General features: G+C 44.4%; 45 protein-coding genes, 3 pseudogenes and 1 riboswitch. Of the genes and pseudogenes, 33 read left to right on the top strand and 15 right to left on the bottom strand.

What is annotated here, in order from left to right; translation table 11 throughout:
* Positions 1–180: 180 nt before the first annotated feature.
* The 8 genes from CNE01S_RS24700 to zigA all read left to right on the top strand — a co-directional run bounded on the left by CNE01S_RS24700 (position 181) and on the right by zigA (position 9,113).
* Positions 181–546, top strand: coding sequence for a copper resistance protein (locus tag CNE01S_RS24700; protein WP_072279183.1), 366 nt, complete (start codon positions 181–183; stop codon positions 544–546).
* Positions 547–594: 48 nt separating this feature from the next.
* Positions 595–2,481 (top strand): protein-disulfide reductase DsbD family protein, encoded by a 1,887-nt coding sequence (locus tag CNE01S_RS19565; RefSeq protein WP_061277883.1) that lies wholly within the window; start codon positions 595–597, stop codon positions 2,479–2,481.
* Positions 2,478–3,107: a DsbA family protein gene (locus CNE01S_RS19560; protein WP_061277882.1), complete on the top strand. Its 630-nt coding sequence runs from the start codon at positions 2,478–2,480 to the stop codon at positions 3,105–3,107. The genes CNE01S_RS19565 and CNE01S_RS19560 overlap by 4 nt, the downstream gene beginning before the upstream one ends.
* On the top strand, positions 3,097–3,600 hold the full coding sequence (locus CNE01S_RS19555; RefSeq protein WP_061277881.1) for a protein disulfide oxidoreductase: 504 nt from the start codon (positions 3,097–3,099) through the stop codon (positions 3,598–3,600). Before CNE01S_RS19560 ends, CNE01S_RS19555 begins: the two co-directional genes overlap by 11 nt.
* Positions 3,601–3,851: 251 nt before the next feature.
* A complete protein-coding gene (gene nac, locus CNE01S_RS19545; RefSeq protein WP_008458002.1) occupies positions 3,852–4,769 on the top strand; it encodes a nitrogen assimilation transcriptional regulator NAC in 918 nt (305 codons plus the stop codon).
* A 106-nt stretch (positions 4,770–4,875) separates the two neighbouring features.
* On the top strand, positions 4,876–5,820 hold the full coding sequence (cbl, locus tag CNE01S_RS19540) for an HTH-type transcriptional regulator Cbl (protein ID WP_061277879.1): 945 nt from the start codon (positions 4,876–4,878) through the stop codon (positions 5,818–5,820).
* Positions 5,821–6,205: 385 nt separating this feature from the next.
* Positions 6,206–7,750, top strand: a complete 1,545-nt coding sequence (locus tag CNE01S_RS19535; protein ID WP_061277878.1) for a methyl-accepting chemotaxis protein — start codon at positions 6,206–6,208, stop codon at positions 7,748–7,750.
* Positions 7,751–7,892: 142 nt separating this feature from the next.
* The gene (gene zigA, locus CNE01S_RS19530; protein WP_061277877.1) at positions 7,893–9,113 is read left to right on the top strand and encodes a zinc metallochaperone GTPase ZigA; all 1,221 of its coding nucleotides are present in this window, start codon (positions 7,893–7,895) and stop codon (positions 9,111–9,113) included.
* 44 nt (positions 9,114–9,157) lie between these two features.
* Here the strand turns inward: zigA and CNE01S_RS19525 are convergent, their stop codons facing one another.
* From CNE01S_RS19525 to CNE01S_RS19510, 4 genes are read right to left on the bottom strand one after another with little or no spacing between them, the layout of a single operon-like run.
* Positions 9,158–10,090, bottom strand: coding sequence for an ABC transporter substrate-binding protein (locus tag CNE01S_RS19525; RefSeq protein ID WP_061277876.1), 933 nt, complete (start codon positions 10,088–10,090; stop codon positions 9,158–9,160).
* A gap of 25 nt (positions 10,091–10,115) precedes the next feature.
* Positions 10,116–10,886, bottom strand: coding sequence for an ABC transporter permease (locus CNE01S_RS19520; RefSeq protein ID WP_061277875.1), 771 nt, complete (start codon positions 10,884–10,886; stop codon positions 10,116–10,118).
* The gene (locus CNE01S_RS19515) at positions 10,883–11,623 is read right to left on the bottom strand and encodes an ABC transporter ATP-binding protein (RefSeq protein WP_061277874.1); all 741 of its coding nucleotides are present in this window, start codon (positions 11,621–11,623) and stop codon (positions 10,883–10,885) included. The genes CNE01S_RS19520 and CNE01S_RS19515 overlap by 4 nt, the downstream gene beginning before the upstream one ends.
* On the bottom strand, positions 11,620–12,300 hold the full coding sequence (locus CNE01S_RS19510; RefSeq protein ID WP_061277873.1) for a TenA family protein: 681 nt from the start codon (positions 12,298–12,300) through the stop codon (positions 11,620–11,622). Before CNE01S_RS19510 ends, CNE01S_RS19515 begins: the two co-directional genes overlap by 4 nt.
* A 59-nt stretch (positions 12,301–12,359) precedes the next feature.
* A riboswitch (TPP riboswitch) is annotated at positions 12,360–12,461 on the bottom strand.
* A gap of 163 nt (positions 12,462–12,624) precedes the next feature.
* Between CNE01S_RS19510 and CNE01S_RS19505 the strand changes: the two genes are divergently transcribed.
* From CNE01S_RS19505 to CNE01S_RS19490, 4 genes are all read left to right on the top strand, one after another.
* Entirely contained in the window at positions 12,625–13,647 is a 1,023-nt protein-coding gene (locus tag CNE01S_RS19505) for an LLM class flavin-dependent oxidoreductase (protein ID WP_061277872.1), read from the top strand.
* 24 nt (positions 13,648–13,671) lie between these two features.
* Positions 13,672–14,247, top strand: a complete 576-nt coding sequence (locus CNE01S_RS19500; protein ID WP_061277871.1) for a DUF1349 domain-containing protein — start codon at positions 13,672–13,674, stop codon at positions 14,245–14,247.
* 195 nt (positions 14,248–14,442) lie between these two features.
* Complete coding sequence (locus CNE01S_RS19495; protein ID WP_061277870.1) at positions 14,443–15,171, top strand: MerR family transcriptional regulator; 729 nt, start codon at positions 14,443–14,445, stop codon at positions 15,169–15,171.
* Positions 15,172–15,426: 255 nt separating this feature from the next.
* Positions 15,427–16,386 (top strand): YbgA family protein, encoded by a 960-nt coding sequence (locus tag CNE01S_RS19490; protein ID WP_061277869.1) that lies wholly within the window; start codon positions 15,427–15,429, stop codon positions 16,384–16,386.
* Between the two features lie 41 nt (positions 16,387–16,427).
* Here CNE01S_RS19490 and CNE01S_RS19485 read toward each other — a convergent pair whose 3' ends face one another.
* Both CNE01S_RS19485 and CNE01S_RS19480 read right to left on the bottom strand, forming a co-directional pair.
* Positions 16,428–16,757, bottom strand: coding sequence for a gamma-glutamylcyclotransferase family protein (locus tag CNE01S_RS19485; RefSeq protein WP_061277868.1), 330 nt, complete (start codon positions 16,755–16,757; stop codon positions 16,428–16,430).
* Positions 16,758–16,927: 170 nt separating this feature from the next.
* The gene (locus CNE01S_RS19480; RefSeq protein WP_061277867.1) at positions 16,928–17,146 is read right to left on the bottom strand and encodes a helix-turn-helix domain-containing protein; all 219 of its coding nucleotides are present in this window, start codon (positions 17,144–17,146) and stop codon (positions 16,928–16,930) included.
* A gap of 119 nt (positions 17,147–17,265) precedes the next feature.
* On the opposite strand from CNE01S_RS19480, the gene CNE01S_RS24695 reads away from it, so the two are divergent.
* The 14 genes from CNE01S_RS24695 (at position 17,266) to CNE01S_RS25065 (ending at position 26,337) form a co-directional block, all read left to right on the top strand.
* Entirely contained in the window at positions 17,266–17,526 is a 261-nt protein-coding gene (locus CNE01S_RS24695; RefSeq protein WP_072279182.1) for a helix-turn-helix domain-containing protein, read from the top strand.
* A gap of 103 nt (positions 17,527–17,629) precedes the next feature.
* Entirely contained in the window at positions 17,630–17,890 is a 261-nt protein-coding gene (locus CNE01S_RS19470; protein WP_061277889.1) for a helix-turn-helix domain-containing protein, read from the top strand.
* 544 nt (positions 17,891–18,434) lie between these two features.
* Complete coding sequence (locus CNE01S_RS19465; RefSeq protein WP_061277865.1) at positions 18,435–19,298, top strand: DUF6387 family protein; 864 nt, start codon at positions 18,435–18,437, stop codon at positions 19,296–19,298.
* 147 nt (positions 19,299–19,445) lie between these two features.
* Positions 19,446–19,664 (top strand): helix-turn-helix transcriptional regulator, encoded by a 219-nt coding sequence (locus CNE01S_RS19460; protein WP_005969708.1) that lies wholly within the window; start codon positions 19,446–19,448, stop codon positions 19,662–19,664.
* A gap of 32 nt (positions 19,665–19,696) precedes the next feature.
* On the top strand, positions 19,697–20,011 hold the full coding sequence (locus CNE01S_RS19455; RefSeq protein ID WP_061277864.1) for a hypothetical protein: 315 nt from the start codon (positions 19,697–19,699) through the stop codon (positions 20,009–20,011).
* 78 nt (positions 20,012–20,089) lie between these two features.
* Positions 20,090–20,386 (top strand): hypothetical protein, encoded by a 297-nt coding sequence (locus CNE01S_RS19450; RefSeq protein ID WP_061277863.1) that lies wholly within the window; start codon positions 20,090–20,092, stop codon positions 20,384–20,386.
* 81 nt (positions 20,387–20,467) lie between these two features.
* Positions 20,468–20,704 carry a hypothetical protein gene (locus CNE01S_RS19445; protein WP_061277888.1) on the top strand — a complete coding sequence of 79 codons (237 nt, stop codon included), beginning with the start codon at positions 20,468–20,470 and terminating at the stop codon, positions 20,702–20,704.
* A gap of 39 nt (positions 20,705–20,743) precedes the next feature.
* Positions 20,744–21,094, top strand: a complete 351-nt coding sequence (locus tag CNE01S_RS19440; protein WP_061277862.1) for a hypothetical protein — start codon at positions 20,744–20,746, stop codon at positions 21,092–21,094.
* Positions 21,095–21,161: 67 nt separating this feature from the next.
* Positions 21,162–21,407, top strand: a complete 246-nt coding sequence (locus CNE01S_RS19435) for an H-NS family histone-like protein (protein WP_174522189.1) — start codon at positions 21,162–21,164, stop codon at positions 21,405–21,407.
* 838 nt (positions 21,408–22,245) lie between these two features.
* Entirely contained in the window at positions 22,246–23,010 is a 765-nt protein-coding gene (locus tag CNE01S_RS19430; RefSeq protein ID WP_061277861.1) for a hypothetical protein, read from the top strand.
* A gap of 162 nt (positions 23,011–23,172) precedes the next feature.
* Complete coding sequence (locus CNE01S_RS25070) at positions 23,173–23,778, top strand: hypothetical protein (protein WP_082763251.1); 606 nt, start codon at positions 23,173–23,175, stop codon at positions 23,776–23,778.
* Between the two features lie 174 nt (positions 23,779–23,952).
* Positions 23,953–24,870: a hypothetical protein gene (locus CNE01S_RS19415; protein ID WP_217495794.1), complete on the top strand. Its 918-nt coding sequence runs from the start codon at positions 23,953–23,955 to the stop codon at positions 24,868–24,870.
* Positions 24,871–24,936: 66 nt separating this feature from the next.
* Positions 24,937–25,917 (top strand): FRG domain-containing protein, encoded by a 981-nt coding sequence (locus CNE01S_RS19410; RefSeq protein ID WP_061277860.1) that lies wholly within the window; start codon positions 24,937–24,939, stop codon positions 25,915–25,917.
* A 78-nt stretch (positions 25,918–25,995) separates the two neighbouring features.
* Positions 25,996–26,337: a hypothetical protein gene (locus tag CNE01S_RS25065; RefSeq protein WP_061277859.1), complete on the top strand. Its 342-nt coding sequence runs from the start codon at positions 25,996–25,998 to the stop codon at positions 26,335–26,337.
* Positions 26,338–26,415: 78 nt separating this feature from the next.
* Here the strand turns inward: CNE01S_RS25065 and CNE01S_RS19400 are convergent, their stop codons facing one another.
* Positions 26,416–26,793, bottom strand: a complete 378-nt coding sequence (locus CNE01S_RS19400) for an SEN1984 family lipoprotein (RefSeq protein WP_061277858.1) — start codon at positions 26,791–26,793, stop codon at positions 26,416–26,418.
* 621 nt (positions 26,794–27,414) lie between these two features.
* Between CNE01S_RS19400 and CNE01S_RS19395 the strand changes: the two genes are divergently transcribed.
* A complete protein-coding gene (locus CNE01S_RS19395) occupies positions 27,415–27,969 on the top strand; it encodes a membrane lipoprotein lipid attachment site-containing protein (protein ID WP_061277885.1) in 555 nt (184 codons plus the stop codon).
* A 17-nt stretch (positions 27,970–27,986) separates the two neighbouring features.
* A complete protein-coding gene (locus CNE01S_RS19390; protein ID WP_061277857.1) occupies positions 27,987–28,634 on the top strand; it encodes a hypothetical protein in 648 nt (215 codons plus the stop codon).
* 89 nt (positions 28,635–28,723) lie between these two features.
* Here the strand turns inward: CNE01S_RS19390 and CNE01S_RS19385 are convergent, their stop codons facing one another.
* Positions 28,724–29,152: a hypothetical protein gene (locus CNE01S_RS19385; protein WP_061277856.1), complete on the bottom strand. Its 429-nt coding sequence runs from the start codon at positions 29,150–29,152 to the stop codon at positions 28,724–28,726.
* Between the two features lie 263 nt (positions 29,153–29,415).
* Entirely contained in the window at positions 29,416–29,985 is a 570-nt protein-coding gene (locus CNE01S_RS25385) for a hypothetical protein (RefSeq protein WP_138089250.1), read from the bottom strand.
* 286 nt (positions 29,986–30,271) lie between these two features.
* On the opposite strand from CNE01S_RS25385, the gene CNE01S_RS19375 reads away from it, so the two are divergent.
* Positions 30,272–30,901 carry a hypothetical protein gene (locus CNE01S_RS19375; protein ID WP_061277854.1) on the top strand — a complete coding sequence of 210 codons (630 nt, stop codon included), beginning with the start codon at positions 30,272–30,274 and terminating at the stop codon, positions 30,899–30,901.
* Between the two features lie 61 nt (positions 30,902–30,962).
* Positions 30,963–32,045, top strand: a complete 1,083-nt coding sequence (locus tag CNE01S_RS19370) for a hypothetical protein (protein WP_061277853.1) — start codon at positions 30,963–30,965, stop codon at positions 32,043–32,045.
* Between the two features lie 884 nt (positions 32,046–32,929).
* On the opposite strand, the pseudogene CNE01S_RS19365 reads toward CNE01S_RS19370, so the two are convergent.
* Both CNE01S_RS19365 and CNE01S_RS19360 read right to left on the bottom strand, forming a co-directional pair.
* Positions 32,930–33,217 (bottom strand): annotated as a pseudogene (locus CNE01S_RS19365) (MobQ family relaxase); the annotation flags it as partial.
* A 16-nt stretch (positions 33,218–33,233) separates the two neighbouring features.
* Positions 33,234–34,345 (bottom strand): IS3 family transposase gene (locus CNE01S_RS19360; protein WP_096753973.1). Its coding sequence is split into 2 segments (ribosomal slippage): positions 33,234–34,084 and positions 34,084–34,345, totalling 1,113 coding nucleotides; the frame shifts between segments, so codons are not numbered across the junction.
* A 72-nt stretch (positions 34,346–34,417) separates the two neighbouring features.
* On the opposite strand from CNE01S_RS19360, the pseudogene CNE01S_RS19350 reads away from it, so the two are divergent.
* A pseudogene (locus tag CNE01S_RS19350) lies at positions 34,418–34,627 on the top strand (hypothetical protein); the annotation flags it as partial.
* 41 nt (positions 34,628–34,668) lie between these two features.
* Here CNE01S_RS19350 and CNE01S_RS19345 read toward each other — a convergent pair.
* Positions 34,669–36,543 carry a P-loop NTPase fold protein gene (locus CNE01S_RS19345; RefSeq protein ID WP_061277848.1) on the bottom strand — a complete coding sequence of 625 codons (1,875 nt, stop codon included), beginning with the start codon at positions 36,541–36,543 and terminating at the stop codon, positions 34,669–34,671.
* A gap of 59 nt (positions 36,544–36,602) precedes the next feature.
* Positions 36,603–38,117 (bottom strand): MobQ family relaxase, encoded by a 1,515-nt coding sequence (mobQ, locus tag CNE01S_RS19340; protein ID WP_061277847.1) that lies wholly within the window; start codon positions 38,115–38,117, stop codon positions 36,603–36,605.
* 818 nt (positions 38,118–38,935) lie between these two features.
* On the opposite strand from mobQ, the pseudogene CNE01S_RS19335 reads away from it, so the two are divergent.
* Both CNE01S_RS19335 and CNE01S_RS24685 read left to right on the top strand, forming a co-directional pair.
* Positions 38,936–39,247 (top strand): annotated as a pseudogene (locus CNE01S_RS19335) (conjugal transfer protein TraD).
* Between the two features lie 214 nt (positions 39,248–39,461).
* Positions 39,462–41,000, top strand: a complete 1,539-nt coding sequence (locus tag CNE01S_RS24685; RefSeq protein WP_138089252.1) for a shufflon system plasmid conjugative transfer pilus tip adhesin PilV — start codon at positions 39,462–39,464, stop codon at positions 40,998–41,000.
* 396 nt (positions 41,001–41,396) lie between these two features.
* On the opposite strand, the gene CNE01S_RS19325 is transcribed toward CNE01S_RS24685, so the two are convergent.
* Complete coding sequence (locus CNE01S_RS19325; RefSeq protein WP_138089253.1) at positions 41,397–42,143, bottom strand: hypothetical protein; 747 nt, start codon at positions 42,141–42,143, stop codon at positions 41,397–41,399.
* An 83-nt stretch (positions 42,144–42,226) separates the two neighbouring features.
* Complete coding sequence (locus CNE01S_RS19320) at positions 42,227–43,501, bottom strand: tyrosine-type recombinase/integrase (RefSeq protein WP_061277884.1); 1,275 nt, start codon at positions 43,499–43,501, stop codon at positions 42,227–42,229.
* Positions 43,502–43,680: the final 179 nt, after the last annotated feature.

The raw sequence follows: 43,680 nt of genomic DNA, 5'->3' as shown, positions 1-43,680 counted from the left end.
GAGGCGCATATTAGCGAGGCCACACGGGCTTGTCAAAGCCTCCCAGGCACCTTTTGTATCGTTTGCCGATAAAACAAGCAAACTTCACCAGAAATCATGCTCAGACATAACTTTACAGCACAAAGATTGCCAATCTTTCGCCAGCCGCTAAGATAAGCCGGGTTAAACAGTGAGGACCTGATGATAAAACAGCGGCGAATAGGGATTTGGTTTCTTTGCCTGGCATGTGTTGTGGTACTGGTGTGTACCGCACAGCGCATGGCGGGCCTGCACGCGTTGCAGATGGAAACCGTAGCCGGCGCCGTTGCTGCTCAGGCCGAGAACCCGCAGGCCGACGGTGACTCACCGGTCACGCCGTGCGAACTTAGCGCCAAATCATTATTGAGCGTGCCACCAGTCTTGTTTGACGGGGCGTTGTTTGCCCTTTGCCTGCTACTTTCACTGCTGGCCCCCGTGCGTTCCACGCGAATGCCGTTCTCACCCCCAAGAGCCACTTCACCGCCCACCCTAAGGGTGCATCTACGCTTCTGCGTGTTCCGTGAATGACAGACCGGCTGTTACCTACAGTTAGTTAATCATTTACGGAGAAAAAACATGTTTATTCGCTTCAGGCAGGCGCTGCTGTGCCTGCTCATGCTATGGCTGCCCGTGTCCTGGGCGGCAGAGTCTGGCTGGCTGCAATCGCCGGATAACGATCACGCCAGCGTCAGGCTGCGCGCGGACACCTCGGGCAATAACGAAACGCGTCTTTTACTGGACGTGAAGCTAGAAAAAGGGTGGAAAACCTACTGGCGCTCCCCTGGGGAAGGCGGCGTTGCGCCGGCCATTACCTGGCAGGGAAACATGCCGAAAGTGGAGTGGTTCTGGCCCACGCCAGCGCGTTTTGACGTCGCCGGGATCACCACCCAGGGCTATCACGACCGGGTTACCATTCCAATGGTGTTTCACGGCCAGATGCCGGAAACTGTCCGTGGCGTGCTGACACTTTCTACCTGCAGTAACGTCTGCCTGCTGACCGATTATTCCTTTAGCGTCACGCCTTCCGCGGCAGATGCTCAGTTTGCCCATGATTTTGCTCAGGCGATGGGCCAGGTGCCGGTTGTCAGCGGACTGACGGATTCACTCAAGGCGGGCTATCGCCAGGGAAGCCTGGTTATCGACGCCGTGCGTGCCGGAGGCTGGATAAATCCGGGCCTTTATCTGGATCCGCCGGAAGAGGCCGATCTTGGCAAGCCAACGTTCCGCATTGATGGCGACTCGCTGCAGGCCACGGTGCCGGTCAGCGACAGCTGGGGTGAGGGCGCCCCGGATCTGCGTGGGAAATCGGTTACCCTGGTTTTGGCCGACAACGGCATTGCTCAGCAAAACACGCTCACCATTGGCTCAGCTCCTGCAGCGGCAGGGGGAAATGATGCCTTCCCGCTTTGGCAGGTGGTGCTGATGGCGCTGGTGGGGGGCCTGATCCTTAATCTGATGCCGTGCGTACTGCCGGTACTGGGGATGAAGCTTGGCTCGATTCTGCTGGTGCAGCAGAAAGACCGGGGCCTGGTGCGGCGCCAGTTTTTAGCCTCGGTCGCGGGGATCATCGCTTCCTTTATGGTGCTGGCGCTGCTGATGACCATCCTGCGGCTGACTAACCAGGCGCTGGGCTGGGGCATTCAGTTCCAGAACCCTTGGTTTATCGGCTTTATGGCGCTGGTGATGCTGGCTTTCAGTGCGAACCTGTTTGGCCTGTTTGAATTCAGGCTCTCTTCCAATATGAATACCCGGCTGGCAACGCAGGGTGGCAACGGTATGGCCGGGCATTTCTGGCAGGGTGCGTTTGCCACGCTGCTGGCGACGCCGTGCAGCGCGCCTTTCCTCGGGACTGCGGTGGCAGTTGCGCTCACGGCCTCTTATCCGGTGCTGTGGGGGCTGTTCCTGGCATTAGGACTGGGGATGAGCCTGCCGTGGCTGCTGATCGCGCTTCGTCCCGGTCTGGCCATGCGTTTGCCTCGTCCGGGTAAGTGGATGACCTGGCTTCGCCGCGTGCTGGGCCTGCTGATGTTAGGTTCGGCTATCTGGCTGGCAAGTCTGTTGCTGGTGCATTTCGGCGTTTCGGGCAGCAAGCCGGCGCAGGAAAACATCGCCTGGCAGCCGCTCAGCGAGCAGGCGATTCAGGACGCACTGGCGCAGCATAAACGCGTTTTTATCGATGTCACCGCCGACTGGTGCATTACCTGCAAAGCCAACAAATACAACGTGCTCAATAAAGAGGATGTGCAGGCTGCGCTGCAGGCGCCGGACGTGGTTGCCCTGCGCGGCGACTGGACGCTGCCGTCCCAGCAAATCACTGACTTTTTGAGAAGCCGTGGCCAGGTCGCCGTGCCGTTCAACCAAATTTATGGCCCAGGCCTGCCGGAAGGCAAAGTGCTGCCTACGTTACTGTCACGCGATTCGGTGCTGACAACCCTGGATGAAGCCAAAGGAGCAACACCATGAAATACGTCTTTATTCTGATCCTCTCGCTGTTCTCCGGCCTGGCGCTGGCAGCAAAAGAAGAGCCCGCTCCGTTTTCCGCCGAGCAGCAAAAGCAGCTGGAAGTGTTGATTGAGCAGGCGCTGTTTAACGATCCGGCCAGCCCGCGCTTCGGCGCCAAAAAGCCGGTATTAACCCTGGTGAACTTCACCGATTACAACTGTCCGTACTGCAAACAGCTCGATCCGATGCTTGAAAAAATTGTGCAGAAATACCCGGATGTGGCGGTGATCGTGAAACCTCTGCCGTTTAAAGGCGAAAGCTCCGTGTTGTCTGCACGTACGGTGTTGACCACCTGGCGTCAGCATCCGGATCAGTTCCTGGCGCTGCATGAAAAACTGATGCAGAAAAAGGGCTATCACGATGCGGCGAGCATTGCGACTGCGGTTGAAAAGAGTGGGACAACGCCGGTAACCCCGGACGAAAAAAGCATGGAAACCTTAAGCACCAACCTTCAGCTAGCGCGCATCGTGGGCGTGCAGGGCACGCCAGCCACCATTATTGGCGATGAAATGATCCCCGGTGCGGTACCGTGGGAAACGCTGGAAGAGGTGGTAAAAGAAAAACTGGCGGCCGCTCATGGCAAGTAAACTGCGGCGCTGGCTGCGGGAAGGATTAATTCTGTTGGTTTTGCTGGCGGGCGTGATGCTGGTGATGGACTGGTGGCGTGCACCCCAGTCACCAGCGTCCTTTGATGCCACGCCGTTGTACACGCTGGACGGGCAGGATGTCACGCTCGGCGCGCTGAGCGCGGAGCGCCCGCTGCTGGTTTATTTCTGGGCCAGCTGGTGTGCTGTCTGTCGTTTCACCACGCCGGACGTTGCGAAGCTGCAGGCCGAAGGGCAGAACGTGATAACCATTGCGCTTCGCTCTGGGAATGACAGTGAGGTTTCCCGCTGGCTGGCGCGTAAAGGTGTGAGTTTCCCGGTGATCAACGACGCCGACGGCGCAATCTCCCGCAGTTGGCAGATTGGCGTCACGCCTACGTTTGTTATCGTCGAAAAAGGCAAGGTGGTGTCCACCACCAGCGGTTGGACGAGCTACTGGGGAATGAAAATGCGCCTGTGGTGGGCCGGCGTGTGAATCATCGTGTCGGCTTATCACCGGCACGCTGTTTTTTGCTGAAATGCACCGCAATGGTGCATTTGTACCTCTTATGGGGCATGAGCAAGCCTCCTGTTTCGTTAATCCCCGCGAGTTCTTTATCAGTTTCTCTTATTATCCAGCCTGTTAACGCGTTTGCGCCGTAAACGAGAAATGTGGCAAGCATATTGCAAAACCCTTTACGACATCACTGCCATCACTGGCGCTGGCATTCCGTAATAGGGGGCAAAATGAATTTAAGACGACTGAAGTACTTCGTAAAAATTGTTGATATTGGCAGCCTGACACAGGCGGCAGAAGTACTGCACATCGCACAGCCGGCGCTAAGCCAGCAGGTTGCCACTCTGGAAGGGGAGTTGGATCAGCAGCTGTTGATCCGCACTAAGCGCGGCGTCACGCCAACGGAAGCCGGGAAAATTTTATATGCTCACGCGCGGACGATTCTGCGCCAGTGTGAGCAGGCTCAGCTGGCGGTGAATAACGTTGGCCAGACTATGCAAGGCCTTGTTTCCATTGGTCTTGCGCCGGGTATGGCTGCGTCCTCTATCACCATGCCGCTGCTGCAGGCCGTGCGCGCCGAGCTGCCGGATGTGCAAGTGTATCTGCATGAAAATAGTGGTTCACAGCTGAATGACAAACTGCTCAGCGGGCAGCTTGATATGGCCGTGCTGTATGACCGCACGCCTACGGCGGGGCTGACCAGCCAGCCGCTGCTGAAAGAGGATTTATTCCTTGTGGGCACCCGCGACTGCCCGGGCAACAGTGTTGATTTGTCGGACGTTGCCGCCATGAATCTTTTCCTGCCACGCGACTACAGCGCAGTGCGCAAGCGCGTGGACGAAGCATTTTCCCTGCGTCGCCTGACGGCAAAAATTATCGGTGAGATCGAGTCTATTTCGACCTTAACTGCGGCCATTGCCAGCGGTATGGGCGTGACCGTGTTGCCGGAATCCGCCGCTCGTTCACTTGCCGATTCAGCCGGTGGCTGGATGGCTCGCATTACCAGCCCGTCGTTAAATTTACCTCTGTCGCTGAACCTGTCCGCGCGTTTACCGCTGTCGCCTCAGGCCCAGGCGGTAAAAGAAATTCTTATGTCTTTGGTAACCCGTCCTGCTTTGGAAAATCGCGAACTGATGCTGGTGGGCTAAGTCCGCTTATTACTAAATGGAATAGGTTGCTGGTTTTTATTATTTGTCCCGCCGGGGCTGTGACTTTAACAATGGTGTAAAGAACAGTCATGATCCCGGGGGCGATGTGAATTTCCAGCAACTTAAAATAATCCGCGAGGCGGCGCGGCGGGACTACAATCTCACCGAAGTCGCCAATATGCTTTTCACCTCTCAGTCTGGCGTCAGCCGCCATATTCGCGAGCTGGAAGAAGAGCTGGGGATTGAAATATTCATTCGCCGCGGCAAACGGTTATTAGGTATGACCGAACCGGGTAAAGCCCTGTTAGTGATTGCCGAACGCATTCTCAATGAAGCCAGCAACGTGCGTCGCCTGGCCGATCTTTTCACCAACGACACCAGCGGTGTGCTAACAATAGCCACCACCCACACGCAGGCTCGTTACAGCCTGCCGGTCGTGATCAAAGCTTTCCGCGCCTTATTTCCAGAAGTTCGGCTCGAACTGATTCAGGGCACGCCGCAGGAAATTGAATCGCTGTTGCACAGCGGAGCTGCCGATATCGGCATCGCCAGCGAACGCCTGAGTACCGATCCTCTGGTGGTGGCTTATCCCTGGTTCCGCTGGTATCACAGCCTGTTGGTTCTACAGGGGCATCCGTTAATTCATACCAGCCCGCTAACGCTGGACGATATTAGCCGCTGGCCGCTGATCACCTACCGGCAGGGCATTACCGGGCGTTCCCGTATCGATGAAGCATTTGCCCGGCGCGGTTTAACTGCGGATGTGGTACTCAGTGCGCAGGATTCTGACGTCGTAAAAACCTACGTTGAACTCGGCCTGGGCATTGGGCTGGTGGCCGACCAGGCCAGCGGCGAAGAGGGGAGCCTGGTGCGGCTGGACACGCGCCACTTATTTGACGCGAATACCGTCTGGCTCGGGATCCGCCGTGGGCAACTGCAGCGGAACTATGTCTGGCGCTTTATTGAGCTGTGCAACCCTGAGCTGTCGGTCGAAGAGATTAAGCGCCTGGCGCTGGAGCCGGAAGAACCCGCCATCGATTATCAAATCTGATATTTCCCCGCGCTGATCAGGGTAATTCAGAGTTGTTAATAAATTATTAAATAATTAAATAAATCGGCGCGTGGTGAATTTATATTTGCCGCGCGCTTGCTGTATTTAAAAAAATAGTGTTGGGGAAACTATTCCCGCAAGAAAAATAGAAGTAAAAATCGTTCCCTATCGCAAATTACCGATCAATCGCGATTCAATTAATAGCTTTCAGCTATCTATCTGGCCTGACCATAAGAAAAAACCGATCAAATTCATAAAGTTAATCTGAATATATCCGATAAGCCTGTACGAGGTGCTTCCATCCCTTTGTGCTATTTATTTTCTGCTGTTTCGGCCGCAGGGGATTTCGCGCATTCATAAAAATATGCTTCCCAAGGGAGAAAAAATGTCACTACATGATGTAAAAATTCGCAGCAAATTAACGCTGACGATTGCTATTTTTATTGTGCTGATGATCTTCAGCTCAGGGCTTTCTTTGCTCAGCCTGAGTCGGGCAAATACCGGCATTCAAACGATTGTTAATAATGATTACCCAACAACCGTTAAAGCCAACGATCTGATTGAGAGTTTCCAGGAGTTTGTGAATACGCAGCAGCTGATGCTGCTGGATGAAGCAGGTGCATTTCGCCAGAAGTCAGAAAAACACCTGGCGGAGATCAGCGCGCATATTACAGCGTTGCTGGCAGACTTGAACAAATCCAGCACCGACGCCGCTTCACAAAAAGCGCTGCGGGAACTGGCCGATATTCGTAAAGAGTATCTGGACTCGCGTTTCCGTATTTTACAGGCGGTTCAACAGAACGATCGCGCCGCCGCGCTGCAGGAAATGATGTCTACCACCATCCAGGTTCAGGAAAAATACAAAGACAAGGTGCAGGAACTGATCGTTATCCAGAACCAAAAGATGACTTCTGCGGGGCAACAGGTAGATAAAGATTACCGCTCTAACCGCCTGGTTACTGTCCTTCTGACCTTGCTGAGTATCGCGCTGGGCAGCCTGATTGGCATGTTCATCGTTCGTTCCATCACCCGCCCGCTGGTTCAGGCCGTTGAGTTTGCCGAGGCGATTGCAGAAGGTGACCTGACGGGCAGCATCACGGTGACCCATAAAGACGAAACAGGCGAACTGTTGCAGGCGCTGATGAGCATGAAAGTCCGCCTGCAAGAGATTGTCCACCAGGTTCAGCAGGGGTCGGAGACTATCTCTTCTGCCGCCGCGCAAATTGTTGCCGGGAACCAGGATCTTGCGGCGCGCACGGAAGAGCAGGCCAGCTCGGTAGAGGAAACGGCTGCTTCTATGGAGCAGATTACCTCTACGGTGAAAAACACCTTTGACCACACCAACGAGGCAACCAAACTCTCTTCCGAAGCCGCAACGGTGGTGAAAAACAACGGCCAGATGATGTCTCAGGTCACCAACAAAATGCGCGTGATTAATGAAACCTCCAATCGTATGTCGGACATCATTAACCTTATCGACTCCATTGCGTTCCAGACTAACATTCTGGCGCTGAATGCGGCGGTGGAAGCGGCTCGCGCCGGAGAACACGGCCGTGGTTTTGCCGTGGTGGCCGGGGAAGTTCGCCAACTGGCGCAAAAAAGTGCTTCATCTGCGAGTGAGATCAGAAGCCTGATTGAGAACTCAACCACCCAGACTCGTGAAGGCATGGGGCTGGTGGAAAAAGCGAACGCGCAGATTGCCGGTATGATCGAAAACGTGCAGGAAATGAACACCATCCTCGGGGAGATCAAGCAGGCCAGCCAGGAGCAAACCGACGGCATTTCCCAGATCAACAGCGCCATTGGCATGATTGACTCCACCACCCAGCAAAACTCCGCGCTGGTAGAGGAGTCGGTCGCGGCGGCGGCGTCGCTTAACGACCAGGCAAAACAGCTGCGTGACCTGGTGCGCGTGTTCCGCCTGCAGTAACCTTTCATTCCTTCTTTAAGCCAGCATCCGCTGGCTTTTTTCATTTCTACGTTTGGTTTTTTCGCTTCGGCATGACAACACAAAACATTGTTGTTATGTTATAACATATCAATAATAACTGCGCAGTCAGTAAGGAGTCGCAATGTCATCGTTAACACAGGCCAGCAATCGGCCAAAAAAACTGCCCGTAACAGTGCTGTCCGGTTTTTTAGGAGCCGGAAAAACCACTTTGCTGAATCATATTTTAAATAACCGGGAAGGGCGGCGGGTGGCGGTGATCGTCAACGATATGTCCGAGGTGAACATTGACGCCGCGCTGGTGCGTGAGGGCGGTTCAAGCCTGACGCGCACCGATGAAAAGCTGGTGGAGATGAGCAATGGCTGCATTTGCTGCACCCTGCGCGAAGACTTGCTGGTGGAAATTAGCCAGCTTGCTCGGGAAGGACGTTTTGATAACCTGGTCATCGAATCTACCGGTATTTCCGAACCGCTGCCCGTGGCTGAGACATTCACCTTTGTGGACGACAAGGGCGAAAGCCTGTCCGATATCGCCCAGCTAGACACGATGGTGACGGTGGTGGACGGCTTTAACTTCCTTCGGGATTATGAGTCTCATGAGAGCATTCAGTCTCGTGGAGAGTCTATGGGTGAAGAGGACGAACGCACCGTAGTTGACCTGCTGATTGACCAGATAGAATTTTGCGACGTTCTTATTCTCAATAAAACCGACCTTATCGGCGATGCAGAGAAACGCCGCCTGGTGTCCGTACTGCATTCTCTTAACCCTCGGGCAAAAATCATCACTTCGGCGTTTAGCCAGGTTAGCCTCGACCAGGTTCTGAATACCGGGCTGTTTGATTTTGACGCCGCGGCCCAGGCACCGGGCTGGCTAAAAGAGCTGCGAGGGGAGCATACGCCCGAAACCGAAGAATACGGCATTCGTAATTTTGTCTTTCGCGCCCGGCGTCCCTTCCACCCGGCGCGATTTCAGATGGTGACCGACGGCGGGCTAAAAGGCGTGATTCGCTCCAAAGGTTTTTTCTGGCTGGCGAGTCGTCCTCAGCATGCCGGATCCTGGTCCCACGCCGGCGGCGTAATGCGCCAGGGGCTGGCTGGCATGTGGTGGGCCAGCATTCCTCGTGAACAGTGGCCGCAGGATGCCGAAAGCCTCCGACACATTTTAAAGTACTGGGAAGACGGCATTGGCGATGCGCGTCAGGAGATTGTTTTCATCGGCATTGATATGGATGAGGCGGATCTGCGCGAGAAACTAGAGTATGCCTTACTCACCGATGCCGAAATGGCCGAAGGTCCCAAAGCCTGGGCACGCTATTACGATCCAATAGATGCCTGGTTTGACTGACGGAATGCCCGGCCGCCCGTTTGCAGGCGGCCGGACTATCTGGCTTAGTGCAGTTCTACGGCGTAGTCATCTACCGGGGTGATTTTCTTGATCAGCTTGTTATCAAACAGGAACTGCTCATAGGCCTGGTAGCGGGCCCGGTCGAGTTTGGCTGGGTCGGCGGCAAACAGCGGCAGACTTGCCTGCCAGGCCTGCTTATTCAGTTCGGTGTTCAGCTCCGCGTGGGCTTTGGCAAAGGCCTGCCAGGTTTCCTGCGGATGCGCCTGCAGGTACTCATTGCCTTTTTTCAGCGCGGCGAGGAATTTTTTGATCTTCGGTTCACTGGCCGTTTTACGGTTCGCCACAAAAATCAGCTCATCGTAGGCCGGGACGCCGTAGTCCTCGACGTTAAACACCACCGGCGTTTTCCCCTGAAGCTTCAGCTCAAGCGCTTCGATATTGCGGTAGCCACCGATCACCGCATCCACCTGGCCCGCCAGCAGGGCGCTGGTCAGCTGGAAGTTGACGTTGATGAGCTTCATTTCTTCCGGTTTAACATGCTCATGGTTAAGCATGGTGGCAAGCGTCGCCTGCTCGATACCGCTGACGGAATAGCCGATTTTTTTGCCTTTGAGATCCGCCGGAGATTTGATGCTTTGGTCCAGCGTCATCACGGTGTTCAGCGGGGAGTTAATCAGCGTGCCGACGCGCACCAGCGGCAGGCCCTGATCGGCAAAAAAGTGCAGCTGTGGCTGGTAGGTTATGGCCAGATCGGCCTGCCCGGCGGCAACCAGGCGCGGCGGTAGCGCCGGGTCAGACGGAGGGATGATCTTCACGTCCAGCCCTTCGGCCTTAAAAGCGCCAATTTGTTCGGCCACCATAATCGGTGCGTGATCGGGGTTAATGTACCAGTCCAGCACCAGGGTTAGCTTTTCAGCGGCGGAGGCCTGAGCGGCAAAGGCGGCGGTGAGCAGCAGGCCACACAGCGTTTTTTTCATTTTCTGAATTCCTTAATTAAGACGGTTATGCGTTGTTTTCAGGCGACCAGGCAATCAGCCGCCGCAGCAGGGCATCGACCGCCAGCCAAAGCAGAACGGTCATCAGGACTAAAATAAACAGCGCGGCAAAGCAGACGTCGGTTTGCATGCGGGCGTTGGCGTTGAGCATGACGTAGCCCAGCCCTTCGGCAGAGCCAACCCATTCGCCAATAATTGCCCCGATGGGGGCCACGGCGGCGGCCATGCGCAGCCCCGAGCCAAAAGCAGGCAGCGCAGCCATCAGCCGAACGTGCCTGAGCTGCGCCCAGCGTGAAGCCCCCATCGTGCGGGCCAGATCCAGATAGTCGTTGTTCACCCGACGCAGGCCATCGAAGAACGACGACACCACCGGGAAGAAGATAACCAGTACCGCCATCGCCACTTTGGCGCTCATGCCAAAGCCGAACCACAGCACCAGTAGCGGTGCCAGAGCAAAGACCGGAATAGCCTGGCTGGTGAGTACCAGCGGCATCAGCCAGCGCTGCAGGCGGGGGGAAAACATCATGCCCAGCGCCAGGCCTGCGCCGAGGAGCACGCCCAGAACAAGCCCGCTGATAATCTCTGAGGCGGTGACCAGCGTGTGCCAGGCGAGATAATCGCGGCCATCCCACAGTGCCTGCGCCACGCCAGCGGGAGAGGGCAGAAGAAAGGCGGGAATATTGCCGAGAGTGAACAGATACCAAAGCAGTAATAGCCCGGCAAAAACGGTCAGCCCACGGCGCAGGCGTGTAGCATGTGTCTCTGACATCGGCTTCATTCGGCGGCCCTCATCAATTGCTGCAGCAGCCCGGCCTGGCTTTGGAGCAGATCCACATCGTCCGGTGCGCGGGGCGGTTGCCCGGCAATAACATGCGTATCGTCGATACCCGCTGGCCAACGAGACAGCACCAGCAGGCGGTGACTGAGCCGACAGGCTTCCATCGGATCGTGGGTGATCAGCAGCACGGTATTGTTTGCCAACAGCCTGGCCGCCAGATCCTGAATGGCCGTGCGGGTGATGGCGTCCAGCGCCGAAAACGGCTCATCCATCAGCACTATCGGGCGCTTTTCGTAAAGCGTTCTGGCGATGGCGGCGCGCTGCCTCATCCCCCCCGACAGCGAGGCGGGCAAGGCTTTGGCATAGCCACCCAGCCCGACCTGCTCAATCAAATGCCCGGTCCACTGGCTGTCGACCGCTTCACCACGAAGGCGAGACCCGAGGGCGACGTTTTGCTCGATGCTGAGCCACGGATAGAGCAAATCGTTCTGCCCCATCCAGGCGATGCGCCCCGAAACCGGCAGGCCGTCGCTGCAGGTCACGCTACCGGCACTGCCCTGTGCCAGCCCGGCGATGATCTTTAGCAGGCTGGTTTTACCTGCCCCGCTCGCGCCCAACAGGGTAACGAAGCTGCCGCCAGGAATATCAAAATTCAGCCGCTCAAAAATGGTCTGCTGGCCAAACCGCAGGCTGAGATCGCGAACCTGAATGCCCGGCGAAGTCGCGCTGTCGGTCATGAGGCATTCAGCCCCATCTGCCAGAACGCGGATTCAAGCTGCGTCGCGGTGGTAAAAATCTTCGATAGCTCCGGGAAACGGCTTTCCGCGCCACGCTGGTGGCCTACGTTTTCGAGCAACTGCACAGCGGCCTGTACACCGGTGAGATAGCCTTCATCGCCATAGTTACGGATCCAGTTCGCGTAGGGATTGCCTGTCATCACCGTGTCGGGGTTATGCAGCAGGCCAAGGCCGATTTCTGCATACCCGGCCACGCAGGGCAGCAGGGCAGCCAGCAAATCGAGCGCGTCACCTGAATGACCAATATCCAGCACGTAGCGGGTGTAATTCAGGGTTTCAGGCGCTTCCTCTTCGGCGGCCATCTGCGTCTCGTCCAGTCCCCAGCTTTGACAGTAAGCCACGTGGAGCGGCAGTTCGGAGACAATGGCATTTAGCGAAGCGGTCGCGGAGCGCATTTCCGGCAGCGTGTGGAGTTTGCTGACCAGCAGCGCGTAGGCGCGGGCAAAATGAATCAGGAAAAGGTAATCCTGGGTCAGATAGCGTTGGAATGCAGCTTTAGGCAGCGTGCCGGCGGCGAGCTGCTGCAAAAAAGGATGATTGACGTAATCCTGCCAGTGATGGCCGGCCTGCTCACGCAGTCGTCCGTAAAGGCCGTTTTCGAAAAGTGGGGTGTACATGGGACCTCCTGGGTAAATGGAGATCCGGGCGCGCAGAGGTATGAACAGACAATAACAGAACTGTCATTGTCGACCGTCCCTTCGCTGGCATGACCCAGATCAGGTTCAAAGGGTTCGGCTTGCGCCATCTCAGCCCATACAGGACACCCCTCGGAGGTGCCTGTTATACGACATTTACTTTTTGATTACAATCGCCGGGCGCAGTGTCTGCCCCTGCTGAAACCGACGATCCGTTTAGTGCGGTATCGCAATATTTTGCTGGCACTCGGGGCGGGAATTTTGTCACTGTAGGCCGGTTACCCCCGAGTCTAAGGACGATATCCGATGAAAAAGATTGGCTTTCTCTCGTTTGGTCACTGGTCGCCTGCCGCTCAGTCAGGCACGCGCTCTGCGGCGGATACGCTGCTGCAGTCCATCGACCTTGCCGTTGCCGCCGAAGAGCTTGGCGCGGACGGCGCTTATTTCCGCGTGCACCACTTTGCTCGCCAGCTAAGCTCGCCTTTCCCGCTGCTGGCGGCCATTGGGGCAAAAACTAAACGTATTGAAATCGGCACCGGCGTTATCGATATGCGCTATGAAAACCCGCTTTACATGGTGGAGGACGCGGGCGCGGCGGACTTGATCTCCGGGGGCCGTCTGCAGCTTGGGATCAGCCGTGGCTCGCCGGAGCAGGTGATCGACGGCTGGCGTTATTTTGGCTATGTGCCAGGGGAAGGAGAAACCGAGTCTGATATGGCGCGTCGTCATACCGAAGTGTTCCTCGAGGCGCTGAAAGGGGAAGGTTTTGCCGAGCCGAACCCGCAGCCAATGTTTCCTAATCCGCCGGGTCTGCTGCGCCTTGAGCCGTTTTCTGCCGGGCTGCGGGAGCGTATCTGGTGGGGGGCAAGCTCCAATGCGACCTCGGTTTGGGCGGCACAGTTGGGGATGAACCTGCAAAGCTCCACGTTGAAAACCGATGAAACCGGCGAGCCGTTCCATATCCAGCAGGCGAAGCAAATCCGCGCCTATCGCGCCGCCTGGAAAGAAGCTGGTCACGCGCGTGAGCCACGCGTTTCCGTTAGCCGCAGCATCTTCGCGTTAATGGACCAGCGTGACCGCAACTACTTTGGCGGCAGCGGTAAAGAAGGCGACCAGGTCGGCTATATCGAGCCACAAACCCGGGCCATTTTTGGCCGCAGCTATGCCGCTGAGCCGGAACTGCTCATTAAGCAACTGGCGCAGGATGAAGCGATTGCTGAAGCCGACACGCTGCTGTTAACCGTGCCAAACCAGCTGGGCGTGGACTATAACGTGCATGTAATCGAATCTATTCTGAAGCACGTTGCGCCAGCGCTGGGCTGGCGTTAAATACAACAGGGAAAAGGTCATGCCATGAACACGGATTTTTACTGGATTAATGCGCCAAAAGTCTGGCGTGAAGGCGACGGCGTGCTTTCTGTCGTCACCGACGAACAAACCGATTTTTGGCGCAAAACGTGGTACGGCTTTGAGCGCTTCTCCGGCCATTTTTATGGCTGCGATGTGAGCGGGGATTTTACCTTCCAGGTGAAGGTAAAAGCGGATTTTAGCGCGCTCTACGATCAGGCTGGTATCATGCTGTTGATGGATGAATCCCACTGGCTAAAAGCGGGGATCGAGTTTAACGACGGCGCCCCGGCCATTGGCAGCGTGCTGACGCTGGGCCATTCCGACTGGGCAACCGGCGTGTTTCCTGGTAATGCGAATCTGTTCTGGATGCGCCTGACCCGAAAAGGCGACAGTCTGCGGCTGCAGTATTCTGCCGACGGCAAAACCTGGCCGCTACTGAGGCTGGCGCATTTCCCGGCATCCGACACATGCAGGGTTGGGGTAATGTGCTGCACCCCGCAGCGCGGTGGGCTGGCGGTGAACTTCGAAGAGATTAGGCTGAGTGAGGCGCTGAATAACGACCTGCACGATTTAAGCTAATTATCCCTTTAGTCGGCCGGGTCCCTGCCAGACTTTTCTCTGGTGGGGATTTCTTCAGCCGTGGGTATCAAAGCCGGTAACAGGGTGAACGTTTTCCCTTTGGGCATTGAAAATAAAGTGCGACGCTTTGCGCTTCGTTCAGCCCGGCATAATTCGTAGTATATTGTGAATATTCATGGTTATCAGGTGCATCTCATGACTTACTCTATCGGCGAATTTGCCAGGCTGTGTGGGATAAACGCCACCACGCTCCGTGCCTGGCAGCGTCGTTACGGCCTGCTTAAGCCGCTGCGTACCGAAGGTGGCCACCGGCAGTACAGCGATGCCGATATCCAGCAGGCGCTTAACATTCTCGACTGGGTGAAAAAAGGGGTGCCCGTCAGTCAGGTGAAGCCGCTGCTGGCCCGGCCTGAAACGCGCAGAGCGGACAATTGGCAAGGCCTGCAGGAAAGTATGCTGCAGCGGCTGAATGAGGGAAAGATCGAATCCCTTCGCCAGCTTATCTACGATGCAGGTCGGGAGTATCCCCGCGCAGAACTGGTGACGGAGGTTTTGCGCCCCTTGCGCAGTAAAGTCTCGGCTAACGTACCGGCAATCATGACCCTGCGCGAAATCCTTGACGGTATCATTATCGCCTACACCTCATTTTGCCTCGAAGGGGATAAGCGAGCGGCGGGTGACAACTGCCTGATTACCGGCTGGCATCTGAACGACCCCTGTGAAATCTGGCTGGAAGCGCTCAGACGTACCGGTCAGGGGCACCGTATCGACGTGCTTCCAGTTCCGCCTGCCGTACTGGCCCCGGAAATCTTTCCCGATCGAAAATGGCTGCTGGTCACATCCGGTAAGTTGACGGCGGCACGCAAAAAGCAACTGGAGCTCTGGCAGCTGCAGGGCGCTACTCTCGAGATCATTCCCCTCTAGTTCGTTCGGCACCGCCGCGACATGCTCATCAAACGACCTGCTGAAAACGTGGTGGGTCGATCTTTGCTGTCAAAAATGAAAATTCTCGCATCGAACTCATTACTTCAATAAATTGAAATTATTGGTTTTTATGAAAAACCTTAATCTAAACTTGGACAAATTTAAGCATTTGTGCAAGTTTTAATTATACACAACGTCAGTGACCCTGGGCACAGTCACGCGTTTATTCACCCGCAAAGCAGAGAGGATAAAGCCATGAACACGAAACCTGTGATTGGGATCAGCGGCTGTTTAACCGGTTCGGCTGTGCGATTTGACGGCGGGCACAAACGAATGGCCTTTGTAATGGAGGGGTTGGCTCAGAGTGTGACGTTCAAACCCGTTTGCCCGGAAATGGCGATTGGGCTACCTGTCCCCCGGCCTGCTCTGCGCCTGGTTAAATTAGGGGAGGGGGACATCAGAATGCGTTTCAGCCAGGCCCCGCATGATGACGTCACGGAAAAAATGGCCGATTTCGCCACGAACTATGTCTCGGGGCTGGATGGACTTACTGGATTTATCGTTTGTGCTAAGTCGCCGAGCTGCGGTATGGAACGTGTCAGGCTGTACGACGTGAAGGGCAATCCTGGCCGTAAGGAGGGCGTGGGAACGTTCACCAAAGCGTTGCTGGAGAAATTCCCCTGGCTGCCGGTGGAAGAAGATGGTCGCCTGCATGATCCGATGCTGCGGGAGAACTTTGTGGAGCGCGTTTTCGCACTGCATGAGCTGAACACGCTGCGGGCCAGCGGCCTGAGCCGCCGTGCGTTACTCGATTTCCATAGCCGGTACAAACTTCAGCTGCTGGCACACCATCAGGCGGGTTACCGTGAAATTGGGCCTTTCGTCGCCTCATTGCATCAGTGGGACGACCTGGACAGCTTCTTTGTGGCCTACCGCGAGAAACTGATGGCTATCCTTAAAATGCCCGCCTCGCGGAAAAATCACACCAATGTGTTGATGCATATTCAGGGATATTTTCGTCCACAGTTGAATACTCGCCAGCGCGGTGAGCTGCGGGATGTGATCCTGCACTATCGCGATGGGTTGTTGCCGATCCTGGCTCCCCTGACGCTGCTAAAACATTATCTGGCGGAATACCCGGACCGTTATCTGCAGACGCAGAACTACTTTAACCCTTATCCGGACTATTTAGCGCTGAGGCTTGCCGTGAATTAACCGGCTAAAAGTAGGAGACCGGACTTGCTTTCGGTCTTCTGCTAACGCTGCGGCTGCAACTCATAAATCCACGCGGTGACGGTGCGGCCATCACGCGTGGTGACCTCGACTTCAACACGATCGTAACCGTCTTCAAATTCGTCCAGCATTGGCCAGTGTTCTTTCAGATTTTGAGAGAAAAACAGATAGCCGTTAACCTCCGGGCCACTTTTATCCAGCACGATGCCTGGAAAGTCGGCAGCTGCTCCCCAGCCCCGTTGGTAAAAAGTGCCGCGCACATAGCCCGGCAGCCACTCTCCGCCAATGTTTTCCATGATATGTGCATTAACGTGGCCGGGGCGGAGCGTGCCGTAGACAAACAATGATTCCATTTTTCCTCAACGCGTAAAGCAACTAATCAAGACTAGAGAAGGGGATTCAACATACGGCGTATTGGGGCGGCTGGCAACGGGAACGCAGAGGGAAAAGGGAATACATTGCCGTTCGCCCGACCTTTATTGGCATAGCTCAAATAAAGATCGGGAGATTGGTTTTAGCGTCACTAATTTTCCTGTTTATGATAACGGGACGGCCAAATCTGTTGTGGCGCAACGCCCAGTTCTTCAGCGATCAACCGTTCCCCTTTGGGCCAGCGTCTTGTTAGTGCATTTGCTAGCGTGGAGGACGCTAAACCTGCATTACGCGAAACTGCAGCCAGTGAGGTTCCTTTCTTTCTTAACCCGGCGATGATGTCTGCCGGGTGCCAGTCAGTAGCAGTCATTTTTACCTTCCTTGTTCTGTCGTTTCTAATAAAACTCTTTTGTTCAGGATGTCTAAACAAGAGCGATGTTAAGTAATGCTAAACATTAAGTCAATGTATGATCATTGATGGTACTTTTGATGCTCCCGGTTCGTCTCAAAACAGCTCGATTAAATGCTCATCTGACTCAGGAACGGCTGGGTGTTCTGGCCGGTATAGAGGAAGAAACAGCCCGATCTCGTATTTCTCAGTACGAGGGTGGGGTACATCGCCCGACGTTTGAAATGATGTGTGCTTTTGCCAAAGTACTTAACATACCGGAATGCTATTTCTATACGGTTGATGATGATTTTGCGGAAAGGGTTTTGGCGCTTTATCTGAAAGATCAGGAACATTCCTGATAGCAGCACGGCTGTTTTGCCCCTGTTGTTCAGGAACTCTAAGCATTTCATCTGTATAGTAATGCTAAACATGCGGGCAATATTCTTTATGGATGGTGCCGCTATGTTGCCCGCTCGTCTTAAAACTGCTCGCTTACGGGCTAATTTCACTCAAGAGAAATTAGGGATATCGGCTGGTATTGAAGAGGCTACGGCTCGCTCACGCGTATCTCAATACGAGAGTGGAATACACCGCCCAACGTTTGAAATGATGTGTGCTTTTGCCAAAGTACTTAACGTACCGGAATGCTATTTCTATACGGTTGATGATGATTTTGCAGCGGCAGTGCTGGATCTCTATAGCCAGTGGGAAGGCCAATCCTGAATTTAGACCCTCAGTTGCTTTGTGCGTCGAGGCAGTTAATTAATCCGATGAAAATCCGGTATTCATAATGCCGCGTGAAAGTAGGGTGTTTAAAAAAGCAAAAAGCCCGCTTAAGTTTCCTTAAGCGGGCTTCTCAAATATGGCTCCTCTGACTGGACTCGAACTTCATCTGTATCTCCTGTTATTAGTGACTTTTTTAAAGGTAACTATATTTTTACCAACATATTTACCATCATTATTATTTTATTATCAATAAAATGTCAATTAAAAACAATTGGTTGTTGTCATAACCATCTAACTATACGAATCTGATTTCACTTTATATATCAACATGATGTTGTCGTTATTTTTGTTAAAGGAATTGATGTAAAACAATTAGTTATTTTTTATTAAAGAAAGAATGTTTAGTCAAGATGAACGCTCTTACATCCAAGATCACTTCTCTGCTCTCACATCATTTTGAAAACCCGCCCCCTCTTTTCCACTTTCTCTATCATCTTGAATGGGTTAACTTTTATGAAACATAAAAGCAATCGGTAGAACAATGACTACACAAAAGGAAATGGAAGATATCAGGGCAGCCTTATCTTGGTTTGATGTGCGCCGATATGATGGCCTGAAAGATCTCACCCTAGAACAAATCTATGCAGAGCTTGAAAGACGGATGCTTGCTTACAAAACGAGGCAACAATGGGAAACAGCAGGCAAAAGTAATCAAATGCAAGCGATATACCATGATGCCAAAATCCGATGTGGTGATGTGATACTTAAATCGGACTGGATTTCAGACAATCACAGACTGTCACATAGCTATGCTGTCAGGCCGATGACCAGAGTTCAATTGTTCAACTATGGGCGGGCTATGTATCGGCTGGAGACTTCAGAGCAAACAGACCCTGTTGCAGTGAGTTCGGACTACATCTCTGAGTATCTCAAACAAGGAGGCATGAACCCTGCTAACAAGATGCTGATTGAAATTGACTTGGAAGAAGCCAGCAGTGACGATCTCGCAGAACACCTGAAAGTACTGATTGCTTTATGGCAAAAGCAACTAAAAACGCCTAAACCCCCGAAGCGAAAGTTTAGGTTTGGTCATAAGACCTTTGAAAGAATACTTGATTACAAAGTTATCCCTTTGATGGATTTGATCTCATGGGAACAGCTCTATAACGAAGGTAAGAATATACCTTTCACAATTTTAGCTGACATCCTGCATGGTAATAATGGGATCAGAAGTAGTGAGAACATCAAAGATACTGATTATCATTACGCAAAAAGTTATCTTGATAACGATGAGTACTTCAAAGTTTTAAATGATTTTTATATTAAAAACAATGTGTTAAAGGATTGGGGTGTCGTTGACGTGATAACACTTAACGATAAATCCTCGGATAAAAACAAAAAGTAAACACAAGGGATGTTCACAACCTGCGAACGTCCCTATAAAGAGTACCCCTCCAAAAATTTCCGCGAAACTCACTGTTGGTGAACATCCCTAGTTTAATACTAGCCAAAATCCTAGAATTATCTCCATCGAACAACACAGGAGATAAACATGGTTCAAAACAAAACAGATAAACATCCAAAACTTATTCGGTTGCCCGAAGTAATAAGGAGAACGGGATTTGGAAAGACATGGATCTATACACTTATTAAAGCTGGACGCTTTCCATCGCAGGTTAAAACGGGTTTAAGGTCTATTGCCTTTATAGAAAGTGAGATTGATGCATGGATTGAGAAAATCATTTCTGATTCACGTCCTGTATCTGAATAACAAATATTTTAATAACAACAAGAGGAAATAAAATGAATAATCAAGAAATGGAAAGTATTAAAGAGTTATCCACAAAAACATTTTTTGCTATGGCAAAGTATCTTTATGTGGCTGGAATGCTGATATATAAAGAGCAAGGAGATCATGAGTTAGTCGCATCTATTATGTTAGATAATAATAGAACGGAATCGTATCTTTCACATGTTAAAGATTATCTGGCTAAGCGTTTTGATGGGCATATGGAAGAAGCTGGTAAAAGAGAAAGACTGATTTATGTTGATATGGATAAAGTTATATTGGAAATGAAAAGTGTCCATATAAAGGCATTGCTTTTTGGCATGGGCTAACAGCAGAGTATTCGGCCCCGAAAGGGGCTAATAAAAATACAATGAATTAAATAAGCATTTAACTATGAGGATATAAATATGTCTAAAGATACGATAGGTATTAATAAATCAATCGAACTGTTCTATGACCTTGCATGCAGATCGTTTTCCGCAAGCTGGAATATGTTCATGGAAGTTAATGGAGATGGTGACGCCAATGATTATTTGGATGATCCAGATTTTATGAGTCCATTTATTATCCATGTGATTAATCATATTCAGAACAATTTTGAAAGGTTCACTGCCCAAGAAGGTAATAGTGGTGATATTAATCAGGTTAACTTTGAACTGGTCGCTGCCATGTTAGTCGAGTATTCAGAAAACTTTAGAAAGTAAAAAAATAATCTTTCCTCGTAAGGGGCTAACAAAAAATATAAGAGGAAAATATAAATGGTAAACAACAACGAACAAAGTTCTATGACAAATAAACTATCTATAGTTGTAAGCGTGTTGTGTGATGGAACTCCAGAAATAATGAATACTATTCAAGAGCGTTTTGAAATATTTGTTGCTATTACTGGATATTCAGTAGAAGAAATTATGGATGATAAGAATATACTTGATGAGTTAAATCGATTTATTAATAACGAGCTAGTAGATGATTTGGGGCTGGAGTATGACTGTGTCGTCATCAATATCGGTTATAACAACTAATTTTTTACTGACTATTAACTGAAAAGTGAGGATGAGAAAATGAAAGAGATTGTATTGAACAGTTATGATAAAACAAAAAACCATCTTATTGCTAACATTTTACAAGGGTTTTGTGATGAGATATATAATATTTATGAAAGTGATCCTGAAACAGCAATCTATATTATGAGTTGGGGTAAGCTTTCAGAAGTTATTTATGATGTAGTGATAACTCGTGAGGTAATGAAATACTCTATTAAAAATAATTTGGCTGGTGTAAATAAAAATGATTTAAAGGATGAAATATTACATTGGCATCTTGATCATATCATTGAACTTGTTTCAAGAAATATAAATCAGGATGGAAATGAAGATCCTGTTTATTGGAAGCTGAAAATGACAGTTGTTTGATCTTAAATATTATGATTATTCCCTCGAAAGAGGGAAATACATGAATGATAAAACCAAGGGTTATAATATGATTGATGAATTCTACGTAATGTATATGTATAGAAAAATCCAAGCTGAAGCAGCTACAACTGATTTAAAAACCTTGAACCAACTGTTGAAGAAGCTCCGCAAGGTAGTAGCGGAGCGCCGTGAAGAATACTATCTGGAGATTGGTGAGAAAAGGGCACAAGAGCTAAGGTGCGAGAGGCTACAAAAAATATGGGAGAAAATGAAACGTGACAGAGTTTTACCAGAAGATCTTATTGACAGGTAATAACCAGTCACAATAACGTATTTAACTGGCGGCTACGCCGCTCTTCTTTATGGATAAATCCATCATCAACAGGGGTGAACCCTGTTCCAGCAATGTGATTGTCTTGAACAATCACTAAGTGCTGATTCTGTGAATATATTTCATATGTTGAAGAGTAAATAGCCTATTTTATAAACTTAACACTAAACTCTATCATGGGATCGGTTTTACAATAGAATGATGAAACGATCTAAATCCGATCCTTTTCGACTTTCCTAGCCAATATGAAAACTACCTTATCAAGATGAAAATATATTAATTTCAGTGTTAGGGCGTAGCCGTGCTTCAGCACATGAGCGTTAGCTCATAGAGGGCAGTGATTTTCAAAAAAGATGTTAGTGCAATAAAAAGGAAAGCTTCGCAATGAAAATTATATTTTTTACTTAAAAATAGTCCATCATTGCCAAATGTTGAAACCCCATATGGCGATCAAAAAATCGCCCGGTTTCTTTTAACCCTCTTAAGTATTGTCTCTTACTTCTTGCAAAATTAAATTAAGACAAAATCGGCTTGTAGCCCTTGCGGTATAAGGCTTATGACGAAAATAGGTGACTGACTGTACGGTCAGTGTTCCTGACTCTATGGTCAGTATTCCTGACTGTACAGTGAGCTTTCCTGACTTTGTAGTCAGTTTCTATGTCATTTTATAGATTAAAAATGACTGTGCTTTAAATTATAGTCACTGGAATACTTGCGATTTTAAAAATATTTTCGCAAAAAATATGCAAAAAAACTTGATATCTATTTTGTGCATGGTATTTAATTAATTATAAATAAAATAACAAGAGGCAAGAATAAAATGAATGAAATAGAAGTTGATTTAGATTTAGGCTTAAATCCTTTTTGCTTTGAGATCGAGCTAAAGATTGAAACAAGAAAGAGAAACCTGACTGTTTCAAGAGGAACAGAACTTATTGAAAGGAAGGATACCAGCAAAACTTATTTTTCCAATATCGTACATACACAAGAGGTCGATAAAGAAGAGTTCATTAAGCTCTACACCTCCCAGATAAAAGCGTACTTTGATTTAACGAAAACAGCTTACAAAGTATTTTTTATCTTTTTACGTATATATCAGGATGCGATTGGGAAAGATCACTTTTATCTGAGTTGTAAAAAAGCAATGTCGCTCGCAGAAAAAATAGATCAATTTGCTTTGTCTGAGTCTATCTTTTACCGGGGGATAAAAGAACTTATAGAGAAACGTATTATTGCTAAAACTAATGAAAAAAACTGGTATTTTATAAACCCAGCTATTGTCTTCAATGGTGATCGTGCTCGCTTTGTTTCAGAGATTGTAAAAAAGAAAGAAGTAATGGAAGAACAACCAGAAAGCGTTGCCAGCATTGACCGAAGAAATAAAAACATTAAAGAAGAAGATAGATCAATTGAGTCAGTCATAGAAGACGTAAATAGCCAAGAGGATATAGATTTGTTAATCGCAAGATTACAGGCTAAAAAGCGCCAAGGAGCGATGATGAGTAAAAGGATGGGAGGATGTATCGCTGTTGAGGCCGCAACTCTTTTACCACCAGAAGAACCGTTAGATTGGGATAATATTTAAAGGTATTTACACAGATGATGTGTCGTTATTGAGTAAATAAGATGAGCGAGAATGCTTCATATATAAACGTCGTGTGAAATGTTTTTTATATAACCTGAGTTAAATTTGATTTTTCTAAAACAAATATGGTATTAAAAATAAAAAAAAAAGGAAAATCAAACAATGAATAATATTAAAATCATTACGCTCTTTAACGCCAATGAAAACATACCATTATCAAAGATTACGGTTCTTTCTTTCTTTCTGTCTGAATCAGCAGATGAATACGATAAGGCGCGAATGGTAAATGTGTATGGAAGATTGATTTCTGAACTCAGCCAAGTCAGCGAAGAAACAATCAGATCGCTGATGTCAGAAACCCAAACCTACAACAGCCAGCATCCCAACACGCCCGTTAGTGTTCTGGATGATTATTATTACTGTGGCAGGGTGAAAGTCAATGCACCAGATGAAGCCGCATTGATGAATGCGCTTAGCCTGCTAGATCTGCGTAAGGCCATAGCCGAAGATAACTTCTTATCCGAAGTGGAAGCCCTTGGCGGTATCGTACTTCACGCTGACATGTGCTATCCAGTAGCTGAATACAAAAGTACAGACATCAGAATAGCTATCGAGCTGATAAACCTTACCCATATGCGAGATCTGACCAATGGCTATGTGGTAATGTTCAGGAACGGTGAGTTCGGGCATGAGAGTGAGGGCGACCTCTATGAGGCGTTATCTCAGGCTGTTGATAGGCTTAAAATCACGTTTGCGATACATGAGTGATCGTAACTATCTGTTTTTGATGTTTTTTCAATCACTCTTGTTGGCAATTTGTTTTTACTACTACTTGCCCAGCATTGAGTTTTTCATAGCGAAGTATCATGGTAAAACTCTATCATCTATTTATAAATAGTTAGTGCGCAGCACTGGTCATTGCTCGATAGTAAGGATATCGATTTGGACATTCAGATTACTCCTGTCTTGATTACGTTAGTCTATGAGGCTCTTTTGAGATCATTTTGGCGAAAACCTGCGTTGAAAAAATTTTTGTTATCTTGTCATATCTCAGAAAGTTTTATATCAACATGGCGTGAGGATGAATCAAAACGGAATTTTTTAGACCGCTTATTCCCAAAATTGCAGAGTAATCCTAAAGGAAATAGTGTTATTTGTACAATGGCAATTAATTTGTCTGAGCAAATATCATTTCCTGATTTAAGGGGGTGGGAGGACTCTCAGCAAATGATATTATCGGCAAATAAATCAGTTCAAGAGTTAAGGATATATATCTCAAAACAGAAAGAGAAATCTCAAAACGAGAGAGAAAAAAAAGAATATAGAGATCGGTCGAAAAAAGAAAGGGAAGAAGTAAAACGTTCTGAAACTGATTTACTAAAATTAAGATCAGAGTTTGAAAATTTGCATAAAGACATTGGAACACAAAATGGCGGTTATGCATTTGAAGAATGGTTTTTTAGGCTTACTGATTTCTGTGAGATAATTAGCAGAAAACCATACAAAACTAATGGTAGACAGGTGGATGGTGCGTTAACTGTTGAGGGAACCACATATATAGTTGAGTTGAAGTTCCAAAAAACACAGTCTGATGCTATTGATATTGACACTTTGAAAGCAAAAGTTAACAAAATGGCAGACAATACTATGGCAATAATGATATCGATTTCTGGATATTCATCAGTTGCTATAAAAGAGTCATCTGGCAGTCGCACCCCACTTATATTGCTAGATTATAGCCATTTGTATTTGTTCTTATCTGGTGGTATGAAGTTTGACGATATAATTTCACGAGTGAGAAGGCATTCATCGCAGACAGGAGAAGCATACCTTCCCATTAGTTCTTTTGGTGGATATTAAGTAGAGGATTAATTAAATAGTAATTGTAATGACATTTAGTTCATTTTAAGTATAAGGAGGCATAAATTGTATAACCTTTTTGTTACAGCAGATACTCAAGCATGGAGTGAAGCTAATGGTAGTTACGATTTTACTAGATCACGTTTTTTGGAACATACTGAAGATAAAATAATTAGAAAATATAAAGAGCTTACAAAAGAACAGATAGAGGAAATTAAAACGCTCCTTTGTTTATTCCTTATGGAAAATCTACAGGGCGATGCATTTGTGGGGGCATTGAAATCTATAACTGCAGACAAATACAAAGTTGAATTTGAGTACACTTTCACGCATAGAATTCATAATGGAGAAATAAATAATATAGTTCTACCTTCGCTTGGTCTTTCAAAATATGAAATTATGAGAACACACTGGGCTATTAAAGATCTGGATTTTTATTCTATTATTGAAAGTGAAGGCATTGAGCTTCAAAATATTGTAGAAATGGATGATGTTCGTATTCCGACAGAGGATAAAGCATCTGAAAAATTCATTTCCTTTCGAGCTACTTCATTACATATTTTTATGGAACATGTTTTGTCGAAGCCAAAACGGAAAGGGTATGATATTTTCTATCGAGGTCATAGCGATGTAATATACAAACTTGAACCCTCTATCAATAGAACTAATGAAAGTGGGCGTTATTTATATAGAAAGCATGAAAATGTTATGGCAACGGAATTGTTAGTAGAAAACCCTAACGATTTTCATGAAGATAAAACGACTTTAGAAAAACTCGTTCGCATGCAGCATTATTCATTACCTACGCGTTTATTAGATATAACTTCAAATCCGTTAATGGCTCTTTATTTTGCCTGTTCATCGAACAGAAATGAAAACGATGGAGAAGTGATAGTTTTTTTCATAAATCAGAAATCAATAAAGTATTTTGATTCAGATACTGTTAGTTGTCTTTCAAATATATCAAGATTATCTGTGAATGATAAAGAGACTATTGGGAATAATCTTCAACGGGAAGAGTATTTATTGACTGAGGAAGAGTTTTAGTTATATAAGGGAGATAAAAATAAATCGGAGTCAATTTCTAAGATTCAAGCCTTTAACAGTCTTTCAGAAGTAGGACGATTGCTTCATTTTATAAAAGAAGATAAAGCTTATTTCCTTCATAAAATAATTCCTAATGATCTAAAAAATATTGTTTGTGTTAAAGGTAAGAAAAGCAATGGCAGAATTGTTTCTCAATCTGGCTCATTTCTGCTTTTTGGTACAGAGATGATTATGCCAGACTTTGGAACTCCAGAGATCATGATTGAACGGATAATTATTAGTCATGATGACAAAGAAACAATACTTGAGGATCTCGATAAAATGAATATAAATGAAAGTACAGTTTACCCTTATATAGAAAATTCGGCGAAATATATAAAAAGAAAATATGAGAGAAAACTTGATGAGGAACAGGAATGATTTTTTAATATAGGGTAAACTTCGAAAATAAAAGAGCCTAAAAATAAATGTTTTTTGTAGGCTCTACATCAAATATTTTTAATCCAACAACCCACGCGAAACCTTACTCGCCGTCTGACTGAAATTATATCGGTCAACAACATTCCCCTTGAACCAAATCTCTAACGAATTCATATGCGCTGTGCTACTGTTTTTCAGCAGAGCTAATCCGGGAATGTAGTTCGAGATCTGACTTTCGCCTGACATACTGGAATAGGACCACATTTCCTGACCGTCATTGGTGGCTCGCGTCTGAGGCTCACCGAATGAGTTAATAACATCTTGCTGGGTAGTTTTCCCTTTAACGATTTTTGTTTTTACGGTCTGTTGGGATTCGTCTTTCAGGGATTTATTGCCATATGTAGTGCAAGCAGTAAGCGGCAGGATCAGCAGTGCCGCGATAAACAATTTTTTCATGTTAACTCCATATAAACAGTAAAACGTAAAAATAGGCGTAAAGAGTTCATAACCAGCGCTGTATTGTCGCTGGAGATCAAAAATGTTGTGTCAATTGATAGTGAAAGAAGCCTATGACCTTTTTATCCAATCAGCTAATGGCATCATTCATTGTGGCTTTCCCTGATGTTGCATTAATCAAAGCTATCTAAAGGCCATAAATCGACATTAGCCGCTTGTCTTATGGTTCAACGCTCTATCCACTTGAACTAGCTCGTAAACTGTCTGGTGGCCCTCTGGTTTACTTTACTCATTAACGATTCCTCTAGCAAGAAAATGATCGGTATTGCAGATCAATAATAACTTATTGATAGATTATAGCGATTGAAAATGATTTATCGATCGGTATTTTAATTGATTTTATCGATCGATGTAAATTTAACGATAGGTAACATCTATCGTTATTTTGTTTTTGATCGTTACAAACGATATGACGGACCACAAAAATAATTGAATCCTATCAATTGGTTAATCAGGTGGTTTTGCTTCGTTATGTCTGTCAAAGCAAGCTGTAACGGCTACTGGTGCGCAGCAGGCTACCTCTACATAACAGCATTTTTGATTATCGGGATGGATAGGAAGATGAAGAAGATTTTACTCGTTGCTGGCACAGCTCTTTTTCTGGCGGGATGTGGTGAGAAGGGCGACTTTGAAAAAGCGATCAACGCGAAAATATCACAATCAAAGCTGTGCTACTCCCTGCAGGGCAACGACATTGTATTCAACAAAGGTTTTCCGGTTAAGGTTAATCGCGGCTACCGTTCTGCCGGATACAGTGCCAGTGATGAAATCCTTAAAGGACTTGTTGAACAAGGGCTGCTCACTGTTTCACAGCAGTCTAACGGTTTTAGCAGTGTTGATGTTCTGGAAGTAACAGACAAAAGCCAAGAGGTTGATTTTTGGGATCGCAAAGAAGGTGCCTGTGTCGGTCACCGTGCTGTCGCCGAGATCACAAGTTGGACTGAACCGAGTGAAGGTTATGGCGCTAAAATCACGCAAGTGACCTATACGTGGAAACTGGATGGCGTTCCGGGGTGGGTTGATAAAAATGCGTTCTCTGGTGTTAAGGGGATGGCTGAACCAGAAGAAGCCCAAATTGTTCTGGTGAAGACCAATAACGGTTGGGCAGCTCGGTAATTACAGGAAAAGACGCTATGAACACTATCTATTGGGTGTTTTTCATTGGCCTGCTGATGAACATACCATCACTGGCTCCGGTGCTGTTTCTCCGTAAGGCATCAAAGAATGTTAAAGTATCGATGGCCCTGAGGCTTTTTCTGCTTAACGCTTTCTTAGTAATATCACTGATGACGGTATCGCAGAATATAACACAAAAATACGAACTGTTCCCTATATGGCTGGTTGTTGCTGCTATTGGGCTGTTTGCGGTCACGCTGATACCAATGATAAAATTTATGCGTAAGTATTTAAGCGTAGGTAAAAGCAGGGCTGTTATTCTTTCATCGTTCCTGATTGTCTATGCTGTCAGGTTTAATGGTGTGTTTTCAGATGTGAATGGTAGCGGATACACGCTTAATGGATACAATGTGGCGTGGACGTTGTTCTTCCTGTTTGCCTGTCTGCTGGCTTATCTCGGTTGTGCTGGGAGTAAAACATATTCCGGTTATTCTGCGCCGTCATCTGCACCGCAACCTGATTATTTTAAGCCGAGCAAAGAATATGAAACACAATCCCAAATTGATTATGATATTGCTGTGAAGGGGCGGAGTGTTCTATCTGATCCCAATCTAAGCATTGTTGAGCAACAGCGCTATCGTGATGCGCTAAAAAACAGAGAATAAGATAGTTAATCATATGAGTATATTTTCCTGAACATATAAAGCCGGATTGATTTCGGCTTTTTATTTTTTAAGCTTTTTATGTTTTTTGGTTAATGATTATTTAATGATTCCCATAAGTTTATATGAGTAATATTTCTGTTATTTTTCAATTTATCTATTTTATCTTGTGGGAGATAATCTTTAACCAAGGATAAAATTTCTTCACTAACAAAAGAATACCAAAAATGTAAATTGATGGCTTCTTCAATCATAACCTCACCACGTCTTACCGTTCTACTCCACCATAACCCATCTGGTTCAGGATAATCATTAGACAATCGTGGTATATCATCTTTCCATTCGTTAATAAACTCAATCTGCTTTGATAATGGCACAGGTGTAAGCAGTTCATCGAGAATAGTATAATAATCTCTCTTCTGTTTATCAGTATCATATCTTTTAAGTAGGTTTAAAACATCAAAGGGTTGATATTTTTCTTTTAGCTTGTCTTTTTCTGGCTTTATTATCTTATAATACATATACGGATCCTTTTTATAGATACATACGTTCTATATAATATAAAAGATATAAAATCAACTTTATCATCTATCTTTAAAAATAAGGTTTAGGAATTTAACAATGCCTCTTGATGTCCGATGTAATATACCTTTTATTGTTTTACTCTCCATTATAGAAAGTTTTTGATTTAACGAATTGATTCTTAATTTTTTGTTTTCCATCTCTCGTTTTAGTGATTCATTTTCTTTAATCAGATTATTTGTATAATCATCAATATTTTGAATCACGATATTTCCACCATTCTCTTTTTCCATGAAGATAAAATAATCAATTTTGATGCTTTCATTTCACGAGATCGACCAGTACGTCTTCCGTCATCATCATAGTCAAACTTTAAACCAGCGCCTCTATACATTTTATTTCGGCGTTTTAGATTATCTTCTGTGGCATCTGTTGGACCAAGTTTAATTGAGTTAACATCTGCATTAGGCCACTGTTTTGCCCAAGTTACAATTTCGTTGAACAACCACCTTCCCAACCTATTTCCTTTATAATCATTATGCCAAATACCAAGTGATCCGCATGTAAGCGAAATAGTTTCCAAAACAATAACATTATTATCATTCTTTAAAATAGTATGGATTGCTCGGAAAGAGAGTTCAGGGTCTTGTTTTTCTCCAACGCATCGAAAATAAAGTGTTATTAGGTCATTATGCTCATTACCAATATCTTTATTTTTATAAATAGTCTCTATGAGAAAGGATTTCAAATACTTATCTGGATTATCTCGTTCGTAGATATGCAGGATTTCAAGTGTTGGTCTTTTAGTGCTTGTGGGGGTGGGTTCTTGCATGGGTTGGTGCTCTTTTATGATTACATAATGATATGATAACATTAAGCTTGACATGACGAATATTTTTGTTAACTATCTATCTTATTTTTTGATGCAGACGCCTATTTTCTAAATAACTTAGCGCATTGATGCTTCACTTCTCATCGAGTGAAGCTAGAGCTGACAGGCGTTACCACACTGCGAGTGTAGCACTATTATAGCAAAGCTATTTAGCAAATAAATCAATCATGATAAATATTATGAACACACTACGTGTGATGCACATTATGGTGATATGGAGTGTTATATGATTATAAAAAAAACATGCGTAAACGATAGTTTCATTGAGCAACTATTGAATGGATGGATTCAGGCAAATCAGCGTTATGTCGATCTCTTAGGAAAGAAAGATTGTTGTTGGTGGTATAACGAACGGACTAATGTCAGTGTTCTTGCCGGTGCTGCATGGTCATTAGGCTGGGCTGCAATTGAAGAATACCCTTCAAATAAAAGAATGAAGGGCTGTCTTCAGGACGATACTGATACCAGTAAAGGTCGTGTTGATCTTTACATTACAAATAAAAATGATGATGTTGCTATCGAAGCTAAACATGCGTGGTACAATCTTGATAATATAAACGAAGGTAATGTTATTACTAATTTTAAAATGGATGAAGCACGTAGTGATGCTAATCGTTTGGTAGGGCAGGCCGATCGCCATTTTTCAGCAACTTTTGTTGTGTTTTATACTAAGGTAAGTTCACAAGAAATAATCGCTGAAGAGTATATTGAACAGTTGATTGATGGTGCTATTCCGAATGATAGAAGAGAGTGTTTTTCATATGCATATCTTATTGATCAGCAGTTTATGTTTAAAAATGAGTTAGGATATTATTATCCAAGCGTTGTATTAGTATTAGAGCAAATAGCGCACTAGAGTACACATTCGACTAATCAGGTTTTAATTTTGTCAATTAATGTTTTTATGAAGAGGTGTTATGCTAAATATAAACGATTTTATGAAAAGTGTCGATATAGATAATACATTCAATAATGTAATTGACATGATCTCATTAAGGGCAATTGAAATATATTTTTTTAATAATCTATCAAAGTGTAAAAAGAATTTAAATGAAATTATTTTTATGAATGAGATACATAGTTTCTTCATTGATAAAGATTATTACAAATATAAGGATATTAATCCTATAGAAGATGATTCGTTTATTGAAACTATGGGTTTTTCATATTCTAATCAAGAAATTTCCACTATATTTTCCTCAATGAGTGATGTTGATTTTTTAAATTTCAACGTTATTGGAAATAAAAAATTATTGAAAGATTTGGTGAAAAAATTGGAGTTGAGATTCGATTTTGTATACAGCCAAATTATTGTGGAAGACCCCAATCTTTCTGATGTAGTCTTCGGGATGTTAAATGATGCACATAGCTATCTTAGTGAAAATATAACCTGCATGTATGAAGGGATTAAAATAATAGAAAGAGAAAAAGGTGAAGAGAGTTGTTTGTTGAAAATCACAATAGATTCATATAATCGCAGTATTGCAACATTTCTTGATTCATGTACACGAGCGTTCATGGTGGGTGTTTTATCTTATAGTCATCTTTACATTGTTGATGTATTAAATAATGAAGGAAATACTTTAAAATTTTACGGTAAAATTGAAAGGTTCGCTGAATCAGTTAAAAACCATGCAATTTTAAATATAACAAAAAAATATATTGATAAATATTTTTCATTTGATAATGCGAATAACGATTTTGTAATTAATGGAATAAATTTAATGGAGGATTTTATAATAGATAGAAATGCAATTATGCATCAAACAGATCCAATTATAAAAGAAAAAAAAGGTATCGTAGCATACTATGAAAATTATTGTGATTTCCTTAATGATTTTTTAAATAACTATATATTTAATGATGAATGTGACGGGAAAATTGCTATGAAAAAGGAATTGATAGTGACGTTAGATTTACATTCTCAAAAAGAAGATTTTTTGAGAAAAGCTATTTCAATATTAAATGATCGTGAAGAGATAGATTGGTGGAAATTATAATCAATAAAATTATTATGAATGTTTTTGTCGAAAAACAATGGGGTTTTTCTCGATGCATTATCAATAAAATCGCCTGAGATTTAAATTTTGCATGATTTTTTTTCGTTTATTAATGGGTTAAATATAATGTAAGAATATGAAATGTAAAATACATAGGTTTTTTTTATATATATGATAGGTTTTAGCTGTTATGATAAAGAGGTTATCCGATTTCTATAAATCCACCGTTCGATAACATCGTCGTCAAGTGAGGGATAAAAATCACAACCTGAATGATATAATATTTTAATATGGGGATGTTTCATTGACATGGTTGACTAAAGATAGAATCACATTATTTTTATGTGAAGTGTAATGATTATAATTGATTTAATTAAATGAGTGTTATATTAAACAGTAATAACTTTATCGGAGTTATTAATGAAGAAAAAACGTTTTTTGATAAGAGAGGATATAATATCCCCTGAACAAAGTAAAATCATGACAGAGGCAGATGGTTTACATTAAAACAAGAATCAATCGAATCTATAGATACAGTTTGATAATTCCCATCAATGGATAGCTATTCTATCTTTATTAAAGAAGTTAAAGGAATATCCTGTAAGCAGTAATACCATGTAGTAGATTTTCCGAGAAAAGTAGGATCTCGCATCATTCTTTCAATTTCTTTAAAGTTTTTGACATCTGTGAGCGTTAGAAAAAACACAAGCTATCTTTAGGTTTGAAAATAAGAGTGATATCATTTTAATTTGGCTTTAGTTTAGATTTAATATGTGAATAACAAACAAAGAGTAAGAGAAATAACTAACTTTTTAAATGTCAGTGACTTATTTTTCATATGTCAAATTGACCTATTAAATAGCGAATAGATATACTGAGATGATTTACCTATTTTTATTAAATCTTGACGGCTTTAACGATGGATGATTCCTGCTTCTTCCTGATACTGGCGGAGGTGCAGGGGTATAGTCCAGATCGATATCTGCTTTGTGCTGTTCTTCTTTAGGGCGACTTGGAAAGCGCCTGATCTCATCAGGTGTTGGACTATAAGTGTCACTGTTAAATCTTGCACGTCTTTCATGCTCAGCGCGTGACACATAGATGCCCTGAACTTCATCAAACACATAGTTTTCAGCAATACGCTTATCGTGTTCAGCATCCACTGATACAGGTGTAAGTACACCCGTTTTAGTTCCACGCACTTTTTGAGATTTCCGGATTTTCAGTTATCAGCCGGTATTCTTCCGGCGTCAGGTTATTCAGGGATTCATGAGGGCGCTCGCTGTTATATTCAGCCAGCCAGCGCTCTGTAATTTCCCGTGCTTCATTCAGCGTTCTGAACAGATAAAAATCCAGTATTTCTGTCCTGTAAGTACGGTTGAACCGTTCGATAAAGGCATTCTGTGTGGGCTTGCCGGGCCTGATAAACTCCAGCATCACGCCATGTTCTTCTGCCCATTGTGCCAGCGTCAGCGAGATTAGCTCCGGACCGTTATCCATCCGCATTTTCAGCGGATATCCGCGGTTTGCCACGATCCTGTCCAGCACTCTCACGACCCGCTGCGCCGGGATATTCAGGTCAATTTCGATCGCCAGTGCTTCGCGGTTAAAATCATCCACCACGTTGAAGGTCCGGAAGCGTCTGCCACACACCAGCGCATCGTGCATAAAATCGATGGACCAGCTCTGGTTCATCGCCTCTGGCGTCGCCAGCGGAGCCGGATTACGCACTGGCAGGCGCTGTTTTCCCTTACGGCGAAAATTCAGTTTCAGAAGGCAGTAAATACGGTGAACCCTTTTATGGTTCCATGTATTGCCCTGTCTTCGCAGCACCTGAAAAAGCTTTTTAAATCCGTATCGCGGATAGCGTTCAGCCGCCACGGTCAGCGCCATAATCACCGGCTCATAACGTCGCGCATCCGGCTGATAACGAAATACCGTCCTGCTCAGCGATAATGTCCTGCATGCCTGACGTAAGCTCATGGCAAACTGCGCGGTCAGATAGCTGACCAGCTCACGCTTTATCGCTGGTTTTAAAGCTTTTTTTCAATAACGTCTTTCAGGGCGCGGTACTCGAGACTCAGGTCCGCAAACATCTGTTTCAGTCGACGGTTTTCATCCTCAAGATCCTTCATCTTTTTGATATCAGAGGCTTCCATGCCGCCGAACTTCGCTTTCCAGTTGTAGTAAGAGGCTTCAGAGATCCCAGCCTCGCGGCAGACATCCTTAACGGTGCGTCCGGCTTCGACGGACTTCAGAACGGCGATGATCTGGTGTTCGGTGAATCGTGCTTTGCGCATGGCGATCTCCTCCGGGGACATAATCAGTATGCCGGAAGATCTCTAAATGTGAATGGTCCGGTTTGCAGGGATACTTACAGCATGGCGACTGTTTTATATGGAGCTTACCCCGGCTGGTATGCTGCCGTGGCTATCTTTCTGTCCTTCGGACTGTCTATACTGATTGGAATGTCTACAGGCATGGCGGGGGCTACTATCAGCTTACCAATAATTGCGGCTGTTGGGTTTATAGCTGGTAAGGCGATATTCTCTGATAATGTTGTGTTCAGGAGAAGAATGTAATTTTTAAGGGGCTGGTCAATAAAATGCCCAGCCCCAGAATCTTAAATATCAGGCACTGAAGATAGGATTGTTAGTATTTCCATAATGGTAGTATCAAGCAGTTCCATGAAATGTTTTTTTAGGCGCGGCATTCGAGGTGTTTCTTTCGAGATTTTATTTTTCAACTCAATCCAAAACTCTTCTTCAATCTTCAGATAGTTATATGCTCTCTTACCATTGAGTGTATCTCCTGATGTATAACGCTCTTTTATAATATAAGTAAAATAAGATGTTATAAGATTATTTGATTGTAATAAGCATTTTACTAAATCGTCAACATTTAATTTGTTGAAAAATGGCTTGAATTGATTTTCAGTATATAAAATATTAATCAGATCTTCTTTTTTTCCTTGGGTAAGATACGTAAGGAGTTCGTTTGCTCTACTGATTTCGGCTTGGTGTTTTAATTTATCAGAAATAGATTTTCGTTCAATTATAAATAAATCAAATAATTTCCTAAAATCTTCATCTGAATCATTATAGTAGCCATAACCAGTATTGTTTCCAAATACTGTATTGGCAAGAGGATGACAGGATAAAACTCCCCAGCCATCTTTATAGGTTTTTATGTATTCATAAACCGTATTTTTTATTTCATCTATTGTCCTGCTAATAAGAGAGTTTTTTGAGAAGTAAATGATTAAGGCTAATTTATGTAAATAAACTTGATACTCTTCCTCCTGAAGAGAGTCGAACTCCAAAAGTAGTTGATTGGTAAGAGAAATAAACTGTTCTTCATCAAGTGTGCTAAAATTCCATAATTTGAACCAGAGGGGGTGCTCATTGTTTTTTTGTTGTTTAAAATACACAAGTTCATCAGTGGCTGACTTTAAATTACTTGCATCACCCTTGAACAAAATATCAGCCCATAGATCACCTACATACAAGTTCCTGTAACTAATATCGTATTTATAAAATAGATTATTAGAACCATCGCTATTGGATTTTTCACTTTTGAATGGTTCATTGTTTCTTAATTCACTCTCGCTTAACTCACCACTTTTCATTTCTAATGATAAGGCGAAGAAAACTCGTATTAACAGCGGTGAGTAATCCTCGTTTTTAAGCTGTTCTTCGTTAATGAAGTTTGTTATATATCCAAAATCTAAAATGCTTTGTTTGAGTTTTCTAAGATTTGTATCCTCTGAGCGTATATAGATATTTTTAATGACATCTTTGTGTCTTTTTAATGATTCACATTCTGATTCATCAAGGAAGCCATCCAAAACCGTATCAACATTATGTTTGATTTGGAATGTTTTACCGATAACTTTTTCTTTAAATTTTGAGTAAACATCCTTAGTTTTATCCTCGTGTGATTTATCCTTTTCATATAGAATTTTTTCGTTAGCTATGAGAATGACTTTAACCTTTGAAATTTCGACAAGGTAATTAACATATCCTAGAATTTCTTTTAACGGAATATCAGTGCGCTCAAGATCATCCAATGCTATGATGATCTCTCCGCTATCCGTATTAGTAGAGAATATGTCGCTGAATTTTACTTTATCTAAACTTGCATTAATATCTATATCTGGTGTGCTGTCGCCGTTTATATCTATCTTACAACCGAGCTTTAATGCTCCCTTTAGAATATTACCAGCTAACTTGGTATATCTGTGGCCTAATAGGGGGTGTAATGATTGGAAAATCATTTCGTCAATACTGGATGTGGTTTTAAATCCGAATAGGCTTATTTTTATTATTCTATTGCCAGACTTATTATTAACGGCGGTTTTATTATATTCCTTTATGAAACTTTCTATAAAATGGGTTTTTCCAGCTCCCCACCCGCCTGTAATCATGAAAGCATATTCTGGAGTGCTTGTATTTAAATAATAATTTAAATTATCAATTATATGATTATTAAGATCCATTTTTAACAAACCATTCGCGTTAGAGTGATTTTACATTCTATATCAAAAGTATTTAGTTGTCATTTGCTCTTGGTGATATTAGAGCCTGATGGTTTGAGTTTTAGAAATTTTACTCCCTCCATTCGTTCGGGAGATAATGAAGGTGATATCCCATTATCGTAATTACTAACGGATTTAACGCTATTAATACGACTTGGAAAACGCCTGATCTCATCCAGTGTTGGTTTGTAGTCATCTTGGTTAAACTTGGCTTGTTTCTCATATTCATCGCGAGGAACACGACGGCCCAATACCTCATCAAAGACATAGTTTTCAGCTACACGTTTATCATGTTCTTCACTGATAAGATCAATTTGGGATTTGTTTACTTTAGCCCATACAAACTTCTGCTTGAAAAAATCTATAACAAGAGTTGTGAAGCGTTTAAAAATATTATCCTGACGTGGAATAGCCTGTGTCATCCTAACACGTTCAGGGGCGCTTCTGGATGCCCTGTTTGGGTTTTGAGAGGAGGATGTTTTCAGGATAGTATTTGTTCCAGAATCAGAAATACTGACTGATGGTTTCTTACCTGCAGCGACCTTACTGACTTTTGTTTTATCACGGTAAGATTTAACGCCACGCATACGAGTATGAGGAGCTGGTGCTACCAATACAGGTCTTTGATTCTCATCAGTAGAAGAGCCGGAGTGTGTTTCAGGTAATACGATTTGTTCTGGTTCAGCAAGAGCAGCCACGGTGAAGCTTCTGACATCAACGACGATTTCAAGATCAAGTTCACTGAATGTTTTATAGACTTCAACCGCTTCCTGCTTCGCTGCATCACGAACAGCCTGTTCTGCGGCTCTTTGTTCCTGAGCAGCTTTACTACGCCATTTGCCGCTGTGAATACGCTTCATTGGAGGGCGGTTTGTTTCAGCGGCTTTAGCAAGCCACAGTGCTTGTTCTTCATTATCTAAAGCTACTGCTGCTTTTTCTAACGCTTCCTCATGCTGGGCTTGGAGAGAACGATGATCAATACGTTCTGATGAACCAGCAGCAGCAAGGTAGCTGTTAGCCATTGATGCCCATGATTCACGCCAGAATACAGACATTTTTCTGTCGTTCCAGCTTCTTTCTTTTTTGCCGAAGCCTTCCGGGCCTATGGTTTTTAATGTCAACATAACGTGAGCGTGTGGGTTATCGCTATCAAGATCGTGGAAAGCGATATCGGCAATCATCCCTTTCTCAACGAAATTTTTCTGACAATATTCAAGAACAAGTTTTTTCTTGTCATCATTGTTTAACTCGGCAGGAATGGCAACATCGAAATAACGGGCTGTCTGACCGTTGTTCTGGCGCTCAACGCTTTCGACTTCATTCCACAATGCGGTAGAGTCTTTTATAATATGTTGAGGAACATTAACAGGTGCTAATATGAAATGCCCGCTCAGGTCATTACGGCGGCTATAATCATAAGTATCACCTGTTCTTTCATCTGTTATTCTGCAACGCGCATGATAGGCAGCTTTCGCAACGGAAGATCTACCTTCAGAACGTTTCACAATTTTAAAATCAAGATGAAAAATAGCCATACAATAAAAACAACCTCAATATAAATTTAAATATCAAACCAAAATATAAATCTCCAATGCGACTATGCTGGTTTTAGTTTTTCGCAAGAAAAACTCTGGTGTTGACGTTGACCTTGCTTTTAGCCTGCGGCAGGCAACCGTCGGTAGACCCCACACGCTCACGAAGTGAGTGTATAGGTGGGCATTGCTTTATTTTTATATCTCCTAAAGGAGCTAAAAATAACGACAATGTGAAAAGTTTTTCTATAGTTAAATAATAACGCTAGTTTTGATGTCTGTGAAATTATCAGGGCTAGAATCGGATAAGCGGTTGAGGTAGGATAATAATCTTGAATATTTGGGCTTTAGATAGCGCCCGTAAGGGCAAAAAGAGGGTTTTTTCCTCCCGCCGTAAGGCGGGAAAGTGAAAATTAGAAAAAATAGTGAAAATAAAAATTACTTTTACGTGTTGCACAATTCACAGATTAAGACTAAAAATCAGAGAGTTAAAGTGTCAGGTTAAAACGATTTCATTGATTTGATAAAATAAGTAACGCGGAGAGTGTGAGGTATTTAATGTTAGTGGTTGCACTCGTTTGTGTTGCATGATTTTATTTTTAGCTTACTGAAATCTTATTTTTAAAACCAAAACACCTTTTTTTCAGGATAAATCCTATCATTAACAGGGCAAGCCTGTTCAGCAGGTGATTGTTTCAAACAATCATCTCGTGCTGCGTAATTTAATCTGGAATGCAAAGCATTCAACCCTCTGCCTATGGTTTGACCTTTCCCTTTTTTAATTGTATTTGATGTTTTTAACAACTAAAAGGAAAAGTATTATGAATGCGGATGATAAAAACAGAAAGCCAAGAACAGAAAAAACAATTAAGCAAAAAATTGCTTCAGCTCAAATGAGTCTGAATCGGCTAAAAAGTAAAGAAAAATCGATGTCCAAGCAAGCGGAGACACGCCTGAAAATAATTTTAGGTGCAGAAGTAGCTAAAGCTGTGGGCTGTAAAGTAGAAGATGTCGATAAAGAATTTATCTTAGGGATGATATTATAGTCTTCGAATCTTAGTGCTGAAGATAAAGCAAGATTCAGGCTAAAAGGTAAAAGATTTCTTGAGGATATGGTGGGGAGGCAGGAATGATTTTCTAAAAAAGGAAAGGAGGCAACTTGACTCTTCATGCTGATATTAAAAATGATAATACAATGTGCTAATGTTTAGTTATTTTCCATTTAATGTGTTTAATGTTATTAATAAAAACCTCTTTAATATATCTTGATTATTTCTGTGTTTTTGTCTTGATTATTTCTGTGTTTTTGTTATTTGATCATGATGTGTGATATAAAAGGAAATGAAAATGGGTAAATCAAATAAAAAGGGCTTTTCTCTATTAGAACTTATTTTGGTTCTTGGTGTAGGCTCAATGATCACATTTGTAAAATTTCAGGATATGAAAAATGAACAAGATGATTTTACTGCTAAAACAGCCGGGCAACAGATAAATCAGATAGGGCAGGCTGTTAATGGATATATCAGTTTGCGCTACGATAAGATATCAACACTGACAGCCAGTTCAAATCAGTCCAGCGACCCCGGACCAAGAACATGTAATGCAACAGGCTGTGAAATTACGTATGCTACCTTGGTAAATGAAAGTCTTTTACCTGATACATTCAATGGGATGAATATCTATAAATCACCTTATAAAATTTTGTTAAAACGAGACGGGACTGCGCCTAACTATGTTATCAATGGACTTATTACAACGTCTTCTGCGTGGAGTGAAGGTGGAAAAATCCGTTATGACTTGTTAGGAAAAGCCATGCAGACTGCGGGTATCGACAGTGGTATGACGCGAACAGCAAGTGCTGTTGCGGGTTTTCAGGGGCAATGGAACGAACCATCAACGGCTTATAATAATATAAACAGTGAAGGGCTACTGGCATTCAGGGTTGGGTTTAACAGCTCACTTTATTCGGTTTATCTTCGCAGAGACGGGACGCTCCCTATGACAGGCGATTTAAATATGGGTGGTCAGAGTGTTTATAATGCACAGAATATAACAGCGGCAGGCACCACAACGACAGGTGTATTAAAAAATAACGGGGCAGCAACCGTAGGAACTACGTTAAATGTAGGTGGCACAACCACGACAGGCAGCTTAACCGTAAATGGAGCTGGAGTAATAGGTTCTGACTTAACAGTCGGAGGTAATAGTCAGGTCAATGGAAATCTCAATTCAAACAATACTGTTTCAGGATCGACTTTGGCATCTCGTGGGGAAACCTATACTCAAAACTGGTTCCGAACATTAGGCGATGGTGGTATTTATTTTCAGAAATACGGTGGTGGCTGGAATATGACGGATGTTAATACTATAACTGCTTATGTGGGTAAAAACGTTCAGACATCAGCAGGGTTATATGGTGGTTATATTCATTCATCTGGTAATATCGATTCTGCAGCAGATATGAATTCAAACAGGGTGCTTTCCAATTATATTCATTCTAATGGCAATATTGATGCCGCTGGTCAGGTTTATGGAGCAGGGGCAGTCGTATCAGGTGGAAGAACCACAGTTGGTGAGTTTTTACAACTTAACGGGCAAGCACAGGTCGGTGCCGGATGCGCACCAAACGGATTACAGGGCAGAACACCAGCAGGTGCCGTTTTATCCTGTGTTAATGGTGTGTGGGCTGCGAGTAGTGGTGTATCTGTTGCAATGTGCTATCAGGCTTGTGGGGGAAGCTATCCAAAAGATCTTGGAAGTATCAAACCAACTTCAGGAACTGGAACTTCAGCGGGTGGTTATACTTCACTGGGATATCAATGCAGCGGTGGTTTTACAAGCTATGGCTCAAATAGCTCTCCTGTGCATTTTTGTTCTGCCAACTAAATAATGATAGTCATTGTGAAAATAAAGCAAGTCTGTTATTTTCCTTGTCCTGATATTAAGAAATATAACATCAGATATAAAATAGTAAAGATATCAGGAAATTGGTTTAATCCTCCAGACTTTTTATGGAGGATTTAATTCATTCGTAGTTAGTGGCTATGATGATTTTTTTCAAAAATAGCCAGATATATTTGACAACCGACATTTAATATTATACTTAATAAGTGTTCCTTGAGAATATTCACTTCATGAAGTGTCTGATTGCCCCATATATGGGGAGTGGTTTACAGCCCAATGGGCTGATTGATTTGCCCCAAGCTTGGGGATATGTATTCTCTCCAATGGAGAGTTCCCTTTAAGGGGAAATGAAAGGGCCGAAAGGCCCTTTAAAATATATTACATGTTATCAAATTTTTTCTTCCAGTCTTCTTCTTTTTTTCTCAGTTTTTTCGCAAGCTTAGGATAATATATTTTACGGTCATGATCTGTAGGCCAACAAACCGCTACAGCGTAGAAAAATAATGCAGACGAAACTAACAGACCAATAAGGTAATGCGGTGTTATTGGATCGCTATGCTTAGATTGCTCCCATAACCAGTCAATAAACATCTTACTGGAACCGTCTGATAAAGATAAATACCATTCTATAGAGAAAACAAAAACAGTGCCGAAGGCAATAATTTCGGTCGACCTTCCTTCTTTGTGGTTTTTCTCTCTTTTGCTTTTTTCTTCGATATACAATTTAAATGACATATCGTCACCATTTTCTAAGGCATCATCTCGTAGTTCATACATAAAAACTTCAGTAGATGACTTTTGGTAGATTCTCTCATCTTTATTTTGTAGTATATTACTATACTTAATTCTTATCAGGAGTAGGTTAAAACATAAAGTTGTAATTTCTAATATAACCGATGAGAAAATGCCTAAAGCTATAATCATTCCGGCCAGATCTGCTAACGAGAGGTCGAACTCTTTACCCAGCTTAATACCAAAGAGGCCATTTCCTTTCAAACAGAAAAAAAGAACATCAAAGCAAATAGTAAAATAAATCACTTTTGCAACTTTCGCTAAATCCCATAATCCATCTACAAAGCTTAATACTGAAAATGTTGAACTACTGTTGCTATTACTGGATGACATATATTGCCTATTTCAGTCCTTGATAAACTACTTATATTAATAACTTAAAGAGGGAAGGCAAGCCATCCTTGGCTTTCAAGTTTTTACTTGTGATGAGCAAACTCAAACGGCCTGATCATGCCATAGCTGTTAGCGTCAAGATAATCAGCCCACCACTGCAGCATCAGGCGGCGCTGATCAAGATGCTTGGCCTTGTGAGTGTAAGCAGCACGGACACTATTGCTTTCCTTGTGACTCATTTGAAGCTCTACAGCGTCTTCTGACCACAAACCTGACTCAATTAAGGCACTACAGGCCAGTGTGCGGAAACCGTGTCCACAGATGTCCTGCTTCGTGTCATAGCCCATATTGCGAAGGGCTTTGTTGATGGTATTTTCGCTCATGGGCTTAAACGAGTCATAACAGCCAGTAAAGATTAATCCGTCATCATGACCTTCTTCATAAGTCAGTTGTCGGATCTCTTTGAGTATCTTCATGGCCTGCTTACAAAGGGGGACGAAGTGCTTACGCTTCATTTTTGCCCCACGAGTTGAATGTTTGACGTTTTCAATCGCTTCACGCTGTTCGGGTATCACCCATAACTTACTTTTGAAATCAATTTCTGACCAGCGAGCGAAACGAAGCTCACTGGAACGAATAAAAATCATCAGATTGAGCTGGATTGCCAGTATGGTTAACCTGCGACCTTTGTATTCGGCAATTTTTTTCAGTAGTTGAGGGATTTCTTCCAGCTCTAACGCAGGGCGGTGTTCAGTCTGTGGTTTCTGAACAGCACCTTCCATGTCATAGGCAGGGTTATGGCGTATCAGCTTTTGCTGGACAGCATGACGGAGGATCGCCGTAATGTATTGTTGAATGCGCATGGCAACTTCAAGATAGCCAAGTGCCTCAACCTTTTTCACCGGAACCAGCAGGTCACCCGTATCCAGTTCGGCAACATCTTTATCTCCAATCGCCGGGAAGACATAGGTTTCAAGGCGCTTCCATACGGAATCACCGTAATCTTCTGACCATTTTGTTTTTGTGGCGAACCAAGCTTTTGCCACCACAGTGAAGGTGCATGTCTTATCACGCTTGGCCTTTAGTTCTTTAACCTCTGCCTGTTTCTTTGCATTAGGGTCAATGCCCTGAGCAAGAAGCCTTCTGGCCTCATCACGACGTTGTCTTGCATCAGCAAGTGAAACAGCAGGGTAAACACCAATAGAGAAAAGTTTTTGCTTTCCTTCGAAGCGGTAAGCCATTTGCCAGTATTTGGAACCCTTGGGGGTAACGCGAAGGAACATACCAAAGCCATCGGTCAGCTTGTATTCCTTCTCAAGGGGTTTAGCATTTTTTACTTTAGTATCAGTAAGTGGCATAACCGCATCCCCCGTCTGTTGGTAAAAACGTAATCGAACTACCATTACCAACATATTTACCAGCAAATGGGTATGGCTTCGAGTGGTTTTTAGTGAACGAGGGTGAACGTGAAAGAAGGGATAACCAACTGATAGAAATGCAGAAAGCAGACGTCAGTGAACGTCTGCTTCCCTTAAAT

The sequence above is a fragment of the Cedecea neteri NBRC 105707 = ATCC 33855 genome (assembly GCF_001571265.1).
In the GTDB taxonomy this organism is placed as follows: Bacteria; Pseudomonadota; Gammaproteobacteria; order Enterobacterales; family Enterobacteriaceae; genus Cedecea; species Cedecea neteri.
Note: the sequence above shows the minus strand (reverse complement) of the source record. Positions and strands in the feature narration are given on the sequence as shown.

What these genes read in the sequence shown, in the direction of transcription:
- CNE01S_RS19395 (WP_061277885.1), top strand. Translation starts at nt 27,415, where the DNA reads ATGAAGAAGATTTTACTCGTTGCTGGCACAGCTCTTTTTCTGGCGGGA.
- CNE01S_RS24700 (WP_072279183.1), top strand. Translation starts at nt 181, where the DNA reads ATGATAAAACAGCGGCGAATAGGGATTTGGTTTCTTTGCCTGGCATGT.
- CNE01S_RS25070 (WP_082763251.1), top strand. Translation starts at nt 23,173, where the DNA reads ATGAATAATATTAAAATCATTACGCTCTTTAACGCCAATGAAAACATA.
- CNE01S_RS19490 (WP_061277869.1), top strand. Translation starts at nt 15,427, where the DNA reads ATGAACACGAAACCTGTGATTGGGATCAGCGGCTGTTTAACCGGTTCG.
- CNE01S_RS19385 (WP_061277856.1), bottom strand. Translation starts at nt 29,152, where the DNA reads ATGTATTATAAGATAATAAAGCCAGAAAAAGACAAGCTAAAAGAAAAA.
- zigA (WP_061277877.1), top strand. Translation starts at nt 7,893, where the DNA reads ATGTCATCGTTAACACAGGCCAGCAATCGGCCAAAAAAACTGCCCGTA.
- CNE01S_RS19495 (WP_061277870.1), top strand. Translation starts at nt 14,443, where the DNA reads ATGACTTACTCTATCGGCGAATTTGCCAGGCTGTGTGGGATAAACGCC.
- CNE01S_RS19450 (WP_061277863.1), top strand. Translation starts at nt 20,090, where the DNA reads ATGTCTAAAGATACGATAGGTATTAATAAATCAATCGAACTGTTCTAT.
- CNE01S_RS19400 (WP_061277858.1), bottom strand. Translation starts at nt 26,793, where the DNA reads ATGAAAAAATTGTTTATCGCGGCACTGCTGATCCTGCCGCTTACTGCT.
- CNE01S_RS19560 (WP_061277882.1), top strand. Translation starts at nt 2,478, where the DNA reads ATGAAATACGTCTTTATTCTGATCCTCTCGCTGTTCTCCGGCCTGGCG.
- CNE01S_RS19325 (WP_138089253.1), bottom strand. Translation starts at nt 42,143, where the DNA reads ATGTCATCCAGTAATAGCAACAGTAGTTCAACATTTTCAGTATTAAGC.
- CNE01S_RS19345 (WP_061277848.1), bottom strand. Translation starts at nt 36,543, where the DNA reads ATGGATCTTAATAATCATATAATTGATAATTTAAATTATTATTTAAAT.
- CNE01S_RS19390 (WP_061277857.1), top strand. Translation starts at nt 27,987, where the DNA reads ATGAACACTATCTATTGGGTGTTTTTCATTGGCCTGCTGATGAACATA.
- CNE01S_RS19510 (WP_061277873.1), bottom strand. Translation starts at nt 12,300, where the DNA reads ATGTACACCCCACTTTTCGAAAACGGCCTTTACGGACGACTGCGTGAG.
- CNE01S_RS19505 (WP_061277872.1), top strand. Translation starts at nt 12,625, where the DNA reads ATGAAAAAGATTGGCTTTCTCTCGTTTGGTCACTGGTCGCCTGCCGCT.
- CNE01S_RS19430 (WP_061277861.1), top strand. Translation starts at nt 22,246, where the DNA reads ATGAATGAAATAGAAGTTGATTTAGATTTAGGCTTAAATCCTTTTTGC.
- CNE01S_RS19435 (WP_174522189.1), top strand. Translation starts at nt 21,162, where the DNA reads ATGATTGATGAATTCTACGTAATGTATATGTATAGAAAAATCCAAGCT.
- CNE01S_RS19515 (WP_061277874.1), bottom strand. Translation starts at nt 11,623, where the DNA reads ATGACCGACAGCGCGACTTCGCCGGGCATTCAGGTTCGCGATCTCAGC.
- mobQ (WP_061277847.1), bottom strand. Translation starts at nt 38,117, where the DNA reads ATGGCTATTTTTCATCTTGATTTTAAAATTGTGAAACGTTCTGAAGGT.
- CNE01S_RS19565 (WP_061277883.1), top strand. Translation starts at nt 595, where the DNA reads ATGTTTATTCGCTTCAGGCAGGCGCTGCTGTGCCTGCTCATGCTATGG.
- CNE01S_RS19525 (WP_061277876.1), bottom strand. Translation starts at nt 10,090, where the DNA reads ATGAAAAAAACGCTGTGTGGCCTGCTGCTCACCGCCGCCTTTGCCGCT.
- CNE01S_RS19320 (WP_061277884.1), bottom strand. Translation starts at nt 43,501, where the DNA reads ATGCCACTTACTGATACTAAAGTAAAAAATGCTAAACCCCTTGAGAAG.
- nac (WP_008458002.1), top strand. Translation starts at nt 3,852, where the DNA reads ATGAATTTAAGACGACTGAAGTACTTCGTAAAAATTGTTGATATTGGC.
- CNE01S_RS19535 (WP_061277878.1), top strand. Translation starts at nt 6,206, where the DNA reads ATGTCACTACATGATGTAAAAATTCGCAGCAAATTAACGCTGACGATT.
- CNE01S_RS19470 (WP_061277889.1), top strand. Translation starts at nt 17,630, where the DNA reads ATGTTGCCCGCTCGTCTTAAAACTGCTCGCTTACGGGCTAATTTCACT.
- CNE01S_RS19455 (WP_061277864.1), top strand. Translation starts at nt 19,697, where the DNA reads ATGAATAATCAAGAAATGGAAAGTATTAAAGAGTTATCCACAAAAACA.
- CNE01S_RS19375 (WP_061277854.1), top strand. Translation starts at nt 30,272, where the DNA reads ATGATTATAAAAAAAACATGCGTAAACGATAGTTTCATTGAGCAACTA.
- CNE01S_RS19465 (WP_061277865.1), top strand. Translation starts at nt 18,435, where the DNA reads ATGACTACACAAAAGGAAATGGAAGATATCAGGGCAGCCTTATCTTGG.
- CNE01S_RS24685 (WP_138089252.1), top strand. Translation starts at nt 39,462, where the DNA reads ATGGGTAAATCAAATAAAAAGGGCTTTTCTCTATTAGAACTTATTTTG.
- CNE01S_RS19460 (WP_005969708.1), top strand. Translation starts at nt 19,446, where the DNA reads ATGGTTCAAAACAAAACAGATAAACATCCAAAACTTATTCGGTTGCCC.
- CNE01S_RS19370 (WP_061277853.1), top strand. Translation starts at nt 30,963, where the DNA reads ATGCTAAATATAAACGATTTTATGAAAAGTGTCGATATAGATAATACA.
- CNE01S_RS19500 (WP_061277871.1), top strand. Translation starts at nt 13,672, where the DNA reads ATGAACACGGATTTTTACTGGATTAATGCGCCAAAAGTCTGGCGTGAA.
- CNE01S_RS19440 (WP_061277862.1), top strand. Translation starts at nt 20,744, where the DNA reads ATGAAAGAGATTGTATTGAACAGTTATGATAAAACAAAAAACCATCTT.
- CNE01S_RS24695 (WP_072279182.1), top strand. Translation starts at nt 17,266, where the DNA reads ATGCTCCCGGTTCGTCTCAAAACAGCTCGATTAAATGCTCATCTGACT.
- CNE01S_RS19445 (WP_061277888.1), top strand. Translation starts at nt 20,468, where the DNA reads ATGACAAATAAACTATCTATAGTTGTAAGCGTGTTGTGTGATGGAACT.
- CNE01S_RS19555 (WP_061277881.1), top strand. Translation starts at nt 3,097, where the DNA reads ATGGCAAGTAAACTGCGGCGCTGGCTGCGGGAAGGATTAATTCTGTTG.
- CNE01S_RS25385 (WP_138089250.1), bottom strand. Translation starts at nt 29,985, where the DNA reads ATGCAAGAACCCACCCCCACAAGCACTAAAAGACCAACACTTGAAATC.
- CNE01S_RS19480 (WP_061277867.1), bottom strand. Translation starts at nt 17,146, where the DNA reads ATGACTGCTACTGACTGGCACCCGGCAGACATCATCGCCGGGTTAAGA.
- CNE01S_RS19520 (WP_061277875.1), bottom strand. Translation starts at nt 10,886, where the DNA reads ATGAAGCCGATGTCAGAGACACATGCTACACGCCTGCGCCGTGGGCTG.
- CNE01S_RS19485 (WP_061277868.1), bottom strand. Translation starts at nt 16,757, where the DNA reads ATGGAATCATTGTTTGTCTACGGCACGCTCCGCCCCGGCCACGTTAAT.